General features: G+C 67.6%; 47 protein-coding genes (2 of these 47 cut by a window edge). 27 read left to right on the forward strand and 20 right to left on the reverse strand.

The genetic code is table 11. The features are described from left to right. Positions 1 to 226 carry the end of a zinc-binding dehydrogenase gene (locus tag AB0H88_RS11450; protein WP_357643229.1) on the forward strand. Its footprint begins 731 nt before the window's first position, so 226 of the gene's 957 nt are visible here — the last part of the coding sequence; its start codon lies beyond the left edge, outside the window; it ends in the stop codon at positions 224 to 226. A gap of 75 nt (positions 227 to 301) precedes the next feature. Further along, positions 302 to 1,159 carry an oxygenase MpaB family protein gene (locus tag AB0H88_RS11455; RefSeq protein ID WP_357643231.1) on the forward strand — a complete coding sequence of 286 codons (858 nt, stop codon included), beginning with the start codon at positions 302 to 304 and terminating at the stop codon, positions 1,157 to 1,159. A gap of 63 nt (positions 1,160 to 1,222) precedes the next feature. Here the strand turns inward: AB0H88_RS11455 and AB0H88_RS11460 are convergent, their stop codons facing one another. The 6 genes from AB0H88_RS11460 to AB0H88_RS11485 form a co-directional block, all read right to left on the reverse strand. Further along, positions 1,223 to 1,963: a helix-turn-helix transcriptional regulator gene (locus AB0H88_RS11460; protein ID WP_357643233.1), complete on the reverse strand. Its 741-nt coding sequence runs from the start codon at positions 1,961 to 1,963 to the stop codon at positions 1,223 to 1,225. Beyond that, positions 1,960 to 2,790 (reverse strand): DUF4097 family beta strand repeat-containing protein, encoded by an 831-nt coding sequence (locus AB0H88_RS11465; RefSeq protein ID WP_357643235.1) that lies wholly within the window; start codon positions 2,788 to 2,790, stop codon positions 1,960 to 1,962. Before AB0H88_RS11465 ends, AB0H88_RS11460 begins: the two co-directional genes overlap by 4 nt. Before the next feature lie 173 nt (positions 2,791 to 2,963). Beyond that, entirely contained in the window at positions 2,964 to 3,140 is a 177-nt protein-coding gene (locus tag AB0H88_RS11470) for a DUF6104 family protein (protein ID WP_225301873.1), read from the reverse strand. Positions 3,141 to 3,153: 13 nt separating this feature from the next. Then, a complete protein-coding gene (locus AB0H88_RS11475; protein WP_357643237.1) occupies positions 3,154 to 3,324 on the reverse strand; it encodes a hypothetical protein in 171 nt (56 codons plus the stop codon). 114 nt (positions 3,325 to 3,438) lie between these two features. Beyond that, the gene (locus AB0H88_RS11480; RefSeq protein WP_357643239.1) at positions 3,439 to 7,089 is read right to left on the reverse strand and encodes a multifunctional oxoglutarate decarboxylase/oxoglutarate dehydrogenase thiamine pyrophosphate-binding subunit/dihydrolipoyllysine-residue succinyltransferase subunit; all 3,651 of its coding nucleotides are present in this window, start codon (positions 7,087 to 7,089) and stop codon (positions 3,439 to 3,441) included. 204 nt (positions 7,090 to 7,293) lie between these two features. Then, complete coding sequence (locus tag AB0H88_RS11485) at positions 7,294 to 7,935, reverse strand: phenylalanine--tRNA ligase beta subunit-related protein (protein ID WP_357643241.1); 642 nt, start codon at positions 7,933 to 7,935, stop codon at positions 7,294 to 7,296. Positions 7,936 to 8,010: 75 nt separating this feature from the next. Between AB0H88_RS11485 and AB0H88_RS11490 the strand changes: the two genes are divergently transcribed. From AB0H88_RS11490 to AB0H88_RS11530, 9 genes are all read left to right on the forward strand, one after another. Beyond that, the gene (locus AB0H88_RS11490) at positions 8,011 to 8,583 is read left to right on the forward strand and encodes a helix-turn-helix domain-containing protein (RefSeq protein WP_357643243.1); all 573 of its coding nucleotides are present in this window, start codon (positions 8,011 to 8,013) and stop codon (positions 8,581 to 8,583) included. Continuing rightward, entirely contained in the window at positions 8,583 to 9,884 is a 1,302-nt protein-coding gene (locus AB0H88_RS11495) for an MFS transporter (RefSeq protein ID WP_357643244.1), read from the forward strand. Before AB0H88_RS11490 ends, AB0H88_RS11495 begins: the two co-directional genes overlap by 1 nt. 74 nt (positions 9,885 to 9,958) lie before the next feature. Then, positions 9,959 to 11,023, forward strand: a complete 1,065-nt coding sequence (locus tag AB0H88_RS11500) for an MBL fold metallo-hydrolase (RefSeq protein WP_357643246.1) — start codon at positions 9,959 to 9,961, stop codon at positions 11,021 to 11,023. Positions 11,024 to 11,208: 185 nt separating this feature from the next. Next, positions 11,209 to 12,204 (forward strand): ABC transporter substrate-binding protein, encoded by a 996-nt coding sequence (locus AB0H88_RS11505; protein ID WP_357643247.1) that lies wholly within the window; start codon positions 11,209 to 11,211, stop codon positions 12,202 to 12,204. Further along, a complete protein-coding gene (locus AB0H88_RS11510) occupies positions 12,204 to 13,001 on the forward strand; it encodes an ABC transporter ATP-binding protein (protein WP_357643249.1) in 798 nt (265 codons plus the stop codon). Before AB0H88_RS11505 ends, AB0H88_RS11510 begins: the two co-directional genes overlap by 1 nt. Continuing rightward, the gene (locus AB0H88_RS11515; protein WP_357643251.1) at positions 12,961 to 13,839 is read left to right on the forward strand and encodes an ABC transporter permease; all 879 of its coding nucleotides are present in this window, start codon (positions 12,961 to 12,963) and stop codon (positions 13,837 to 13,839) included. Before AB0H88_RS11510 ends, AB0H88_RS11515 begins: the two co-directional genes overlap by 41 nt. A gap of 2 nt (positions 13,840 to 13,841) precedes the next feature. Continuing rightward, the gene (locus AB0H88_RS11520) at positions 13,842 to 15,122 is read left to right on the forward strand and encodes an LLM class flavin-dependent oxidoreductase (RefSeq protein ID WP_357644744.1); all 1,281 of its coding nucleotides are present in this window, start codon (positions 13,842 to 13,844) and stop codon (positions 15,120 to 15,122) included. Continuing rightward, a complete protein-coding gene (locus AB0H88_RS11525; RefSeq protein WP_357643253.1) occupies positions 15,119 to 15,634 on the forward strand; it encodes an NAD(P)H-dependent oxidoreductase in 516 nt (171 codons plus the stop codon). Before AB0H88_RS11520 ends, AB0H88_RS11525 begins: the two co-directional genes overlap by 4 nt. After that, positions 15,631 to 16,119 carry a flavin reductase family protein gene (locus AB0H88_RS11530; protein WP_357643255.1) on the forward strand — a complete coding sequence of 163 codons (489 nt, stop codon included), beginning with the start codon at positions 15,631 to 15,633 and terminating at the stop codon, positions 16,117 to 16,119. The genes AB0H88_RS11525 and AB0H88_RS11530 overlap by 4 nt, the downstream gene beginning before the upstream one ends. A 38-nt stretch (positions 16,120 to 16,157) precedes the next feature. On the opposite strand, the gene AB0H88_RS11535 is transcribed toward AB0H88_RS11530, so the two are convergent. Beyond that, complete coding sequence (locus AB0H88_RS11535) at positions 16,158 to 16,547, reverse strand: hypothetical protein (RefSeq protein WP_357643257.1); 390 nt, start codon at positions 16,545 to 16,547, stop codon at positions 16,158 to 16,160. A gap of 180 nt (positions 16,548 to 16,727) precedes the next feature. Here AB0H88_RS11535 and AB0H88_RS11540 point away from each other — a divergent pair, with 180 nt between their 5' ends. Then, on the forward strand, positions 16,728 to 17,600 hold the full coding sequence (locus AB0H88_RS11540; protein ID WP_357643259.1) for an SDR family oxidoreductase: 873 nt from the start codon (positions 16,728 to 16,730) through the stop codon (positions 17,598 to 17,600). A gap of 50 nt (positions 17,601 to 17,650) precedes the next feature. On the opposite strand, the gene AB0H88_RS11545 is transcribed toward AB0H88_RS11540, so the two are convergent. After that, positions 17,651 to 18,943: a nucleotide sugar dehydrogenase gene (locus tag AB0H88_RS11545; RefSeq protein WP_357643261.1), complete on the reverse strand. Its 1,293-nt coding sequence runs from the start codon at positions 18,941 to 18,943 to the stop codon at positions 17,651 to 17,653. A 597-nt stretch (positions 18,944 to 19,540) separates the two neighbouring features. Here AB0H88_RS11545 and AB0H88_RS11550 point away from each other — a divergent pair. Both AB0H88_RS11550 and AB0H88_RS11555 read left to right on the forward strand, forming a co-directional pair. Next, a complete protein-coding gene (locus tag AB0H88_RS11550) occupies positions 19,541 to 21,529 on the forward strand; it encodes a DUF4082 domain-containing protein (RefSeq protein WP_357643263.1) in 1,989 nt (662 codons plus the stop codon). A gap of 250 nt (positions 21,530 to 21,779) precedes the next feature. Then, entirely contained in the window at positions 21,780 to 22,784 is a 1,005-nt protein-coding gene (locus tag AB0H88_RS11555; RefSeq protein ID WP_357643265.1) for an ice-binding family protein, read from the forward strand. A 202-nt stretch (positions 22,785 to 22,986) separates the two neighbouring features. Here AB0H88_RS11555 and rfbB read toward each other — a convergent pair whose 3' ends face one another. The 3 genes from rfbB to AB0H88_RS11570 all read right to left on the reverse strand — a co-directional run bounded on the left by rfbB (position 22,987) and on the right by AB0H88_RS11570 (position 25,655). Then, positions 22,987 to 23,967, reverse strand: a complete 981-nt coding sequence (gene rfbB / locus AB0H88_RS11560; RefSeq protein ID WP_357643267.1) for a dTDP-glucose 4,6-dehydratase — start codon at positions 23,965 to 23,967, stop codon at positions 22,987 to 22,989. Beyond that, positions 23,964 to 25,031, reverse strand: a complete 1,068-nt coding sequence (locus AB0H88_RS11565; protein WP_357643269.1) for a glucose-1-phosphate thymidylyltransferase — start codon at positions 25,029 to 25,031, stop codon at positions 23,964 to 23,966. The genes rfbB and AB0H88_RS11565 overlap by 4 nt, the downstream gene beginning before the upstream one ends. A 135-nt stretch (positions 25,032 to 25,166) precedes the next feature. Further along, a complete protein-coding gene (locus tag AB0H88_RS11570) occupies positions 25,167 to 25,655 on the reverse strand; it encodes a GtrA family protein (protein WP_357643271.1) in 489 nt (162 codons plus the stop codon). Between the two features lie 54 nt (positions 25,656 to 25,709). On the opposite strand from AB0H88_RS11570, the gene AB0H88_RS11575 reads away from it, so the two are divergent. Further along, a complete protein-coding gene (locus tag AB0H88_RS11575; protein WP_357643273.1) occupies positions 25,710 to 26,711 on the forward strand; it encodes a glycosyltransferase family 2 protein in 1,002 nt (333 codons plus the stop codon). Here AB0H88_RS11575 and AB0H88_RS11580 read toward each other — a convergent pair. From AB0H88_RS11580 to AB0H88_RS11590, 3 genes are all read right to left on the reverse strand, one after another. Next, positions 26,662 to 27,501, reverse strand: coding sequence for a GNAT family N-acetyltransferase (locus AB0H88_RS11580; protein WP_357643275.1), 840 nt, complete (start codon positions 27,499 to 27,501; stop codon positions 26,662 to 26,664). The genes AB0H88_RS11575 and AB0H88_RS11580 overlap by 50 nt on opposite strands. After that, the gene (rffA, locus tag AB0H88_RS11585) at positions 27,501 to 28,655 is read right to left on the reverse strand and encodes a dTDP-4-amino-4,6-dideoxygalactose transaminase (RefSeq protein WP_357643277.1); all 1,155 of its coding nucleotides are present in this window, start codon (positions 28,653 to 28,655) and stop codon (positions 27,501 to 27,503) included. The genes AB0H88_RS11580 and rffA overlap by 1 nt, the downstream gene beginning before the upstream one ends. Before the next feature lie 87 nt (positions 28,656 to 28,742). Continuing rightward, the gene (locus tag AB0H88_RS11590; protein ID WP_357643279.1) at positions 28,743 to 31,031 is read right to left on the reverse strand and encodes a hypothetical protein; all 2,289 of its coding nucleotides are present in this window, start codon (positions 31,029 to 31,031) and stop codon (positions 28,743 to 28,745) included. Between the two features lie 411 nt (positions 31,032 to 31,442). On the opposite strand from AB0H88_RS11590, the gene AB0H88_RS11595 reads away from it, so the two are divergent. Both AB0H88_RS11595 and AB0H88_RS11600 read left to right on the forward strand, forming a co-directional pair. Beyond that, positions 31,443 to 34,556, forward strand: coding sequence for a N,N-dimethylformamidase beta subunit family domain-containing protein (locus AB0H88_RS11595; RefSeq protein WP_357643281.1), 3,114 nt, complete (start codon positions 31,443 to 31,445; stop codon positions 34,554 to 34,556). A gap of 150 nt (positions 34,557 to 34,706) precedes the next feature. Further along, on the forward strand, positions 34,707 to 37,175 hold the full coding sequence (locus AB0H88_RS11600) for a hypothetical protein (RefSeq protein ID WP_357643283.1): 2,469 nt from the start codon (positions 34,707 to 34,709) through the stop codon (positions 37,173 to 37,175). Between the two features lie 249 nt (positions 37,176 to 37,424). On the opposite strand, the gene AB0H88_RS11605 is transcribed toward AB0H88_RS11600, so the two are convergent. Continuing rightward, positions 37,425 to 38,255, reverse strand: coding sequence for a class I SAM-dependent methyltransferase (locus AB0H88_RS11605; RefSeq protein WP_357643285.1), 831 nt, complete (start codon positions 38,253 to 38,255; stop codon positions 37,425 to 37,427). A 527-nt stretch (positions 38,256 to 38,782) separates the two neighbouring features. Here AB0H88_RS11605 and AB0H88_RS11610 point away from each other — a divergent pair. Both AB0H88_RS11610 and AB0H88_RS11615 read left to right on the forward strand, forming a co-directional pair. After that, the gene (locus tag AB0H88_RS11610; protein WP_357643287.1) at positions 38,783 to 40,135 is read left to right on the forward strand and encodes a UDP-glucose/GDP-mannose dehydrogenase family protein; all 1,353 of its coding nucleotides are present in this window, start codon (positions 38,783 to 38,785) and stop codon (positions 40,133 to 40,135) included. Positions 40,136 to 40,266: 131 nt separating this feature from the next. Next, a complete protein-coding gene (locus tag AB0H88_RS11615; protein ID WP_357643289.1) occupies positions 40,267 to 41,394 on the forward strand; it encodes a glycosyltransferase in 1,128 nt (375 codons plus the stop codon). 101 nt (positions 41,395 to 41,495) lie between these two features. On the opposite strand, the gene AB0H88_RS11620 is transcribed toward AB0H88_RS11615, so the two are convergent. Next, positions 41,496 to 42,671: an NAD-dependent epimerase/dehydratase family protein gene (locus AB0H88_RS11620; protein WP_357643291.1), complete on the reverse strand. Its 1,176-nt coding sequence runs from the start codon at positions 42,669 to 42,671 to the stop codon at positions 41,496 to 41,498. 365 nt (positions 42,672 to 43,036) lie between these two features. On the opposite strand from AB0H88_RS11620, the gene asnB reads away from it, so the two are divergent. The 3 genes from asnB (at position 43,037) to AB0H88_RS11635 (ending at position 47,567) form a co-directional block, all read left to right on the forward strand. Next, a complete protein-coding gene (asnB, locus tag AB0H88_RS11625; protein WP_357643293.1) occupies positions 43,037 to 44,950 on the forward strand; it encodes an asparagine synthase (glutamine-hydrolyzing) in 1,914 nt (637 codons plus the stop codon). 177 nt (positions 44,951 to 45,127) lie between these two features. Further along, on the forward strand, positions 45,128 to 46,420 hold the full coding sequence (locus AB0H88_RS11630) for a polysaccharide biosynthesis C-terminal domain-containing protein (RefSeq protein ID WP_357643295.1): 1,293 nt from the start codon (positions 45,128 to 45,130) through the stop codon (positions 46,418 to 46,420). A gap of 7 nt (positions 46,421 to 46,427) precedes the next feature. Beyond that, entirely contained in the window at positions 46,428 to 47,567 is a 1,140-nt protein-coding gene (locus AB0H88_RS11635; RefSeq protein WP_357643297.1) for a glycosyltransferase, read from the forward strand. Here AB0H88_RS11635 and AB0H88_RS11640 read toward each other — a convergent pair. Beyond that, positions 47,524 to 48,795, reverse strand: a complete 1,272-nt coding sequence (locus AB0H88_RS11640; protein ID WP_357643299.1) for a hypothetical protein — start codon at positions 48,793 to 48,795, stop codon at positions 47,524 to 47,526. The genes AB0H88_RS11635 and AB0H88_RS11640 overlap by 44 nt on opposite strands. A gap of 312 nt (positions 48,796 to 49,107) precedes the next feature. Between AB0H88_RS11640 and AB0H88_RS11645 the strand changes: the two genes are divergently transcribed. From AB0H88_RS11645 to AB0H88_RS11660, 4 genes are read left to right on the forward strand one after another with little or no spacing between them, the layout of a single operon-like run. Continuing rightward, the gene (locus AB0H88_RS11645) at positions 49,108 to 50,259 is read left to right on the forward strand and encodes a glycosyltransferase (RefSeq protein ID WP_357643301.1); all 1,152 of its coding nucleotides are present in this window, start codon (positions 49,108 to 49,110) and stop codon (positions 50,257 to 50,259) included. A gap of 4 nt (positions 50,260 to 50,263) precedes the next feature. After that, positions 50,264 to 51,244: a GDP-mannose 4,6-dehydratase gene (locus tag AB0H88_RS11650; RefSeq protein WP_357643303.1), complete on the forward strand. Its 981-nt coding sequence runs from the start codon at positions 50,264 to 50,266 to the stop codon at positions 51,242 to 51,244. Continuing rightward, positions 51,241 to 52,284, forward strand: coding sequence for an MraY family glycosyltransferase (locus AB0H88_RS11655; protein ID WP_357643304.1), 1,044 nt, complete (start codon positions 51,241 to 51,243; stop codon positions 52,282 to 52,284). The genes AB0H88_RS11650 and AB0H88_RS11655 overlap by 4 nt, the downstream gene beginning before the upstream one ends. Before the next feature lie 4 nt (positions 52,285 to 52,288). Next, complete coding sequence (locus AB0H88_RS11660; RefSeq protein WP_357643306.1) at positions 52,289 to 53,683, forward strand: polysaccharide biosynthesis tyrosine autokinase; 1,395 nt, start codon at positions 52,289 to 52,291, stop codon at positions 53,681 to 53,683. Here AB0H88_RS11660 and AB0H88_RS11665 read toward each other — a convergent pair. The 3 genes from AB0H88_RS11665 to AB0H88_RS11675 all read right to left on the reverse strand — a co-directional run bounded on the left by AB0H88_RS11665 (position 53,661) and on the right by AB0H88_RS11675 (position 56,247). Further along, positions 53,661 to 54,257, reverse strand: a complete 597-nt coding sequence (locus AB0H88_RS11665) for a hypothetical protein (RefSeq protein ID WP_357643308.1) — start codon at positions 54,255 to 54,257, stop codon at positions 53,661 to 53,663. The two genes, AB0H88_RS11660 and AB0H88_RS11665, sit on opposite strands and share 23 nt — an antisense overlap. A gap of 76 nt (positions 54,258 to 54,333) precedes the next feature. After that, complete coding sequence (locus tag AB0H88_RS11670) at positions 54,334 to 56,118, reverse strand: DUF4012 domain-containing protein (protein WP_357643310.1); 1,785 nt, start codon at positions 56,116 to 56,118, stop codon at positions 54,334 to 54,336. A 15-nt stretch (positions 56,119 to 56,133) separates the two neighbouring features. Beyond that, the gene (locus AB0H88_RS11675; RefSeq protein ID WP_357643312.1) at positions 56,134 to 56,247 is read right to left on the reverse strand and encodes an LPXTG cell wall anchor domain-containing protein; all 114 of its coding nucleotides are present in this window, start codon (positions 56,245 to 56,247) and stop codon (positions 56,134 to 56,136) included. Between the two features lie 742 nt (positions 56,248 to 56,989). On the opposite strand from AB0H88_RS11675, the gene AB0H88_RS11680 reads away from it, so the two are divergent. Continuing rightward, positions 56,990 to 57,671, forward strand: partial view of an ROK family transcriptional regulator gene (locus AB0H88_RS11680; protein WP_357643314.1) — the 5' portion only. It continues 476 nt past the right edge of the window; the window shows 682 of its 1,158 coding nt (coding positions 1-682); its start codon is at positions 56,990 to 56,992; its stop codon lies off the right edge, out of view.

Raw genomic sequence — 57,671 nt, forward strand, 5'->3', positions numbered from 1 at the left:
CGGCGCGGTCCCGCCCGCCGACCTGAACCGGGTGTTCTTCCTCCAGCTCTCGGTGATCGGCTCCACGATGGGCACGCGTGACCAGCTCCAGCGGCTGGCCGTGTTCCTGGAGCAGACCGGGCTGCGGCCGGTCATCGACCGGACGATTCCGCTGACCGACGCCCGCGATGGCTTCGCCGCCCTGGCTGAAGGCGACATCTTTGGAAAAATCGTCTTTACGCGCTGAATAAGTGAAGGGTTACTTATGCGCACCTGGGGTGATACAAAGAAGGTGAGGTTGTATCACCCGGGAGGCGCCGTCATGGACGTCGAACCGTTCGGCCCAGGCTCGTTGCACTGGGAAACCGCCGGTGAATACCGCAACCTGCTCGTGGCGGGCAGCGCGCTGGTCCTCCAGACCATGCACCCCGCGGTGGGCGCGGCCGTCGGCCGGCACTCCACCTACAAGCAGGACCCGTGGGGCCGGCTCGACCGCACGCTCACCTCGGTCCAGAAATGGGTGTACAGCGGAGTGGGCGGCCTGGCCGAGGGGGAGAGGCTGCGCGAGCTGCACAAGCCGATCAGCGGGGTGGACGAGCAGGGCCGGTCCTACCACGCGCTCAACGGCGCGGCCTGGGCCTGGGTGCACCTGTCGCTGTTCGAGCGCTTCGTCACCCTCAACCGCTACTTCGGCACTCCCTACACCGAAGACGCTGAACGGCGGCTCTACGAGGAGTCGCGGCACTTGGGGGCGATCCTGCGGGTGCCGGAGCGGGAGATGCCCGCGACCGTCGAGGAGTTCTGGTCCTACTTCGACGAGATGGCGGCCGAGCGGCTGGAGCCGCATCCTACGGCGATCGATGTGCTCGCCGTCATGCGGGGGACCCCGATGCCGCCCGGGCTGCCCCGGTCGCTGCGTCGGCTCTGGGCGCCGGTGGGGGTGGGATCGGGGGAGTTCAACTACTTCGTGACGGTGGGGACGCTGCCGCCCATCGTACGGAAGAAGCTGGATCTGCCCTGGTCGGCGCGGGATGAGTGGCGGCTGCGGCAGCTCGGGCGGGCGGTGGCGATGCTCGCCCCGCGCCTGCCGGAGCGGCTGCGGTATATGCCGATCGCCTATCACGCCCGGAAGGCCGCCCGGAGCCTGCGCGGTCTTGACCGAGCCCTCCGCTCGGCGTAGCGATCCGATCGGGTCCTGGTTTCAGGGAGTCGCGGATCTGCCGGGAGGCCTCATCCGATCGGGTCATGGTTTCAGGGAGTCGCGGATCTGCCGGGAGGCCTCGTCGAGCGTGGCGCGTACCTCGTCGATCGCCTTGCGGGTGAGCGGGGCGGCCGACGCCTCGCGGCGTACCTGCGCGACGAAGTCAGCCAGGCGCTCGCCCAGCTCGGCGTCGAGCTCGGCGCGGCTGGGCGGCGCGCCGCCCAGCGTGCTCCAGACCTCGGACCAGATCCTGCGCCACTCGCCGGTGAGCCGCTCGCCCTGGTCCTGCCAGTTCGTGGCGTGCTCCATCCACTGGCGTTTCTGCTGCTCCTTGAGCCGCTGGATGTTGGCCTTCTGCTGGTCGCGCACGCGCTTGGGGTCGTCGGCAACGCCGGTGCGGACGTCCTTGGCCATCTTGGTGAGCTCGTCGCGCAGCGACTTGACCGTTTCGCGGACATCCTCCTTCACCTCGCGCGCGATGTCGCGCACCGAGGCGGAGATCTCCTGCTCCAGGTCGTCGAGCTCGTCCAGGCGGGCGTTGAGCTCGTCGCGACCCCGATCGGTGATCGAGAACACCTTCTTGCCCTCGATCACCTCGTGCGTCACCAGGCCCTCCTCCTCCAGACGGGCCAGGCGCGGGTAGATCGTGCCGGGGGAGGGCGAGTAGACGCCGAGGAAGCGGTCCTGCAGCAGGCGAATGACTTCGTAACCGTGCCGAGGGCTCTCCTCGAGCAGCTTCAGCAGGTACAGCCGGAGCCGGCCGTGACCGAAGACAGGGCTCATCGCTTCTCTCCCTTGAGCAGCGTGACCTCGCCGGAGACGGTCGTCGCCGTCACCGAGGCCATGCCGCCACCCAGCCGTCCGGACATCGATTTGTTGCCCGGGCGGCTCGCGTCTGACAGGTTCTCGAAAGTGCTGACCAGCCTGCCGGAGGTGGATCGCATACTGACGTCCGCCTCCACGTTCTCGGGCAGCCTGACCAGGATGTCACCGGACATGCTGTTGAAGGTCACATATCCGGTCGGCCGTAGCTCCAGGTCGGCGGTGATCCGCCCGGACACGGTGTTGGCGCGCAGGCGGCGCGGCGTGCCGTCGGCGACGGTGAGCTCGCCCGAGACGCTCTTGAACGCCAGGTCGCCGTCCATCGCCCGGCTCTCCACGCTGCCCGAGACGGTCGTGGCGCTCACGTCGCCGCTCACCCCGTCGAGCACGATGTCCCCGGAGACGCTCCTGACCTGGGTCGCCTTCTCGAACCCGGCGACGACCGCCGAGCCGGAGACGACTCCCACGTTGACCGTGCACTTCTTGGGCACGGCCAGCGTCAGGACGCTGTTGCGCCGGTCGCGGCGCAGCCAGCCGAGCATCCCCTCCCAGGTGAGGTCTTTGTAGGCGACAGTGAGCTCTCCGCTCTCCTCGTCGTAGGTCACGATCAGCGGGGCGGAGTCGATCTCGGCCACCTCCAGGGTCGGTGGTCCGTCGGTGGCCAGCACGGCCACCCGTCCCGCGACGATCCGCACGTCAAGCGCGGTCACCGAGCCGAACGTCAGCTGCTCCGGCCGCTCGATCGTCCACTGCCGCATGATGCCTGTCCCTTCCGACGACACGTCCACACAAGACACGATATGTCGCGTCTGTCGAAAACTCAAGATGTATCGCGTCTGGCGGGCAATTCGCGCCGTTCGTGCTTCTCGACGTCGCACTGGTCCGTCTGGAGCGGCTCTACCCGTTGCCGGCGACCGGTCGCGAGGGTCCGTCGCGTCGCGTCGCGTCGCGCTGCGCCGCGTCAGTCGTCTTCGTCGTCGAGCCGGGCCAGCCAGGTGGCCAGGCGCTCGACCGGCGTCTCGAACTCGGGATTGAGGTCCACGAACTCACGCAGCCGCTCGCCCAGCCACAGCAGGCTGACCTCCTCCTCGCCACGCCGCTCGACCAGCTCCTCGATCCCCCGGTCGGTGAAGTACATCGCTCTCCATTCATCAGTCGCGCAGCCGCGTCGTCAGGTCGCCGGCTGGGGTCCAGGCATCGGCGCGTCCACGTCTGACTTTAGTCAGCAGGCCACGCTGCTCGAGCTCGCGCGGATCGGTCCGCGCGGTCTGCGAGACGATCTCGTGACTGCGGGCGTGGCCTGCGAGGGTGTACTCGGCCATCGGGTGGTGGGTGGGCGTCAGCAGGGCGATCTGGCGGGTGTTGATAGCAGTAAGCCCCCGCCGACAACGGCGGGGGCTCATGCGATGAAGCGACTTGCTGACCAGACTGGCTGACTAGCCGAACAGCTCGCTCAAGATTCCCTCGAGCTCGTTGTCGTGGGAGGAGTGCGAGCCGGTCGCGGGCGAACTGTTGGGAGTCCGCGAGACGCGGCGTAGCGCGCGGCCCTTCAGCAGGTCCGGGTCCTCGGCCATCTTGAGCGTGAGGTATGGCCACGGCCCCATGTTGACCGGCTCGTCCTGCGCCCACACCAGCTCGGCCCGCGAGTCGTAGCGGGAGAGCTCGGCGGCGAGCTCCTCCGCAGGGAACGGGTAGAGCCGCTCCAGACGGACCAGTGCGACGTCGTCGCGGCCCGACTTCTCGCGCCGGTCGAGCAGGTCGTAGTAGATCTTGCCCGAGGAGAGCACGACCTTGGTGACCTTGCCCGGCTCGACGATGGTGTCGCCGAGAACCGGCTGGAAGGTGCCCGTGGTGAAGTCGGACGCCTTCGAGACGGCTCGCTTGTGACGCAGCAGCGACTTCGGCGTGAAGACGACCATCGGCTTGCGCCTGCCCGACTCGACCTGCCACCTGAGCAGGTGGAAGTAGTTGGCCGGAGTGGTGGGCTGCGCGACCGTCATGTTGTCGAGCGCGCAGACCTGCAGGAACCGTTCGATGCGGGCCGATGAGTGGTCGGGACCCTGGCCCTCGAAGCCGTGCGGCAGCAGCAGCACGACAGCCGACCTCTGGCCCCACTTCTGCTCACCGGACGAGATGAACTCGTCGATGATCGTCTGGGCGCCGTTGACGAAGTCGCCGAACTGGGCCTCCCAGGCCACCAGGGCGTCGGGTCGCACGACGCTGTAGCCGTACTCGAAGCCCAGCGCCGCGAACTCGCTGAGCAGCGAGTCGTAGATGTAGAACTTCGTGGTGCCCTGGTTGAAGACCTTGAGCGGGGTGTGGTCCTCGCCGGTCACCCGGTCGACCAGCACCGCGTGGCGCTGAGTGAACGTGCCCCGGCGGGTGTCCTGGCCGACCACGCGGACCGGGTGGCCGTCGATGAGCAGCGAGCCGAAGGCCAGCGTCTCACCCATGCTCCAGTCGATCGCGTCCTGCTCGACCGCCTGGCCGCGGCGCTGCAGCACGGGCGCCAGGCGCGGGTGCGGCGTGAAGCCCTCGGGCAGGTTGAGCTGGGTGTCGACGATCCGCTTGAGCGTCTCGTCGGTGATCTCGGTCGGTGTGTCGTTGTGCGACCACTTGATCACCTCAGCGGGCGGCACCCGCATCGCGCCCGCCTCCGGCGGCTTCTTCGCCGCCTCGCGGGTCTCGGTGAAGGCCTGCTCCAGCTTGGCCTGGTAGTCGCGCAGCGCCTGCTCGGCCTCCTCCACCGTGATGTCGCCCCGGCCGATCAGCGCCTCGGTGTAGAGCTTGCGCGTGGAGCGCTTGGCGTCGATCAGGTCGTACATCAGCGGCTGGGTGAAGGCGGGGTTGTCGCCCTCGTTGTGGCCGCGGCGGCGGTAGCAGATGAGGTCGATGACGACGTCCTTGCGGAACGTCTGGCGGTATTCGTAGGCCAGCTCGCCCACGCGCACCACGGCCTCGGGGTCGTCGCCGTTGACGTGGAAGATCGGCGCCTGGATCATCCGGGCCACGTCGGTCGCGTAGACGCTCGACCTGGACGAAGCGGGCGATGTCGTGAAGCCGACCTGGTTGTTGACCACCACGTGCACGGTGCCGCCGGTGCGGTAGCCGCGCAGCTGCGACAGGTTGAGCGTCTCGGCCACGACGCCCTGGCCGGCGAAGGCCGCGTCGCCGTGGATGAGGATCGGCAGGACCGTGAAGCCCTCCTCGCCGCGCTCCAGCAGGTCCTGCTTGGCGCGGACGACGCCTTCGAGCACCGGGTCGACCGCTTCCAGGTGGGACGGGTTGGCCACCACGGAGGCGGCGATCGTCTTGCCGCTGGGAGCGGTGAAGGTGCCCGACGCGCCCAGGTGGTACTTCACGTCACCCGAACCGTGCGCGGTGCGCGGGTCGATGTTGCCCTCGAACTCACCGAAGATCTGCCCGTAGGACTTGCCGACGATGTTGGCCAGGACGTTGAGCCGGCCGCGGTGGGCCATGCCCATGACGACCTCGTCGAGGTCGTCGTCGGCGGCGTCGCTGATCACCGAGTCGAGCAGCGGGATCAGGGACTCGCCGCCCTCCAGCGAGAAGCGCTTCTGCCCGACGAACTTGGTCTGCAGGAACGTCTCGAAGGCCTCGGCCGTGTTGAGCCGGCTCAGGATGTTGAGCTGCTCGTCACGGGCCGGGGAGGCGTGCGGCTTCTCGATCCGCGCCTGGATCCAGGACCGCTCCTCGGGGTTCTGGATGTGCATGTACTCGATGCCGACCGTGCGGCAGTAGGAGTCGCGCAGCACGCCCAGGATCTCGCGGAGCTTCATCAGTGGCCGGCCGCCGAAGCCGCCGGTGGCGAACTCGCGCTCCAGGTCCCACAGCGTCAGGCCATGAGACTGGATGTCGAGGTCGGGGTGCTTGCGCTGCTTGTACTCCAGCGGGTCGGTCTCGGCCATGAGGTGGCCGCGGACGCGGTAGGCGTGGATCAGCTCGATCACCCGCGCGGACTTGGCCACGTCGTCATCGTGCGAGGCCGAGATGTCCTGGACCCAGCGGACCGGCTCGTAGGGGATCCGCAGCGCCTCGAAGATCTCGTCGTAGAAGCCGTCCTCGCCGAGCAGCTGCCGGTGGATCGTGCGCAGGAAGTCGCCCGACTGGGCGCCCTGGATGATCCGGTGGTCATAGGTGCTGGTCAGCGTCATGACCTTGGAGACGGCCAGGCGCGAGAGCGTGTCGGGTGAGGCGCCCTGGTATTCGGCCGGGTATTCCATCGCGCCGACGCCGATGATCGTGCCTTGGCCGGGCATCAGGCGTGGGACCGAGTGGACGGTGCCGATCGTGCCGGGGTTGGTCAGCGAGATCGTGGTGGCCGCGAAGTCGTCGACCCCGAGCTTGCCCGAGCGGGCCTTGCGGACGACCTCCTCGTAGGCCATCCAGAACTGCCGGAAGTCCATGTCCTCGGCGCCCTTGATGGAAGGCACCAGGAGCTGCCGCTCGCCGTTGCTCTTCTGGACGTCGATGGCCAGGCCGAGCCCTACGTGGCGCGGCTTGACCAGGGTCGGCTTGCCGTCGACCTCGGTGTAGGAGTAGTTCATCTCCGGCATGGCCCGCAGCGCCTTGATGACGGCATAGCCGATCAGGTGCGTGAAGGAGACCTTGCCGCCGCGTCCCCGCTTGAGGTGATTGTTGATCACAATGCGGTTGTCGATGAGCAACTTGGCCGGGATGGCCCGGACGCTGGTCGCGCTCGGAATGACGAGCGAGGCGTCCATGTTGGCGGCGGTGCGTGCGGCGGCACCGCGCAGTTTGACTTCCTCGGCGCCGGCGGGCACCGGGGCCGCAGGCTGCTTCGGCTTGACATCGGGGACCGGGGCAGCCGGTGCAGCCTTGGGTGGAGCCGCCGAGGGAGCCGGAGCGGTCACTGTGCCGTTCGCCGCCTCCTTGGCGGGCATTCTGCCCGGTCCATAATCAGGGTTGTAGTCAGCGAAGAAGTTCCACCAAGCCCGGTCCACAGACTCAGGATCTTGGAGGTACTTCTGGTACAGCTCGTCGACAAGCCACTCGTTCTGTCCAAAGCTTGCCAGCGGGTTTGTCCGCGACGACTCAGACGACACGGCGGAAATCGCCCTCTTCCGCAGATCGGCGTTGATGTTAGAGAACCTGTCCAAGGTTACTCGTCTTGTCCGGCGGCGCGCGCAAGAGACGCCCCGCAGCCTCGCCCGATCCTCTCAAGAGAGTCCGAAGAGGTCACGCCCCCCTAGTCAATCCAGGGGGTGCCGCAATTATCACTGTTTGGTATCAACAGCTGTGCAGCAGGTTTATTTCGCCTCAGACAGCACTCTCGTGCTGATCCGCACCCCAGGGGACAGCTCGGTCAGCAGGTTCGCCAGCTCCTCGCCCGCCTCCTTGAGCTCCTCCATGGACATCGGCTCCAGCCGCTCCAGGAGGAAGATCGCGTTCGTGGTCTCCTCGGTGAGCCGGGTGCGCGCCACCTGACGCCAGTTCCATCTGCGGCAGGTGACGCCGAGGTCGTCGCGCCAGATCACCTCGCCGGGCTCCGGGGCGCCGAGCGCCTCCGCCTCCTCGTCGCCGTCCGCCCTGAGCAGTCGCGGCGGGCCGGCGTAGTGGTCGAGGTCCTCGCCGCCGATCGGCAGCGCGTGCTTCACGCTGATCGAGTTGTACGCGTCGACGGCCTGGTTGATCTCCGGCAGCGGCAGCCTGCGGGTCAGGGCGTCGACCGAGGGTCTGGTCTTCTGCGGTTTGGCACCGAACGCGCGGTAGGCGTCCTTCCACGCGTCGATCTTCTCGGTCTGTACGGGCTGCTCCGAGGCCGCGGCCAGCCAGGCGCGGGAACGGTCGTCGGTGGGTCCATTGCGCAGGCCGTGCGCCGTCATGACCAGCACCGCGAAGTCGGGACGCAGGGCGTAGACCGCCTCGTCCACCCAGATCTCATCAAGCATGCGCCCTAGTTTATTCGTCATGGAAAACCACAAAATTCTCTTTGCAAAATTGCCTTTGCGGTTTACGCTCCGACTATGGAAGAGGCGTTCAGGATCAGCGATCCTCAGGTGCTCAAGGTGGTGGCGCACCCCCTGCGGGTGCGGCTGCTCGGCCTGCTGCGCGGCGACGGGCCCGCGACGGCCAGCGAGCTGGGACGCAAGGTGGGGGAGAGCTCCGGCTCGACCAGCTACCACCTGCGCGAGCTGGCCAAGTACGGCTTCATCGAAGAGGACCCCGAGCGCCGCGACGGCAGGGAGCGCCGCTGGCGGGCCCGCCATCAGTACACCTCCTGGGACAACCTGGAGATGGCGGCCACGCCCGAGGGGCGGGAAGCCGTACGGATCATGCAGCTGCGCCAGCTGGAGGCGCTGGGGCGGGCGGTCGAGGCGTTCGAAGCGGGGGAGTGGCCCGCCGAGCTGGTCGAGGTCTCCGGGATGAGCGACCATCTGGTGCGGCTGCCCGCCGCGGGTGTCCGTGAGTTCGGCAAGCGCGTGGACGCGCTGGTGCGCGAGCTCAGCGAACGCTACGCGGACGACCCCGGCGCCGTGCCGATGAGCGTCTGGTCGGCGGTCTTCCCCCGCGGGCCGCGGGACGGGGAGGACGGCTGATGACTGCCCGATCCGCGTTACGCCGCTACCTGCTGGTCAGCTTCCTGACCTGGCTGCCGCCCGGCCTGACGATGGCCGTCATGGTGCTGCTGATGACCGACCGGGGACTCAGCCTGGCCCAGGTCGGGTTCGCCGTCATGGTGTTCTCGATCGTCACCATCGGCCTCGAACTGCCCACCGGTGGCCTGGCCGACGTGATCGGCCGCCGGACGGTCCTGGCGATCTCGGCCGCGTTCACCGTCGCCGCGCTCGCGCTGATGGCGGTCTCGACCACGTTCTGGATGTTCCTGGCCACCGGTGTGCTCAAGGGCGTCGCCCGCGCCCTGTCCAGCGGCCCGGCCACCGCCTGGTACGTCGACACGCTCCACGACCTCGAAGGACCGGACGCCGACCTCAAGCCGGGCCTGGCGCGCGGCGGCGCGGTGGAGTCGGTGGCGCTGTTGCTGGGCGTGCTGGTGGGCGGGTTCGCGCCGCTCGCGGTGCCGCCGGCGGTGATGACGCCCCTGGCACTGCCGCCGCTGCTGGGCGCGGCGGCCGGGCTCGTGCTGCTGGTGACGGTGCTCTTCGCGCTGCCCGAGACGCGCAGCCTTGAAGAGCATTCACGCCACGTTGGAGTGCATCCGCAGCGCGTCGGGCGGTCGCTCGGGCGGGTTGTCCGGGATGTACCCGCGACCGTGGCCGAGGGCGTGCGGCTGGCGGCGGGCGGGCCGCTGCTGCGTCGCCTGATGCTGGCCGTCGCGGCGTCGGGCGTCGCGCTGGCCGGCGTCGAGCTGCTCACCCCCGGCAGGCTGGCGGCGCTGGCGGGCACGGCGGAGCTGGGCAGCACCGGCTACGCCGTCGTGGCGGCCCTCGGGTTCGCCGGCAGCGCGATGGGCAGCTCGATCGCCCCCCGGGTGGCCGGGTCGGCGGGCGGTTCGGTACGCGGCGCGGTGGCGGGCGTCGTCCTGACCGCGCTGGCCATCGCTGCCCTGGCGGTCACGGCGGGCCTCGACGGGCCGCCCGGTTTCGCGGCCACCGGGCTGGCCTATGTCGTCATGTTCGCGGGGCTCTCGGTGACCGGGGTGCTGTGCTCGGAGATGACGCACCACGCCGTCACGGCCGCGCAGCGCACGACGGTGACCTCGACGAGCTCCCTGTCACTGCAGGCGGGGGCGGCGCTGTCCAACATGACGTTCGGCACGCTGGCCGGCCAGGCCGGCCTGTCGGCCACGTGGTCGCTCGCCGCGGGGGTGGTCCTGGCCTCCGCGCTGCTGTTCGTCCGCATGCCCGCGCTCCGGCCGGCAACGCGCCAGCCCCACTGAGACGGGACGAAACGCCTGTTCCCGGGTCGGCCCGCCGCTCGGTAGTAGAACATGGTTCGGGCACAATGCTGGGCATGGCGAAGTTTGTGGTGACTCCATCCAGCGAGACTCAGCGCGCGGCGTGGCTCGGCGGAACGATTCCCGAGGTCGAGAGGGTGCGTCCGGGGCTGTGGTCGGTTCCGGTGCCGATCCCGGTCAACCCCCTGCGTTACGTGCTGGTCTACGTCCTGGAACTGCCCGACGGGGTCGCCATCGTCGATGCCGGCTGGAACACCGACGAGGCCTACGAGGCGCTCGTCGCGGGGCTGCGGGTCGCCGGGTACGCGATCACCGACGTCAAGGGCGTACTGGTGACCCACATCCATCCCGATCACTACGGCCTGGCCGGGCGGGTCCGGGAGATGTCGGGCGCGTGGATCGCCCTGCACCCCGCCGACGCGCGCCTCGTCCACGACCGGTACGACGACAGCGCCATCGACTCGCTGGTCGAGCGCGAGCGGGCGCTGCTGGTCCGGTCCGGGGTGCCCGAGCTGACCCTGGACGAGTTGGCCGGCGCCTCGATGATGATCAGGCACATGGTGTCGATGGCCAAGCCCGACCGGCTGGTCGAGGACGGCGACCGGCTGGACCTGCCCGGCTGGGACCTGCGGGCCGTCTGGACCCCCGGCCACTCGCCCGGCCATCTCTGCTTCGTGTCGCCGTCCAGGAAGCTGCTGTTCTCCGGCGATCACGTGCTGGCGAAGATCACGCCGATGGTGGCCGTGCATCCGCAGTCCGCGCCCAATCCGCTGGCCGACTACCTCGACGCGCTGGCCACCGTACGGAAGCTGGATGTGGAGGAGGTGCTGCCCGCGCACGAGTACCGGTTCCTGGAGCTGGCCGAACGGGTCGACTACGTGATGGCGCATCACGAGGAGCGGCTGGCGGAGATCGAGCGGATGCTCGAAGGCGCCTCCGGCGGGATCTGCTGCTGGGACATCGCGACCGGCCTGACCTGGTCGCGGCCCTGGGAGACGATCCCGCCGTTCATGCGGCGCGCGGCCACCAACGAGACGCTGGCGCACCTGGTGTGGCTGGAGTCACGGGGACGGGCGCGGCGCGTGCTCGGCGAGCCGGAACTGTGGTTCGCGGGCGCCTGACCAGGCGACATTTATTTCATGTAAACCCAGTAGGAAATGTTGACTTCCTGACCGCGCCTGCGTAGCGTCGTATGCATGAGCCCGGACCTCACCCGGCGCGCGCATGTCGACTTCTGCCGCGTCGTCAGCGCACAGTGTCACTGATCACGACTTAGTCCCCGTCCCCCTTTATTTGAGGACATCTCGTGATCAGACGTCTTGCTCCCCTTGTCCCTCTCCTCCTCGCCGTCACGGCGTGCGGCACCGCCCAGGGCGCCGCCGAAACCCAGGAACTGCGCTACCAGGGCAGTGTCGGCACCGTCACCTTCCCCGAGCTGGCCGAGGAGCTCGGCTATCTCAAACCCGTCAAGCTCAAGTGGATCGGCAACACGACCAGCGGACCACAGGACATCCAGACGGCCGCCACGGGGCAGAGCGACTTCGGTGGCGCGTTCAACGGCGCCGTGGTCAAGCTCGTCGCCGCCAAGGCCCCGATCAAGGCCGTGATCAGCTACTACGGCAGTGACCAGTACTCCTACCAGGGCTACTTCACCCTCCAGGACAGCCCGATCCACAGCGCCCGCGACCTGATCGGCAAGAAGGTCGGTATGAACACCCTGGGCGCCCACGCCGAGGCCGTGCTGAAGGAATACCTCAAGCGCGGCGGCCTGACCCCGGCCGAGATCAAGCAGGTCGAACTGGTCGCCGTCCCCCCCGTCAGCGCCGAGCAGTCGTTGCGCCAGAAGCAGATCGACGTGGCCGCGCTCGGCGGCATCCTGCGCGACAAGGCGCTGGCACGCGGCGGTCTCAAGACCCTGTTCAAGGACGTCGACCTGTTCGGTGACTTCTCGGCCGGGACGTACGTACTCACCGACCGCTTCATCAAGCAGAACCCGAACACGACCAGGAAGTTCGTCGAGGCCACTGCCAAGGCCATCCAGTGGACCCGGACGCACACCCGTGAAGAGGTCGTGGCCGAGTTCAAGAAGATCATCGCCAAGCGGGGCAGGAACGAGGACTCCACCACCGTCGGCTTCTGGAAGAGCAGCGGCGTCGCGACCAAGGGCGGGGTTATCGAGCCGCAGGAGTTCCAGCGGTGGATCTCCTGGCTGGAGGGCGCCGGCGAGATCAAGCCCGGCCAGATCAAACCCCAGGACGTCTACACCAACGCCTACAACCCGTTCGTCTCGGGAGGCTCCTGATGAAGATCGAGTTCGTGTCCGTGACCAAGGAGTTCGCCGTCCGCGGCAGCTCTTTCACCGCCCTGTCCGACATCTCGCTCGACGTGGCCGAAGGCGAGTTCCTCACGCTCGTCGGCCCCAGCGGGTGCGGCAAGTCCACCCTCCTCGACCTGCTCAGCGGCCTGACCCTGCCCACGCGCGGCGAGATCCGCATCGACGGCGTCCCCGTCACGGGTCCGGGGCTCGATCGCGGCATCGTCTTCCAGCAGTACGCGCTGTTCCCCTGGCGGACCGCGGTGGCCAACGTGGAGTTCGGGCTGGAGGCCAAGGGGGTGCCGCGGCGCGAACGCCGCGAGCGCGCCCGCGGCTACCTCGACCTGGTCGGGCTGCGCGGCTTCGACGAGCGCTACCCGCACGAGCTCTCGGGCGGCATGAGGCAGCGGGTCGCCATCGCCCGCAGCCTCGCCTACGACCCGGACGTCCTGCTCATGGACGAGCCCTTCGCCGCCCTCGACGCCCAGACCCGCGAGTCCCTCCAGGAGGAGCTGCTTCGCATCTGGAACAAGACCGGCAAGACCATCGTGTTCATCACCCACGGCATCGACGAGGCGGTCTACCTGGGGCAGCGGGTCGCCGTCATGACGCCGGGCCCCGGTCGTATCCGGGCCGTCGTACCGGTCTCGTTCGCCTCCCGCGAGGGGGACCTGCGGGCCGATCCGGTGTTCGGCGAGTACCGCCACGCGATCTGGACGCTGCTGCGCGAGGAGGTGACCCCCGTTGGCCAGACCCTCACTCAGCCTCTCCGTCTCCCCGCTTGAGGTCGACCACCTCCACCCGTCCGCCGTCACGACCCTCGCGCCGGTCTCTCCGCCCGTGCGCCCCGCCACCGGCCGGCGCCTCTGGGGCCTCGCCCGCCGGGCGGTCAACGCGTCCGCCGCGATCGTCGTGCTGGCCGCCGTCTGGGAGATCCTGCCCAGGGCCCAGGTGGTGGACCCCACCTTCCTCCCGCCGCTGAGCGAAGTCCTGACCGCCTGGTACGACCTGCTCCGCAGCGGCGAACTGGCCGACCATGCCCAAGCCTCCCTGGTCAGGTCGCTGGCCGGGTTCGGGGCGGCCATCGTGGTCGCCATCCCGCTGGGCCTGCTGATCGGCTGGTACCGCCCGGTGGCCGAACTCCTGAACCCGGTTCTGGAGCTGTTCCGCAACACCGCCGCCCTGGCCCTGCTGCCCGTGTTCGTGCTGGTCCTGGGGCTGGGGGAGACGTCCAAGGTGTCGATCATCCTGTACGCCTGCGCCTGGCCGATCCTGCTCAACACCATCGCCGGCGTCAAAAGCGTCGACCCGCTCCTGATCAAGTCGGCGAGGTCCATGGGGCTCGGGCCGTACCGGCTGTTCCAGAAGGTCATCCTGCCCGCCGCGGTGCCCACCATCTTCACCGGCATCCGCCTGGCCGGGGCGTACTCGATCCTCGTGCTGATCGCCGCCGAGATGGTCGGCGCCAAGGCGGGGCTCGGCTACCTCATCAACTACGCGCAGTACAACTTCCGGGTGCCCGACATGTACGCGGGGATCATCACGATCTCGGTGCTCGGCCTGCTGTTCAACCTGCTCCTCGTACGCCTGGAGCGACGCTTCTCCACCTGGAGGACCACGTGACCATGCACCTGAACGCCTTCCTGATGGGCGTCGGCCACCACGAGGCCGCGTGGCGGCACCCGCTGACCGAGCCGAGCCGCATCACCGACATCCGGCACTTCCAGGAGCTGGCCCGGATCGCCGAACGCGGCAAGCTGGACTCGGTGTTCCTGGCCGACGGCCTCGCCCTGTGGGGAAATGTCCGGCACAACGCGCTCGGCGGCCTGGAGCCCCTCACCCTGCTCGCCGCCCTGGCCGCCGTCACCGACCACATCGGCCTGATCGCCACGGTGTCCACGACGTACAACGAGCCGTTCCACGTGGCGCGCAAGTTCGCCTCGCTGGACCACATCAGCGGCGGCCGCGCGGGCTGGAACATCGTCACCTCCGCCGGCGAGGCCGAGGCCCGCAACTTCGGCATCGAACGCCCGCCGCACAGCGAGCGCTACCACCGGGCGGAGGAGTTCCTCCAGGTGGCGAACGCGCTCTGGGAGAGCTGGGCGGAGGGAGCGGTCGTCGGCGACCGGCGCACCGGGGTCTACGCCGACCTCTCCCGGGTCCAGCCGATCGACCACGTGGGCACGCACTTCAGGGTCCAGGGTCCGCTGAACGTCCAGCGTTCGCCCCAGGGCCGCCCCCTCCTCGTCCAGGCCGGGTCTTCGGAGGACGGCAAGGAGTTCGCGGCGAGGTTCGCGGAGGCGGTGTTCACCGCGCAACAGACCCTTGAGGACGCCCAGGAGTTCTACGCCGACCTCAAGGGCAGGCTCCCCGCGTACGGGCGCCGGCCGCTGGACCTCAAGATCCTGCCCGGCATCTCGCCCATCATCGGCTCGACCGAGCGTGAGGCGCTGCGGCTGGAGAAGGAGCTGGAGGACCTCATCGTCCCGGCGTACGGCGTGCAGCAGCTCTCGAACATCCTCGGCGTCGACCTCACCGCCCACCCCTTGGACGGCCCGCTACCGGACATCCCGCCTAACCCGGACGGCCAGCAGAGCCGCATCAAGCTGATCAAGGACCTGGCGGCCCGCGGCGACCTGTCGATCCGCGAGATCATCGGCAAGCTCGCCGGCGGCCGCGGCCACCGGGTCGTCGCGGGCACGCCCGAGCAGATCGCCGACCAGCTCCAGGAGTGGTACGAGAACGGCGCGGCCGACGGCTTCAACATCATGCCCCCGCACCTGCCGGGCGGCCTCGCGGACTTCGTCGAGCAGGTCGTCCCCGAACTGCAGATCCGCGGCCTGTTCCGCAAGGAGTACGAGGCCCGAACCCTTCGCGACCACTACGGATTGGCCACCGCATCATGAGCATCGTCACTGTCGTCGGTAACCCGCGCGCCGGATCGCGCACGCTGGGGGCGGCGGTCGCGGCCGCCGACGCCATCGCCGCCCGGCTCGGCCACCCGGGTCCGAGAGACGTCATCGACCTGTCGGCCCTCGCTCCGGAGCTGCTCCTCCCGCAGAGCAGCGCGAATGTGGAGATCGCCCTCGAACTCCTCACCAGCGCCTCGGTGGCCGTCGTGGCCAGCCCCACCTACAAGGCGACCTACACCGGCCTGCTCAAGGCGTTCCTCGACCGGCTGCCGCCGAACGCCTTGACCGGCACGGCGGCCCTGCCGATCCTCGTCATGGGCGACCCCAAGCACGCCTTGGCGGTGGAGGTCCACTTCCGCCCGCTCCTGGTGGAGATGGGCGCCTTCGTCCCCACCCCCGGTCTGGCCCTCCTGGAGTCGGACCTACCAGGAGAAGACGGGCCCTTGGCTCGCTGGGCAGATCTGGTGGTGCCGCAGATTGCGGTCAGGCAAGGAGCGTTGAGATGACCATCTCCCTGGACCGCGACGAGTTCCGTACGGCCCTGGCCCAGCACGCCGCCGGAGTGGTCATCGTGACGGCCAGACCGGAGGGCGTCCCGGTGGGCCTGACGGCGACCTCGTTCTCCTCGGTGAGCCTTGATCCGCCGCTGGTGTCCTTCTACGTCGACCAGTCGTCCACCACCTGGCCCTGGCTCCGGCTGGCCGACCATTTCGCGGTGAACGTCCTGGCCGGCCACCAACACGACCTGGCCACCCGCTTCGCCCGGCGCGGCATCGACCGCTTCGCCGAGCCCACCCGCTGGCGGCCCGGCCCGCACGACACGCCGTTGCTGGAGGACGTCTCCGCACATCTCATCTGCATTCCGCACACGACCGTGGAGATAGGCGACCACACCCTGGTGGTCGGCCTGGTCACCGCCGCCCAAACCACCCCAGCCCGCCCACTCCTCTATCACCGCGGGCAGTACGGGCGCTTCCTCCCGCACAACTGACTGTAGGTGGCCCGATTCCCCGCCGTACGTGGCCCCGCCTAACGGATGCGGACCCGGGCGCGCGCGGTGGGGAGAGGGAGATCAAGCAGGGTGCGGACGCCGGGCGGGGCGGCGCAGACGGCGGGGATGGCGTTGATGGCGTGGGCGGCCGCGGCGGCCAGGCCGTAGCCGAAGTAGAAGGACGGCAGCGGCGTGTGCAGCACGCAGTCGGCCTCGATGGCCATGACGCGCTCCGGGTCGTCCGTGCAGCTCACGCCGGCGTACGGCAGGCTGACCAGCTCGCCGGCGTCTTTGCCGATCTTGTCGCGGTCATAGACGAGGACTGCCGCGAGCTCCAGCCCCGGCCTGCTGAGCACGCTGCGCAGCGCGTAGCGACCGACGGCTCCCGTGGCCCACTGAACCACGCGAAGGGGCGCGTTTACCGGCATGTCCGGCCTCCCAGGCGCGATGGAGGGCGGACAGGCGCTGGGGGTCGCCGCCCATGCGAAGCCCAGAACTCTAGCAGAGAAAGAAGCTTCTGATCACTATCGGCGACGATCAGTCGTAGTGCGGCGGACTCGGGTTATGGTGCCATTACTAGAACGTTGTTCTCCTGCGCTGGAGGTTCGATGCTTCGGTTCGATGACAGGGTCGCGATCATTACGGGAGCCGGGCACGGCCTCGGCAGGTCGCACGCGCTCCTGCTGGCCGAGCGGGGTGCCCAGGTCGTCGTGAACGACCTGGGCGGCGCGCTCGACGGCACCGGCGCCTCCGCGGGTCCCGCCGCCGACGTGGTCGAGCTCATCACCAAGAACGGCGGCCAGGCCATCGCCAACGCCGACAACGTGGCCACGCCGGAAGGGGCCAGGGCGATCGTGCAGGCGGCGGTCGACGCGTTCGGCAAGATCGACATCGTCGTCAACAACGCGGGCATCCTGCGTGACAGGTCGTTCGGGAAGATGGCGGTCGAGGACTTCGACAGCGTGCTGGCCGTACACGTGCGCGGCTCCTACCTGGTCAGCCAGGCCGCCTACCCGTACATGAAGGAGGCCGGCTACGGCCGCGTCGTCAACACCTCCAGCCCGGCGGGCCTGTTCGGCAACTTCGGCCAGGCCAACTACTCCACCGCCAAGATGGGCCTGATCGGCCTGACCAAGACGCTCGGCATCGAGGGGGCCCGCAACGGCATCAAGGCCAACGCCATCGCGCCGATCGCCTGGACGCGGATGACCGAGTCGCTGCTGCCGGCCGAGTTCGAGGCCAAGTTCACGCCCGAGCGGGTCAGCGCGCTGGTGGCCTACCTCGTGCACGAGTCGTGCGATCCGAGCGGCGAGGTGTTCAGCGTCGGGGGCGGCCGGGTGGCGCGGGTGTTCGTGGCCGAAGGGCCCGGCTGGAAGTCGGACGAGCTCACGCCGGAGTCGCTCGCGGACAACTGGGCGGCGGTCATGGCCGAGCAGCCGTACGTGCTGTCGGCCGCGGACTCGATGAAGGCCATGCTCTAGGAACGCCGGAGGCTACCTGTCGTCGGGCAGGTAGCCCCGTTCCCGATTCCTCACAGCCGCTCGACGTTGGGTCCCCGGCAGCGGTTGCGCGTGTCGAAGACGAAGGCGCTCACCCGCTCGACCATCTCGTAGTCGAAGCAGTCGTGGTCGGTGAGGATCAGCACCGCGTCCGCCTGAGCGAGCTCGTGCCGCGTGGCGTCGATGATCGCGATCCCCTGCGGCAGCAGGAAGTGGTCCACGTGCGGGTCGGCGGCCCGCACATCCGCACCCAGCTTGCGCAGGGCTCTGGCCACCTCGATCGCCGGTGACTCGCGGCAGTCGCCCGCGTTCTTCTTGTAGGCGAGGCCGAGCACGATCACCCGGCTGCCCTTGATCGGCAGGGAGCGCTGGTTCAGCGCGAGAGTCAGCCGGTGGACGACGTGATCCGGCATGTGGTCGTTGATGTCGTTCGCCAGCTCCACGAACCGGAAGTTGTGCCCCAGGCTGCGCTTGACCTTCCACGACAGGTAGGACGGGTCGATCGGCAGGCAGTGTCCGCCGACGCCCGGGCCGGGGGTGAAGCGCATGTAGCCGAACGGCTTGGTGGAGGCGGCGTCGATGGCCTGCCAGACGTCGATCCCCAGCTGCCGCGCGAAGATGGCCAGCTCGTTCACCAGGGCGATGTTGATGTGCCGGAAGGTGTTCTCCAGGAGCTTGCTCAGCTCGGCCACCTGGACCGAGGAGACGGGAACGGCCTCCCGCACGATGCGCTCGTAGAAGGCCTGGACTCTCTTCAGCGAGGACTCGTCGATGCCGGACACGATCTTCGGGGTGTTCTCCAGCCGCCAGTGGGTGTTTCCCGGGTCGATCCGTTCGGGGCTGTAGCCCAGGTAGAAATCCTCGGGCGCCTGCAGCCCGGAGCCTTCCTGAAGCAGGGGCAGGAGATATTCCTCGGTGGTTCCGGGATAGGTCGTGGACTCCAGCACCACTGTGGCGCCCGGCCGTAGGAGCGGCGCGATGGATTGGGCGGCCGAGGCGATGTGCCGGAGGTCGGGCGCGCCATCGCGAAGCGGCGTCGGCACCGTGATCACACAGATGTCGAAGCCCTCGGCGTCGGCGTAATCGGTGCTGGCCAGATAGCGGCCGCAGCGGTGCGCGGCGATCAGCTCGTCGTCCCCGATGTCCTCGACATAAGATTCGCCGGCGGTCAATCGCTTGATCCGCCACTGGTCGACGTCGATGCCCACGACGTCGAATCCGGCAGTGACCGCCCGCATCGCCAGCGGCAGGCCGACGTAGCCTTGGCCGACGACCACCAGTTTCTCTCCCATGTCAGGAGCCCCCGTTACCTCGAGATGAGACACGATCCGACTGTAGGAGGCCGGAGTTCTCATATCGCCGATTTGATGGCGATCCCCAGCGTGTCGTCTGATGACGTTTTCGCGGCCAGGCCGGCGATTAGGGGCGCATAAGGGCATTAAACGGAATATTTCCGTGCGCTCAAGAAAAGGCCGTTCGTACAGGGATAGCTTGGTCAAGCCTCCTGGTAAGTGTCGGAAGCGGGTATAGAAGGGTAAAGAGCAGTCCAATAGGACGCTATCCTAGGCTTTTCTTGATCACATATAGGTTTTTCGCGTCATGCCGTTCAAGGCATGGTCCTTCCGAATGTCGTAGCGTCTTCACCGGGATTGGCGACATTCGGGTCGCATCTCTTATGGCTGGACTTTAGCCGCATTTATGGCAAACGCGACAAACCGGGCGAGCGGCGACGATCGCCTAGGGATTCTTGACGAGCCGCAGGCTGCGGCGAGCCAGCCGATTGCCTGAGCAGCACAAGATACAGTGAGGAGTTGTGGCGCATGTCAAAATCACACAGCGATGCGCCCGATCGAGCAGCCGACAAGGCCCTCCCCGAAGCTCTCAAGCGAGAAGCGACCAGCCAAGTCAGATACTCCCGTTCCTTGGGGAATGTCGGTCGGTTGTGGATGGGGGTGAGTGCGGCGGCCGTGCTGGTGGCAGGTGCGGTGGTGGGGCTGCCGCAGGCCGCGAGCGCGACGGGGCCGGTGGACATCGGCGTCGCGGAGCCCTACGCGGTTGTGGCCGGGGTGTCGGTCACCAATACGAATCTGACCACGGTCACCGGAGACCTCGCCGTCAGTCCCGGCAGTACGCTGACCGGCTTCCCGCCCGGCACCGTGAACGGTGCCAGGGACCTCGGCAACGCGGCCGCGGCGGCGGCCAAGGCCGACGTGGTCGCCGCCTACAACGACATCGCCGGGCGGACCCCGGACGCCACGGTGGCGCAGCAACTGGGCGGCACGACCAAGGGGCCCGGCCTGTACGCCTCCACCACCGGCGCCTTCGCGATCAGCGGAACGCTCAGCCTCGACGCGCAGGGAGATCCGAACGCGACCTTCATCTTCCGGGCGACCAGCCTGGCCGCCGCCAACGTCGCCAACGTCGCCCTGCTCCGCGGCGCGCAGGCCGACAACGTCTTCTGGCAGTTCAGCGACACCGTGACGCTGGGCAACTACTGCACCTTCCGCGGCAACGTGCTGGCGCAGAACGCCGTCACGGTGAATTTCGGTGCCTTCACCAACGGCCGCATCTTCTCCCTGAACAGCTCCGTCAACATCACCGGCACCGACAGCATCCCGGCCACTCAGATCAGCCTCCCCAACGACCCGCCGACCACGACGACCCTGACCACCTCGCCCAACCCGTCCTGGAGGGGGCAGCCGGTTCTGCTCACCGCGGTCGTACAGCCGGTCAGCGGCACCCTGACGCCCGTCGGCGAAGTGGTCTTCAAGGACGGCTCGACCGTACTCGGCTCGGGCTATCAGGACGCCAACAATCCGGCCACGCTCACGACCCCGAGCCTCAGCGCCGGGGATCACCACCTCACCGCCGTCTACCTGGGCGGTGACGTCTTCGACCACGAGGCACTGATCCACTTCGCGCCGAGCTTCTCGCCGGAAGTGGTTCAGCATGTGTCGGACAGTCTGTGGGACAGATCGGCGACTCCGGCCGTCCAGTCCCAGTCTGATGCGCAGGCGGTCACGGTCGGCGTGAAGTTCCGGGCCTCAACGAGCGGGACCATCCTCGGCATCCGGTTCTTCAAGGGCTCCCTGAATACGGGGACTCATACCGGGAGTCTGTGGAGCAGCAGTGGTCAGCTGCTCGCGAGCGCGGTCTTCAGCAGCGAGACGGCCTCCGGCTGGCAGCAGGTGAATTTCTCGACACCTGTCGCGATCACCGCCAATACCACCTATGTGGCCTCATATCACACTACGTCGGGATATTATTCGGTAACCCGACCCTACTTCACCTCCTCATTCACGAACGGCCCGCTCACGGCACTGGCGAACGGTACGGACCCGAACGGGGTGTACACCTACGGAGCGACCAGCACCTTCCCGGTAAACTCCTACCAGTCCACCAACTACTGGGTCGACGTCGTGTTCGAGCCGTCGGACAGTCTGTGGGACAAAGTGCCCACTCCGGCCGTCCAGTCCCAGCCTGATACGCAGGCGATTACGGTCGGCGTGAAGTTCCGGGCCTCAACGAGCGGGAAAATCGTCGCCATCCGGTTCTTCAAGGGCTCCCTGAATACGGGGACTCATACCGGGAGTCTGTGGAGCAGCAGTGGTCAGCTGCTCGCGAGCGCGGTCTTCACCAGTGAGACGGCCTCCGGTTGGCAGCAGGTGAATTTCCCGTCGCCTGTCGCGATCACCGCCAATACCACCTATGTGGCCTCATATCACACTACGTCGGGATATTATTCGCTTAATCGGCCTTACTTCACCTCGGCCTACACGAACGGCCCGCTCACCGCGCTGGCGAACGGTACGGACCCGAACGGGGTGTACACCTACGGGGGGACCAGCACCTTCCCGGCGACCCCCTACCAGTCGTCCAACTACTGGGTCGATCCGGTATTCGACTCCTAACGGGCTCCTGAGGTTCGGGTGATTCTCCACCGGCCCGGCCGTGCGCTTCTGCGCGGCCGGGCCGCGCCATGTCCCTGGCGCGAATACGAAACGGGCCGCGTCGCATGTCATTTCTCTGGAACGGCATCGATGCCCGCTAATGTCGAATATCCAGAGTCATATGACCGGCGGAGCATTTCCCGGGTCGCAGATAAAGGATCGGCTCATGGCAAATATTGATTTGTCCCTTTTTTCGGGGAAGGTCGGTCGGTTGTCGCTGGGGGTGGTGGCGGCGGCCGTGCTGGTGACCCTGCCGGAGGGCGCGCGCGCGACACCGCCGGTGGACATCGGCGGTGGAAAGCCGTACGGGGTTGTGGCCGGGATGTCGGTCAACAACACGAATCTGACCACGATCTCCGGAGACCTGGGGATCAGTCCCGCCAATACGCTGAGGGGCTTCCCGCCCGGCACCGTGAACGGCAACAGGCAGTTGGGCAACGCGACCGCGGCGGCGGTCAAGAACGACGTGGTCGCCGCCTACAACGACATCGCCGGGCGGGCCGGCGGTGTCACGGTGGCGGGGGAGCTGGGCGGTACGACCAAGGGGCCTGGCCTGTACGACGCCGCCGGCGGCGCCTTCACGATCAACGGTACGCTCACCCTCGACGCACAGGGGGATCCGGCCGCGACCTTCATCTTCCGGGCGGCCACTCTCACCACCGCCAGGGTCAGCAATATCGCCCTGCTACGTGGCGCGCAGGCCGACAACGTCTTCTGGCAGTCCAGCGGCGCGACGGCGCTGGGGGTGTACAGCACCTTCCGCGGCAACGTGCTGGCCCAGGGCAACGCCAACGTGAACTTCGGAGCCAGCGTCGAGGGCCGGGTCTTCTCTCTCAACGGCGCCGTCAACACCACCGGCACCGACAGCATCCCGGCCACCCGCATCAGCCTTCCCCACGACCCGCCTACCACCACCACGTTGACCAGCTCTCTCAATCCCGCCGCCGCTGGACAGCCGGTGACGTTCATCGCCACCGTGGCACCGGTCAGCGGCAGCCAGACCCCGTTCGGCGAAGTGGTCTTCAAGGAAGGCTCGACCATTCTCGGCTCGGTGTTCCTCAACAGCAACGGTCGTGCGATGTTCAGGATTTCGAGCCTGGCCCGAGGGCAGCACCGGATCGTCGCGGTCTATCTCGGCGGCGACGTCTTCGACCACGAGGCACTGATCCACCTGGCCCCGAGCACGTCAGGCCCGGTGAACCAGGCCATCACCTGATAGGGCGGTGACGACGGACGTGCTCCTCTCCCCCCGGAAGGGGTGTCCGCCCATGAGGCCCATGCCACGGCGGGCCGTCTTCTTCCGCTCCCCCCCGGAATGGGTTTCCCCGGAGTGACCACTTTCTTCTGCTCCCCCCGGAGGGGGAAGTTCTCCCAGGGACGCCCGCCACGGCCCGTCACAGGGATCGGGACGTGTGCGGCTACGGTGTGGCAGGAGCTTTCAGCGGCCGCCACCACCGCTGGTTGTCCTGGTACCAGCGCACCGTCGCGGCCAGGCCGTCCGCGAACCCCGTACGCGGTTCGTAGCCGAGGGCGCGGAGCTTGCCGCAGTCGACGGAATAGCGACGGTCGTGCCCGAGCCGGTCAGGCACGCGCCTGACCATCTCCCATCCCATCCCGAGCGCGCCGAGCAGCAACTCAGTGAGCTCCCGGTTGGTGAGTTCGGTGCCGCCGCCGATGTTGTACGTCTCTCCCGGCGAGCCCTTCTCCAGCACCAGGTGAATGCCCCGGCAGTGGTCGTCGACGTGCAGCCAGTCCCGTACGTTCAGCCCGTCGCCGTAGAGGGGGACCGGCTCGCGGTCCAGGAGGTTGGTGACGAAGAGCGGGATGAGCTTCTCCGGGTACTGGTAGGGGCCGTAGTTGTTGGAACAGCGGGTCACCCGGACATCGAGGCCGTAGGTCCGGTGGTATGCCCGGCAGAGCAGGTCACTGCCGGCCTTGGCCGCCGAGTACGGCGAGTTCGGCAGCAGGGGCTCGTCCTCGGTCCAGGACCCTTCCGCGATCGACCCGTACACCTCGTCGGTGGAGACGTGCACCACCGTGCGGACGCCGGTCTCCAGCGCCGCCTGCAGGAGGCGCTGCGTGCCCAGCACGTTCGTCGTCAGGAAGTCACCGGCTCCCGTGATGGACCGGTCGACGTGCGTCTCGGCCGCGAAGTTCACGATCACCTCGCACCCGGGAACGATCTCCGCGAGCAGCTCCAGGTCGGTGATGTCTCCATGAACAAACCGGTAGCCGGGATGTCCGGCTACCGGCGCGAGATTGGCCAGATTTCCGGCGTAGGTGAGCTTGTCGAGAACGGTGATGTTCACGGCCTCGTAGCCCGGATACGAGCCGAGCAGCAGCGACCGCACATAGTGCGACCCGATGAATCCGGCGCCGCCGGTGACCAGAATCCTCATGTACGCACCTGTATCTTGCTGTGATCGCCCACCATGAGCTCGTGAGTGTTCGGCATGCCTTCCGCGCGGTTCACTTCGACGTTGCGCCCGATGAGGGAATGCCCGATGCGCGACACGCCGCGGATGGACGACCCATCGAGCACGATCGAGTACTCGATCTCGGCGTCCTCCAACGCGCAACTCGCCCCGATCGAGGTGAAGGGGCCGACGAAGGAAGAAACGATTTTCGAGTCGGCCCCGATCACGATGGGCCCGCGGAGTACGGAGTTCTCCACCACCGCGCCCTGCTCGACGACGACTCGCCCGGTGATCTCGCTCCGGCCGTCTACGGTGCCCCTGATGTCAGGCTCGATCTGTTCGAGGATGATCCGATTGCATTCCAGCATGTCCTGCAGCCGGCCGGTGTCCTTCCAGTAGCCGTTGACGAAGTGGGAGTGGACGCGGAAGCCGTTGTCGATCAGCCACGTGACGGCATCGGTGATCTCCAGCTCGCCGCGCGCGGACGGTGTGATGCGCCGGACGGCCTCGTGGATGACGGGGGAGAAGATGTAGACCCCGACGATCGCCAGATCGCTGCGCGGGTGCTCCGGCTTCTCCGCCAGCCCGATGATCTCGCCTTCCGGCCCGAGTTCGGCCACGCCGTAGAACTGCGGTTCGGCAACCTTGGTGAGCAGGATCTGCGCGTCATGCTCGGCCCGGCGGAACGCGTCGACCAGGGCGGTGATGCCGCCCACCAGGAAGTTGTCGCCCAGGTACATCACGAAGGGCTCCTCGGCGAGGAACTCTCTGGCGATCAGGACGCAGTGAGCCAGGCCCAGGGGGGCCTGCTGGGGGATGTAGGTGATGTCGAGGCCGAACCGCGAGCCGTCTCCGACGGCCTCGCGCACCTCCGCGGCCGTGTCGCCGACGATGATGCCCACGCTGGTGATGCCCGCGTCTCGTAGCGCTTCGAGCCCGTAGAAGAGGACCGGTTTGTTGGCCACGGGGACCAGCTGTTTCGCTGAGGTATGGGTGAGCGGGCGCAGTCTCGTCCCCTTGCCACCCGCTAGAACGAGCGCCTTCATCGGCTCCCTGAGTCCTTCCGCGAAGAGGACATGGCGGCGATGGCCGCCTGTCCGCTGGAGTTTATGCCGAGCCCCGACCAGGGGAACTCGGCGGTTTCGCGCTCTTGTCGAAGAACGCCCGGCACGTTGCCGAGACTAGATGGATCTGCTATCACGAAAAGTCCATGTTCGGTGTATTAGATAGCTTAGTGGGGGACTTATGAGTATTATCAAGCCCTGTGCGATCATGATGGGAATTCCGATGACGCCCACGAGGATCGGCAGGCTGATGAGGGACGCGCCGAGAAAACTCAGGCCGACCACATAGAATCGTAGATATCCCCGCAGCCAGGAATCGCCGGAGGCCCGGAACACCACCAGCCGATACCACGGGTACACGATCACCACGGTGACGAAGTGGCTGGTCACGACCAGGACAAGGTAGGGCACCGCACCCTCGGCGGCGAGCAATGCTAGGCCAAGAAGACAGTAATAGACAACTGCCGTCATGGCGCCGGCCATTAGGTATGTGATGCGGTTTCCAGCAAAAGTGGAGATCAGAGTCAGCCACCAGAAATGCGGCTTTCTGTCGCTTTTGGTGTGGCTCTCCACGTCAACCATGTCGCCCGCACTCCAGATCGTCACGTGGTGGGGGGCTGCTTGATTGTAACCGGCTCACACTGGATGATCGGGGGACCAATGTCGGTGTCGGTGGTAATTCCGTGTTACCGATCCGCGCGCACTCTTCCAGCGCTGGTGGCCAGAATCCTGTCGACCATGAGCGAGGCATCCGTCCGTCACGAGGTGATCCTCGTCGTCGACGGCAGCCCGGACGACACCTGGGCGACGGCCGCCGGGCTGGCCCGCCGAAACGAGGCCGTGCGGGCGATCCACCTCTCCCGTAACTACGGTCAGCACAACGCGCTGATCGCCGGCATCAGGGAGGCGGCCTTCGAGGTCGTCGTCACGTTGGATGACGACCTGCAACATCCACCGGAGCAGATCCCCCTCCTGCTGGCCGCCCTTGAAGGCGACCGTCTCGACCTCGTCTACGGCGTCTCCTACCGTGAGGAACACGGCTTTCTCCGGAGCTTCGCCTCCCGATCGGTGAAAGCCGGGATGTCCAGCGCGCTTGGCATCCGCTCCGCCCGCGCGATCAGCGCCTTCCGCGCCTTCCGCACGCGGCTGCGCGAGGGGTTCCAAGAGCTGTCGGGGCCGCATGCCTCGGTCGACGTGGCCCTGTCGTGGGCCACCTCCAAGGTGGGGTCGGTCAGCGTACGCATGAACGAACGCCATCACGGGCGCTCCAACTACTCGGCGCGGCTGCTGATCCGGCATGCGGTGAACATGCTGCTCGGCTACAGCACGGCGCCCCTGCGGGCGGCGAGCTACCTCGGATTTCTGGTCGGCATCGTCGGCCTGCTGCTGGGCGGCGCCGTCCTGTGGCGGTTCGCCACGGGCGAGACGACGGTGGCCGGCTTCACGACGATCGCCTCGATGGTCGCGCTCTTCTCCTCCGCGCAACTCGTCTCCATCGGTGTCCTGGGGGAGTACATCGGCCGCATCCATGGCAGCGGCATGGGCCGGCCGACCTACGTCGTGTGTGAACGCGTCGGACCGACCGCCTCCGCCGACGTGGGTCCCGCCGGCCCTAGCGTTCCCGTCCAGGCAGGAGCGCGCTCCGGACCAGATGAACAGTGAGGACCGTCCGTACGGGCTCGAACCCGTATCGGGCCCACGCCCGCTGTACGCGCGTGTTGTGTCCCTGGGTGGAGATGACGACTTCGTCCCCGCCGCGCGCCAGCGTGCGGTCCTCGACCGTCTTGAGCAGGTGGGGGTACAGACCGCGTCCTTGCACCTCCGAGACCACGCCGGCGAGCAGGATCTCCGTCCGGGATTCGGCCTCGTCCAGCGTGGCCAGCGCGAGCACGCGCGAGGCCGCCCCGGCCGCGGGCCGATCCAGCAGCGCCAGGCAGCCGCCTTCGGCGGCCGACCGCAGCGCCCATTCCTGGTAGCCGGCGAGCGCGTCGGCGGGGTCGAACAGGGGATTGGCCAGGTAGTGGTTTCCGTACGAGAGGAAGATGTCGGACACCAGATCCTCGATCACGGCGGTTCCGGTCAGCTTCGTCGCCCGCAGATCGGGTGACGCCTCGGGCGCCCGGCCCTCGCCGGCGCGCAGCCGCCAGTACACCAGGGAGTCCGCGAAGACGGCGGTCCGGCCCAGGGCGGTCAGCTGGGCGAACCAGCCGACGTACTCGGCCGGGTAACGAAGGACGATCACGTCAGCGTCGGATCGTACGACGGCCTCACGGACCGCGGAGAACGCCGATCCGGCCTCGGCGGAGAACGCCGATCCGGCCTCGGCGGAGAACGCCGATCCGGCCTCGGCGGAGACGGTGAGCCGCGCCACCGAGCGGCCGAATCGCGCGGACTCGAGCGGAGACTCCCGCGTCCGCACGGTTTCCGCCTCGATCACGTCATGCCAGGCCATCAGCGCACCTCGTAGGCTCGGACCGCGTCGATCACGCGGGACAGGTGGGTGTCGTCCAGGTCGGCGAAGAGCGGCAGTCGTACGAGACGGTCGGCGACCTCCTCCGTGACCCGGCAGCCGCCCGGGGCCGTCCGCCCGTACCGCAGGCCCGCGGGTGAATCGTGGAGCGGCTGGTAGTGGAAGGCCGCCTGCACGTCACGCTCGGCGAGATGAGCGATGAAGGCCTGCCGGTTCGCCAGGTCGGGGAGCAGCAGGTAATACAGGTGCGCGGGATGCGCGCACTCGTCCGGGATCGTCGGCTGGGCGACCCCGTTCTCCGCGGCCCAGTCAGCCAGTTCCTCGTGATACCGGTCCCATGCGTAGTGGCGCCGGAACTGGATCTTGTCGAACGATTCCAGCTGGGCGGTGAGCTGCGCGGCGAGCACGTCCGACGGCAGGTAGCTGGACCCGATGTCGACCCATCGGTACTTGTCCACCTGGCCGCGGAAGAACCGGCTCCGGTCGGTGCCCTTCTCCCTGAGGATCTCCGCGCGCTCGCCGAGGTCGGCGTCGTTCAGGAGCAACGCGCCGGCCTCTCCGCACTGGATGTTCTTCGTCTCATGAAAGCTCTGGGCGGCCATGCGGCCGAACGACCCGAGCGGACGGTCCTGATAGAAGCCGCCCAGCCCATGGGCGTTGTCCTCGATGACCGCGAGACCGTGTCGGTCCGCGAGCTCGCCGATCACCTCCATCGCGCACCCGACACCCGCGTAGTGGACGACCACGATGGCCCGGGTGCGGTCGGTGATCGCGGCTTCGAGCCGTCGTTCATCCAGGTTCAGCGTGTCCGGCCGGCAGTCGGCGAACACCGGGACGGCGCCACGCAGCGCGTAGGCGTTCGCCGTCGACATGAAGGTGAACGACGGCATGATCACTTCGTCGCCGGGCCGCAGATCGAGCAGGAGCGCCGACATCTCCAGCGCGTGCGTGCACGAGGTGGTCAGCAGCACCCGGGGAGCCTCGGTGATCTCCGCGAGGAGACGGGTGGCCCGCTCGGTGAAGGGCCCGTCTCCGCGGGTGAACCGCCGGAGTACGGCCTCCGCCAGATAGTTGAGCTCGTTCTCCGAGATATGCGGCAGGTTGAAGGGGATCGCCGTCAGGCCGGATGCGTTCACGAACGCAGTGAACAACGGGCCGGACCGGCCGACACGCGTGGCGCCTGGTGGCTGGATGAGGCATTACCCAAGCCTTACCCCACCCCCTCACACTGAGCCGTCAGGGAGCCGATAGACGGCGTAGTCGCCGGACCGGAACCGGAATTCCGCGAAATCGCCGATCTTCGGGCTGGGCTTCCCCCGAAGCTCGTCGACGAAGAGCCAGCGCACTCCGTAGCGCTCTCGCAGGCTCTGCATGGAGGTCTGGCTCGGCGACTGAAAGGCCGTGTCGTTCATCTTGATCAGATCGGCGTCCCAGAACGGCAGGCCTTCCGGCAGCAGCCCCGGACGCCAGTGGCTCAGGTTCGTGGCCGTGTAGGCCCAGCCCTCGACCAGCACGTGCCGTTCCGACAGCGCGGCCACCCACGGGTATCGGGTGTCGCACGGGTTCTCGTACCCCAGGCGGCAGTGCGTGTTGGTGGCCACCAGGTCGTCCGGCTCGGAATGGTCGCGCAACCATCGTCCGGCGGTCAGGGCCCCCTGAGGGATCACCCGGTTCTCCACCGGTCTGACCATCGGATGGGGATCGTCCCCGGTGACGTTGTCGATGGCGGAAAGGACGCGTGCGTGCCAGTACGCGGGCAGGCCGATGGTCGCGAACGCGACGATCACGAGGGCCGAGGCGCGAGCGCGTCCCTTCAGGATCGCCACGAGGAGGCCCGCCAGCAGGGCCAGGGCCACCAGAGTGAGATAGGGCCGGTACAGGATCCCGTCGTCCTGGCCGGCGCTCAGCGGAATCGTGACGCCACAGAGGACGGGGATCAGGTAGGCGGCGAGGAGTCCCGCGCCCATCGAGCACATGACCGCCTTGGGCGACACCCGTGCCCGCCGCAGGAGGATGAGCATCCCATAGGCCGCGACGGCCGCCAGATAGGGGTAGGCCCCCCAGAAGAAGAAGAGCTGGCTCTGGCCGGGGTGCCCGAGGAGCAGCACCGCGCCGAGCCCGGCCGCGCCCATGCCGAGCATGAGGCTCACTCGTGGTCGCATGAGCAGCCGCGGCCTGCTCAGCAGCCCGAGGACGCCGGACCACGTCATGGCCCAGCAGAGCAGGTACACCAACGTGAGACCCAGCACCGAGCCCGCCGAGGGCGTGGTCAGGCCGGTGAGTTTGCTCCAGGTGATGCGCATGAAGGCCAGAGGATCCGCGACCAGCCCCTGCCGCTCCCGGCCGAACAGGACGAACTGCGCGAAGAGGATGCATGCCGTGGTCATTCCCAGCATGATCAGTACGTTCGTGGACGGCCGGCGTCGCCTCATCACCTCGACCGCCGCCACGAGCACCAGTCCAGCGCCGAGCAGGGGCAGATAGGTGGCTTTGGCACCGGTCAGAACCGCCAGGAAGAGCCCGGCCAGCAGCCATTTGCCGGTGTCGGGCCGCCGACGCTCGAGAAGGTCCAGCAGGACGAGGACGAGGGGAGCGAACAGCAGGGCGCCCAGCGTCTGCGTGGGACTTATCCACGCGGTGTCCGGAACCCCTCCCCAGGTGAACACCCCGTTCGTGCCCAGATACAGGGTCGGGGCGCCCACCAGGACGGTGCCCACGACAGTGACGGCCCCACCGATCCATGAGCCCGTGACGCGGCGCCCGGTCATGCCGGCCAGGACGACGAGCCCGGCCAGCATGGGCAGCATGGCCAGGCGGTACAGCAGGACAAGAGGCTCCACTCCGGTCAGCCAACTCGCCGCCGCCAGATGCGCGTAGACGAACCAGTGGTAGGCGAGAGGCTCGCCCACCACCATCGGCACCGCGGGCGGCACATGGTGCTTCAACTCGCCGATCAGCGCCAGATGGAACGGCATGTCGGGATATGACGCCCCGAGGCCGGGCCAGGTGATGGCATGGGTGCCGAAAAACTTGAGTGCGCTCACCGCGACCAGGACGGCGAGGACGAGGGCGAGGCACCATGACCACCACAGGGGAGTCGCCGGCCGGGATCCCGCCCGCCAGTGCCCGCGCAAAGACGGGACCGTGAGGAAGAGCGCGTACGTGGTCAACGGCCACACCGCGACGAGCAGCGGCATTCCGACGGCGCGAGCGCCTATGTAGACCAGGATCTCCACGGCGTAACCGAACGCCAGGCCCAGGGCTATCTCCTCTGCCGCCGTGCGCGGACCGCAGTACAGGGCCCTGATCACCAGGACTCCGGGCAGCGCCAGCCCCAAGACGACGTAGGCGGCGAACAGCGCCATGTCCGTGCCGGATACTCCGTAGCGGATCAGCACGGCAGCGGTGAAAGCCGTCACGGAGGCGGCCGCGAGCGGGCCCGGCAGTGCGGACCTCCAGCGTGCCTGGCGCCGGGCGCCGCGTGCGGCCGGAGCCGGATGCGCTGCCTCCACCGTGCTCAGTTCGCTAATGCTCAGTTCGCTAGTGCTCGGTTCGCTAATGCTCGGTTCGCTAGTGCTCGGTTCGCTAGTGCTCGGTCCGCTCGGCGCCGAACCGTTGACAGGCGAGATCTTGTCCATGGCCGCAAGCTTGGTGCGGTGAGTGCTTCGATCGGGCTTGTCCCCCTGCTCACGGTTGTTTCTTGCCGCTTCCTTGTCCGGGCCAAAGGGTGATGGCTCGCGTTCTCCGGAGATATGCCGATCTCTGCGGCGATTGAGTTCTTAGCGGAGAATCAACATCGGCGTCCGTCCTGCTGGGAAATCGCCCTTCCCTCATCCGATTCACGAGAGAACCGGGCATCGCTGTATTTATTTGCTCATGGCCCCCCGTGACCGGCTGAAATCAGAGCGATCGAGGGACGCATCATGCAGGAAAGCGGGAAAAAGACCGGTTTGCGATGGCGGCCCTTTCGTAGCCGGCCCCTTGTTCTGAGCGCAGGAATTGCGGCCGCGCTCGCCATCCTCGGTGCCGCCCAGGCGCCGGTGCGCGAGGGCGGCGCGGTCGGCGCGGTTGGCATCACCGCGAACCTCGCCTCCCACCCGAACCAGGGCGCGACGGCGAGCCTCGGGGGAGGGACGCCGCTGTCCGTACCCGCGGGCGCTCGTATCGGCAAGGCCACGCGCAAGGGTTTGAAAGCGATCAAGACTGCCCACGGCCGCCCGCCGAGCCCGCCCAGGAGGAGGGGCGCTCGGCCGGCGACCTGCCCGCCGACCTCGGTCATCTGCCTGGAGAACGCTCTTCCCGGCAATCCGCCGAGCGAGTGGGACATAGTGGGGGCGGGCAGTCCCAGCATTCAGGGTTATGCGGCGGATATGAGCGTCAACAAAGGGACGACCGTAGACTTCAAGATCGACACAGACGCCACCGACTACCGGTTGGACGTCTATCGCGTCGGCTACTACAGCGGCATGGGCGCGCGGCTGATCACCACGCTGCAGCCGACCGCCACGTTGCCTCAGGTTCAGCCCACGTGCGGGAGCGATACGGCCACCGGACTGGTCGACTGCGGGAACTGGGCGGTCTCCGCGTCCTGGGCGGTGCCGAACACCGTCGTTTCCGGCGTCTATCTCGCCAAGCTGGTACGCGAAGACGGCACCGCCGGCGAGAGCCAGATCACCTTCGTGGTCCGAGATGACACGCGCGCCGCGGACATCCTGGTCCAGACCTCTGACTCGACGTGGCAGGCGTACAACGACTACGGCGGGAACAGCCTGTACACCGGAAGTCCGGTGGGGCGCGCCTTCAAGGTCAGCTACAACCGGCCGTTCCTCAACCGGAGCGCCGACATCAGCGGCGCGGCGGAGTCATTCTTCTTCAACTCCGAATACCCCATGGTCAGGTGGCTTGAGGCCAATGCCTATGACGTGAGCTATGCCACGAGCGTCGACACCGCCAGGATGGGGGCGGAGCTGCTTGAGCATCGCGCGTTCCTGTCGGTCGGCCACGACGAGTACTGGTCCCTGGAAATGCGGAACAACGTCGAGGCCGCCCGCGCCAGCGCGGTCAACCTCGCCTTCTTCTCGGGAAACGAGATGTTCTGGAAGACCAGGTGGGAGAGCAGCATCGCCGGACCCGTCCTCGCTTTCCGGACCCTCGTCTGCTACAAGGAAACGCTGGCGAACGCCAAGATCGACCCGAGTACACAATGGACCGGCACCTGGCGTGACCCGCGTTTCTCGCCGCCGTCGGACGGCGGCCGGCCGGAGAATGCCGTGACGGGCACCATGTTCCAGGTCAACGGGACCGTCTCCGACTCGGTGGCCGTTCCCGCGGCCTACCGGAGCATGCGGCTGTGGCGCAACACGTCCGTGGCGAATCTCCTGCCCGGCCAGACGGCGATCTTTCCGGCCGGAACGCTGGGCTATGAATGGGACGCGGCGCCCGACAACCTGACGACTCCCGCCGGCTCGGTGAAGTTCTCCAGCGCGACGATAGGCCGGATGGACAAGATCCTGCTCAACTTCGGTGGCTCCTACGGCGCCGGGGTCGCGACCCACAATCTGATCCTCTACCGGCACTCCAGCGGCGCGCGTGTCTTCGGCGCGGGCACCGTGCAGTGGTCGTGGGGTCTCGACGCCGTTCACTACCGGCCTGGTACGCCTACGGATGTCCGGATGCAGCAGGCGACCGTCAACCTGCTCGCCGACATGGGGCTGCAGCCGGCGAGCCTGCAGGCGGGCCTGGTTCCGGGGGTTCCGTCACCGGACACATCCCCTCCGACGACGACGATCACGAGTCCGTCCGCCGGCGCCACCGTGCCGAGCGGCACCACGGTCTCCATTCGGGGGACGGCGGTCGACGTCGGGGGCGGTCAGGTGGGGGGCGTCGAAGTCTCCCCGGACGGCGGCACCAGGTGGTTCCAGGCGAAGGGGCTCACGGACTGGCAGTACAGCTGGACGACCGGCTCGGCCGGGCCGGTGACGATATTGGCGCGAGCGGTCGACGACAGCGGGAATCTCCAGACGACGCCGACCCAGCGGCCCGTCACCATCTCCACGCCATGCCCCTGCACCACGTGGCCGCCGTCCGCGACGCCCGCCACCGTTTCGCAGAACGATCCCGCCGCGGCGGAGCTGGGCGTGAAATTCCAGCCCACCAGTCCAGGCCACATCACCGGCATCAGATTTTACAAGGGGGCGCTCAACACCGGAACGCACACGGGTGATCTCTGGAGTTCCACGGGTCAGCTCCTGGCCAGAGCGACGTTCACCAGTGAATCGGCGAGCGGCTGGCAGCAGGTGAGCTTCTCGACGCCCGTCGCGGTGAGCGCCAACACCACCTATGTGGCCGCGTACCACACGACATCCGGGCGGTATTCGGTAACCCGGCCGTATTTCAACCAGCAGTATTCGTCCGGGCTGCTCATCGGACTGGCGACCGGCGCCGTCTCCGGGGGCAACGGCGTCTATGCGTACAGTGCGACGCCCGCCTTTCCCACCAATACCTACCAGGCCACGAACTACTGGGTAGACGTGGTGTTCTCGCCGTCGAGCACGCTGTGGGACGAGACGGCGCAGCCGGCGATCGATTCCACCGGCGACACCAAGGCGGTCGTCGTCGGGGCGAAGTTCCGTCCCACCTCGAACGGGGTCGCCACCGGAGTCCGGTTCTACAAGTCTCCGCAGAACACGGGAACCCATGTCGGGTCTCTGTGGACGTTGGATGGCACGCTGCTCGCCAGCGCGACCTTCACCGACGAGACTCCATCCGGATGGCAGCAGGTGAATTTCGCGACACCCGTCCCGCTGACCGCGAACACCACGTACGTGACCGCCTATTCCATGAATCCGGGAAACTACTCGATAACCAGGCCGTACTTCACGACGGGATATGGCCGCGGTCCGCTCTACGCACCGGCCGGTGATGAGGTGGCGGGAAGCAACGGGGTGTACAAGTACGGGCCGGCGCTCACGTTCCCCAACAATACCTACCAGCTCACCAATTACTGGGTCGACGTGCTGTTCGACGCCACGGGTTAGCACCGTCGTACGGAAATCCTCCGGCCCGAGGCCGAAACTCGGGCCGGAGCACCCCGCGATCCTTAAAAACCCACCAAGGGCGGGCAAGAACATCGCCGTACTCGGGCGTTCGTACCTGTACGAGGCGCCGGTGTGGTCAAGCTGGCGTGCATGGCCGACGCTCCACCCTTTCCGCGCTCCGCGCCGCCTTCCTACGCACCCACGCCGGAGCCGGGCGTGGCCGGACCACCGTCCGGGCGGAAACGCGCATCGCTGCTGAAGCGCTGTTCGACCTGGCTCCCGCCGACGGCCGTGGTGGCCTGCGTCGGAGTCGCGCTGGGGTTCTATGGCGTCTCCGCTGCGGACCTGGCTCTCTTCAGCCTCTACATCGCCCTGGGCGTCGCGCTGCCGGGCCTGTTGTGGGTCCGGGCGCTGTACCGGGGTACGCCCACGCTGACGGAGGGGCTCGCGCTCGGTGTGACGCTCGGCTACGCGCTGGAGGTCCTCACGTACATCCCGGCACGCGCGCTCGGCGTGCCGCTGCTGGTGATGGCCTGGCCGATCGGCACCTACGTGCTCTTCCTCGCCGTCCCCAGGCTGCGCGGACACTGGAAGGGCGCCCCCGGCGCGGGCAGGACGCCGCTCTGGTGGTCGTGGTGCACCGCGCTGACCATGATCTATCTGGTCGTCTGGTCGGCCGTCAACGTCTTCAGAACCCAAGCCCTCACCTGGCCGGCGATGGGGACGTCGTTCATCGACATGCCCTTCCACCTGGCCCTGGTCGGCGAGTTGAAGCACCACATGCCGCCCATGGTGCCGACGGTCACCGGCGAGCCCCTCGTCTACCACTGGTTCGTCTACGCGCATCTCGCGGCCGCCAGCTGGGTCACCGGGGTGGAACCACTGGTCCTGCTCTTCCGCCTGGCCATCCTGCCCATGCTCGCCGCCCTCATCGTCGTCCTCGGGATGGTCGGGCGTCGCATCACGCGCTCGTACGGGGGAGCGCTGGCCGGCCTCGTGAGCACGATCTTCGTCACGGCGCCGAGCCTGTATCTCGGCGAGACCACCGGGGTGTTCACCTGGAAGACCGTGCAGTCATGGTCGAGCCCGACCCAGACCTTCGGCGCCCTGTTCTTCGCCCCGATCGTCCTGCTCCTCATCGACCTTCTCGGCCGCAAGCCACAGCCGCGGGGCAGGTGGGTCCTCCTGGCGATCCTGCTCGCGGCGGTCATGGGGGCGAAGGCCACCTATCTGCCGCTGCTCGTGGTGGGGCTCGTGGCGGTCGCGTTGGTCGAGACGGTCAAGTGGTTCAGCCTGCCCCGGCGCCCGCTCGCCGCGCTCGGCCTCACCGCGGCGTGCCTGCTCTTCGCGCAGTGCGTGCTGTTCGGCGGCGCACGGCAGGGGATCGTGCTCGATCCGTTGTCGATCATGCGCCTGACCTTGCGGGGTATGACCGGCCTGGCGGCCGGGGCCGAGCCGCCGTCGGCCGTCACGATCGGCGCCGCCCTGCTGTGCGTGCTCTGCGGGGTCATCACGTGGTGTGGGATCGTCGGGCTCGTGGGCCGGCCGAACCTGCTCGCGCGGCCCGTGGTGGTGCTGGTGCTCAGCATGAGCGCGGCCGGTCTCGCGGCGGCGCTCGTGCTCGGCCATCCGCATCAGTCCGAGGGGTATTTCCTCCAGGCGTCCTATCCGTACCTGGCGATGCTCGCGGTCTATGGGCTCATGCTCATCGTACGGAAGGCGCAGGTGCGACTCCGAGCGATGGCGTGCGCGGCCGGCGTGGGAGTGGTGGCCGTCTACGCCATCAGGACGCTCTACGGCGTCAGGCTCCCGCTGGCTCCGGGCACGGACTACACCGTCCTGTTCCTGCCGTACCTCGCTCTGCTGGGTGTGGTCCTGCTGGCCGTCGTCGTGCTGCGTGCCGCGCGCCAGAGCGGGATCCGTACCTGCGCCCTGGTGATCTGCATGGTCACGGCCGCCGGCACGCCCGCCGCCTGGTTCGCCCGGGTCATGCCCGGCACCTTCAGAAGCCCCGTGACCACCGCCCAGGCCCCGGCCGGGGTGGCCGCCAATCCGGTTGGGGCGGCCGCCGTCCAGGTTCGGAACGGGACCGTGCCGCCGCAGGAGATTCCCGAGGGGGCCTTCACCGCTGGGCGGTGGCTGCGCGCCCACTCGGCTGTCGACGATCTCATCGCGACGAACGTGCACTGCCGTATGGGCTACGAAAACCCTTGTGACAGCCGTGCGTTCTGGGCGACGGCGCTGAGCGAGCGGCGGGTGCTGGTCGAGGGATGGGCCTACACGGCGACCAACATGGACAGCTGGCGCCCCGGCGAAGTGGTGGAAACCCGCCCGTTCTGGGATGGGGAGCGGCTCCAGGCCAACGAGGCGGTGTTCCAGGCGCCCTCAGTGGAGGCGATCCGGCGCCTGCGTGACGACTACGGGGTCCGGTGGCTCTTCGTGGACGAGCACCGGATCAGCCCCGGCGTCGACCTCGCCGCCTTCGCCGACCTTCGGCTCCGTGACGGCGACTACGCCGTCTACCAGCTGCCCACGGCGGACCAGCTTCCGGGGCCCCTCTCTGACAACGCCAAGCCGGCGCCCCCGGCTCCCTCCTCGGGAGCACGCCAGACGGGGTAGCGCGGGGTCCACGAACGTCCGCCGGGCATCCCCGTCCTCCCGAAGGGGGCGTCCCTCTGTAGGGACCTCAGCCACGATGGACCGTCGCAGGGCCCGAGACGGTCGTGTGACGAGCCACCCGGGGAACCATCGTGTCTGACCGCCAGGACATGGCAGAGCGCGGTGATCGGCGCCGACACCCGTCGGCGCAACCCCCGCGCTCAATCCAAAACCACCTTCGCCGCCGGTCAGCAGCAGCCGTTCGACTGATCAGCCGACGGGGCCGCCGAGCCCAGTCGCGGTCCGAGCGAATACATACTCATTGCACCCGTGGCCCGCGCAAGTCTTCAGGAAACGCAGCTCGAAGCCACGCTTGCGCAAGAAGTCGAAAATCTCCCCGGGTGAGGCCACTTCAAAGGGGAAGCCGCCGATCCAATCGATCAGATCATGGCGCGTGGACATTCCGCGAGGCCGGACAGCGGCGGGGAGCCCGACGGCACACGCTCGTTTCACCGGCCTGGCCAAGGCTCCACGCATGCCGAAATATGCTCTGAAGATGAGGATGAGCAGCGCCCGCGAGATTCGACCGGACTGCACATAGCGGCGTTTCACGTACCACCACAGACGGCTTGCCAGCCCTTGGTCATTGTAGATCGAGATATACAGCAGTCCGTTCGGCGCGACAAGGCGCGAGGCCGCCTCGATCGCCCGCCACATGGCACCCGTATGGTGCAGCACTCCCCAGGAGTACACGACATCGTGCAGGCCCAGAGATTCTGTGTAATCTTCATCAAGAATGGATCCCTGGGCTATGCTCCAGGCGCTTTCCGGCGCGAATATGCTGCGTAGTTTCGCTGATGCCGCGACGGAATTCACATCGAAGTCGAAAGAGTGGACCTTCGCCCCCAAGCGGTGCGCGGCGAGCGAGAACAGGCCACTGCCGCAGCCGATGTCCAGGAAGGTGCGCCCGCTGAGGTCGGAGACCCCGAGGGCGTCCCTCAGCGAGGTCACGGCCATGGCGATCCGGTGTTCGTCGACCAGTTCGAGGAAGCTCAACCAGTTGTCGCCGAAGGCGAAGCGGTCCTGGGTGGTCTTGTCCACTGAATTTACCGTCATGACTTCACTCCGCTCTGAGAGATGCTCCAAAGAGCGCGTCGCGGGCATCCGCGCAACGCTGGACCCGCACCAAAACGTGGAAATCGCCCTCGGCTGACAAAGGTGCGATCGCTGGCCGGGTAACGCCGTCAACAATACGATCGCCGATCGCGGATATCTACCGGTGACACACATACCGGCGTGTCTACGTCCCCAGGGGGCGATGCCGGTCGTGGGCCGATCTCCAAAGCTTGTCGCCCGTCGACCGGATACGTCCGTTTCGACCTTTCTGGAGCTCGCAAGGTGAAGCCGTACGCCTGGCATATTTCGCGCTCGAAGCCGACCACATATGGCGGAATTTTAAGGAAGCTCTGCCATGTCTTTCAGTCGTTGGCCGCCGCGTTATCGGGCGTCTCCGAGTAAGAAAGTAAGGTGATCTGGTTGGTCTCGGACGACGTGGACGAGGACGACATCGCCGGACCAGCGCCATCAAATACCGAGCAAGGGAGAAACTTTTGCAGGATCATACGCTGATGCGCCGAGATTCGACCCGAGCGAAGATGTCGCAGTCCCTCGAGTCGTCCGACCGACTCCGAATAAGCGTGATCGGCGCCGGTTATCTGGGCACCGCCCACGCGGTGGGGATGGCACAGCTCGGCCACGATGTCATCGCCATGGACATCGAGAAGGAGAAGATCGCGAGGCTGTCCGCGTGCGAGCTGCCCTTCTTCGAGCCCGGCCTCGGCGAGTTGCTCCGCAAAAGCGTGGAGGCGGGCCGGCTTCGCTTCACCGCGTCGTACGACGACGTCGCCGAAGCGGACGTCCACTTCGTTTGCGTGGGGACACCGCAGCTCCCCGGCTCCTTCAACGCGGATCTGCGGTGGGTTGAGACGGCCTTCGCCGAGTTGGCGCGGCGAGTGGCCGGACCGGCGATCATCGTGGGCAAATCCACGGTGCCGGTAGGAACCGCGCGGCGCATGGCCGAGGTCGTCCGCCACCAGACCGACGGCGGCCGGGTGGAGGTGGCGTGGAATCCGGAATTCCTTCGCGAAGGGCACGCGGTCCAAGACACGCTCCAACCCGATCGGCTCATTTTCGGGGTGGAGTCGCGGTGGGCGGAGCAATTGCTCCGGGCCGTCTACCAGCCGATCATCGAAGAGGGCTGTCCCCTCGTGGTGACCGACTACGCCACTGCCGAGCTCGTCAAGGTCTCGGCCAACGCGTTCCTCGCGATGAAGATCTCGTTCATCAACGCCGTGGCGCAGATATGTGAGGCCACCGGCGCTGCCGTGCTGCCGCTCGCCGAGGCACTCGGCTATGACGACAGGATCGGCCGGCGCTTCCTGGGCCCTGGACTCGGGTTCGGTGGCGGCTGCCTCCCCAAAGATGTTCGTGCCCTGTATGCCTGCGCGACGGAGCTCGGCCTGGACGAGGTCGCCACGTTCATCAGGCAGATCGACGCCATCAATCTGAGTCGCAGGGACCGCGCCCTCGCGCTCGGCCGGGAACTTCTGGGAGGCACGTACGCGGGAAGGCGGGTCTGCGTCCTCGGTGCCGCGTTCAAGCCGAACACCGACGACGTCCGCGACTCTCCCGCGCTGGCGGTGGCGACCGCCGCCCATCGCGAGGGCGCGCGGGTCACGATGCACGATCCCGTCGCGATGAACAGCGCACGGCTGGTCCACCCTGAGATCGAGTACGCCGACACGATCGTCACGGCCGCACGGGAGGCCGACCTCGTGATGCTGTTGACCGACTGGACCGAGTTCCAGGACATGGATCCCGCACTGCTCAGCAGCGTCGTGCGGAGCCGGAACGTGCTGGACGGGCGCAACGCGCTGACGCCGGAACGCTGGCGCGCGGCCGGCTGGACCTACCGCGCTTGACTCGGCAGGCCGTACGGTCCCGAGGCCGTGCGGTCCCAAAAGGGGTGATCACGGTGCGTTCCGGCGGACCTGATCAGTCCGGCAACACCCCCGGACACAAGGATCATGCCAAGGGCATCGGAGGTCGCGTCATGAGGAGACTGCACGTCTGCGAAGTCATCAAGGACTTGGGGGTCGGCGGCGCGGAGATGTTGCTCGTCGAGCGATTGCTGGCAGCGCCCGCCACGGGCGTGCGCTACACGGTCCTGTGCCAGGGTGCGAAGACCGACGAGCTCATCCAGCGGCTGCGGGCGGCGGGGACGGAGGTGATCACCTTCGCCGCCTGGCCGCGGCGGCTCCGCCTGGCCCGTCTGGCGGTGGAGGTCAGACGCCTGCGCCCGGACGTTCTCAACCTCCATTCACCTCTGCCCGCCTCGCTGCTCCGGCTGACGTCGCGGCTGTCCAGGCCGCGGCCCGCGCTGGTTTCGACCGTGCACAATGTCCGCTACCGCCTGCCGACGATGCTGCTCGACCGGGCGACAGGATGGCTCGACGCGCGGACCGTGGCCGTATCTCCGCAGGTCGCGCGGGCCATCGTCAGCCGGGGCGCGCGCAACCTGCTGACCAGGATCCACGGCATCAACGTCACGGAGCTGCGCCGCCGGGCGGGGGAGGCCGCGCGGACGAGGCAGGAGTGGAACGTACCCGAGTCCGCCTTCCTCATCGCGCACGTCGGCAACTTCCGTCCGCAGAAGCAGCACGGCGTGCTCATCGAGGCGGCGGCCAAGGTGGTCGAGCGCGATCCGCGTGCCGTCTTTCTGCTTGCCGGCACCGGTCCCCTATATGAAGAGACGGCGAGCCGGGTAGCCGAGCTTCGGTCGGACAAGGTGCGGCTCCTCGGACATGTGCCGGACGCCGCCCGCCTCATCGCTTCGGCCGATCTGCTCGTGCTCAGCTCCGCGCACGAAGGGCTGCCGGTGGTCGTCATGGAGGCGCTGGCGGCCGGCGTCCCGGTCGTGTCCACGGCCGTCGGAGGGGTGCCGGACCTGATCGACAACGGTCGCAACGGCCTGCTCACCAGGCCGGGAGACCCCGATGCGCTCGCTGAGGCCATTCTGCGGGCCATGCGGCCGGATACGCACGCACAGCTTCGCGAAGGGATACGGAACACCGCTGATCCCGTGGACATCAGCCAGACGGCGGAGTGGTTCGAGCGGCTCTACGACGAAGTCGTCACCGATGGCGAACGGAACGGCCATGGTCATGCGCGGCGCCGGTGACAGGCAGGCGCTGACGGCTCTTGAGACAAGGGCGCACCGCGGACGAGCTGCCGGAACAGCCGGATCTCGCTTGTCCGAACGCGAAACCCGGCGAGCTTCGACTATTCCGGTGCGGGAATGACCTCGTTCTCAAGAGTCCACTCCACCTGCGTCGTCAATCCGGTCCGCAGATCGATCGTGGGCTGATAACCGATCACGTCCTTCGCCCGGGAGACATCGGCATGCGTATCCCGCACATCACCGGCCTGTCCGCGGCCGAACTCCAGCACGACCGGCCGTCCGACGATGTCGCCGACGAGGTCGGCCACGTCGAGCACCGAGGTGGTGGCGCCGGTGCCGATGTTCAGCGCCTCCGCTTCGACCTCGGCGCGCATGGCCATCAGATTGGCCCGCACGGCGTCCGCGACGAAGGTGAAGTCTCTTCGCTGCTTGCCGTCGCCCAGAATCGTGACGGTCTTCCCGAACAGCGCCGATTCGATCAACCTGCTGATCAGCATGTCATGACGTTGCCGCGGACCGTAGACCGTGAAGTAGCGCAGCGCCACGACGGTTGGCCCGGATGGTCCGCGCCGCGCGTGAGCGAGAGCCAGCTGCTCCGCGGCGAGCTTCGTCACCCCGTAGGGCGAGAGCGGGGCGGGGAGGTCTGCTTCGGTGACCGGTCCATGCGGCGCACCGCCGTACACACTCGAGGAGGATGACACCACAACACGACGGACCGCGGTACGGGCGGCCGCCTCCATCAGGAGATGAGTGGCGACGATGTTGCTCCTCGCGTAGCTGGGGAACTCGGCCCCCCAAGAGGGGCGAACGCCGGGCCGCGCCGCGATATGGAAGACCGTGTCGGCCCCATCGAGCTGAGGTTCGAGGGGGATCTCCGCAAGATCGCCACGAATCAGGGTGAAGCGGTCGCTGGCCTCGTTCAGCCGAAGGTTCCGCTCGGTGACCTCCCGCGGATGGCCCAGGCAGTGGTCGATTCCGATGACCTCGTGGCCCTCGTCGAGCAGTGACCTCGCGATGTGGGAACCGATGAACCCGGCGACTCCCGTCACGACGATACGTTTCCCTGCCGGCCAATCCCTGGTATCCATGGGTTTCATCGATCGGTTCTCCTCACCTGAGTACTGAGAAATTTGCGAGCACCGCGAGAACTGCTGTGGACCGGAAGAGAAGCCCTTTGCATCCTGTTGCCTTCTGGCGTCTCGCCGACGGCATCGAGGTATGCGGGTGGGAAAACCGGGATGGTCTCGACCGACCCGCCGATATGTTCTGCGGGCCATGATACCGAGAATGTCTGGGCGAGCACTTGTGGCGGGAAGGCGTGTTGCGTAAACGCGAGGAACCGGCGAATGGTCGTCTTCGAACGGTTTTGCGCCGGTCGCGAAGTCCGCAGACGGCATCATGCGGGAGAAACGGATGAAACGGTTGATGGCCTGGAGCCACGCCCACCTCGGTGGGGATGTCGCGGTGCGTGGTCCACGGTGATCTATGATCCGTTTCCAGCGAATCATGGGGGTTTCCAGGTCGACGCGTTTTCGAATGTGTCAGTTCTGGCGGCGCCGCTCCGCGGAATGCGCGAAATCCTGTCGCGCGGTCAATCGCCTGGTCGAGGAATACGGTTTTTGCGTCCACTCATGGAGGACCGATGTGCGGGATAGCCGGGATCGTATCGACGACGCGCCCCGACCCGGCGCTGGTGCGCCGCATGTGCGAGGCGATCGTGCACCGTGGCCCGGACGGCGACGGATTCCACAGCGACGAGCACGCGGCGCTCGGCATGCGCCGACTGGCGATCATCGACCTGACCTCGGGTGACCAGCCCGTTTACAGCGAGGACGGCCAGGTCGTCGCCGTCTTCAACGGTGAGATCTACAACTTCGCCGAGCTGCGCCGAGACCTGTCGAGGCGAGGACACCGGCTGCGCGGGACGGGTGATTCCGAGTGCCTGGTCCACCTCTACGAGGAGCATGGCACCGAGATGGTCCACCGGCTCAGGGGGATGTTCGCCTTCGCGATCTGGGATCGTGCGCGGGAACGATTGGTCCTTGCCCGGGACCGCGTAGGAAAGAAGCCCCTTTACTGGCGTTCCGATGGCCCCTCGCTGGTGTTCGGGTCGGAGCTGAAGTCCTTGGCGCAGGATCCGCGTCTGCGCCGCGAGATCGATCCGGTGGCATTGGATCACTATTTGACGTACAAGTACGTCCCGGCGCCGTGGTCCATTTACCAGGACGTACACAAACTTCCGCCCGGCCATCTGCTGGTCTGGGAACGAGGAAACGTCTCCGTCGACCGCTACTGGGCGCTGGACAGTTCGCCGCGACCGGTGCTGGACGAGAAAAGGGAAGAGGAGCGACTGCGTGAGCTGCTCTTGGAGGCCACCCGTATCCGCATGGTGAGTGAACGTCCCATCGGGGCGTTCCTGTCCGGGGGAATCGACTCGTCCGCGGTCGTCGCGGCCATGGCCATGCAGAGCCAGGAACAGGTACGCACATTCTGCATCGGTTTCGCGGACAGTAATTATGACGAGCGGCACAAGGCCCGGATGGTGGCGGAGCGATATGGCACCGACCATCATGAGCTCGTCGTCACCTCCGACTTGCTGGACGTTCTGCCACGCATTGCCTGGCACTTCGACGAGCCGTTCGCCGACCCCTCGGCCATTCCCAGTTTCTACGTCGCGCAGCTGAGCCGGAAGCACGTCACCGTGGTGCTCAACGGTGACGGCGGCGACGAGAGTTTCGGCGGATATCACCGTTACGTTCGGATGGGGCAGGCCGAGCGGATACCGGTCATGCCCCGCGCACTGGCGAGGGCGACCGGCCGCATCGGCGACCTGATCGCGGACCGGACCACCGGCGGATCTCTGCCACGGCGGCTCGCCCGGCTGATGCAGTTCGCCGCGGAGCGCCCCGCACGACGCTACGCCCGCCTCATGTCCCAGTTCACACACCGGCAGAAGTTCGCCGTCTACAGCGACGAACTTCGCGATCTTCTGGTGGAGGCGGACAGCTACCGGCTGCTCGACGAGGCGTTCGAGCGGTCATCGGCGGCCACCGACCTCGGCCGCATCCTGGACGTGGACGTGGCGAGCTACCTACCAGACGATCTCCTGGTCAAGGTGGACATCTCCGCCATGGCCAACTCGCTGGAGGCTCGCTCCCCGCTCCTGGACCACCACCTCATGGAGTGGGCGGCCGGTCTGCCCATCGCTCTGAAGGTGCGCAACGGCGAGACGAAGGTCCTGCTCAAGCGGGCCGTCGCTCCTTGGCTGCCCAAGGAGATCCTGGGTTTCCCCAAGCAGGGGTTCGACGTGCCGCTGGCGACCTGGCTCCGGGGTGAGCTGCGTGAGCCGGCCTTCGACCTGCTCACCGACGCCACCGCCCGCGGTAGGGGCCTGTTTCGGCCACAGGTCGTCCGGAGCCTGCTCCAGCGGCACATCGAAGGGGCCGACCACAGCGTCCAGCTGTGGCCCCTCCTGCAGTTCGAACTCTGGCACCGAGCTCACGTGAGCGCTGACGATCCGGTGATGTCCGATACCGATTGTGCCCCCTTGACGTGAGCCGAACGCCGTCCCTGTGATCGCGGGCCCACGGGCCGCGCGCTCATCACGATAAGGAAGATCACTCAAGTGATGCGTAGCCAGCGCGAGGTGAGAAGGCGGAGCTCATCTCGACGCGGAGCGTCGAGCGCCGTCGTCAGCGATGGGCCCTCCTCCGGAGTGCTGCTCCGTCGGGGCTTGATCTTCTCGGGGAGCTCGAATACCGCCAAGATCGTACAGACGGTGGTAAGTCAGGGGCTCCGCCTTCTGCTGGCCACAGTCACCAGCATTCTTATCGCACGCTACCTCCAGCCGGAGGGCAGGGGTCTGTACGCGATGATCGTCAGCTTGGGGAGCTCGTCGGTCATCCTTGGGCATTTCACCATCGTCAATTCCCAGATCGCGTTCTGGAAGGACGGCGCTCTCAGCCGTGCGCTGACCGCCAACGGCCTCGTGCTCGGGGTGGGGCTGGGAACGGTGGCCGCCGTGGGTACCTTCGCCGTGTCACCGCTGGTGTTTCCGAACCGGCCGGCCCTGATCCTCGCGGTGGCACTGTCGGCGGTGCCCGCGATGGCGGCGATCATCAACCTGCGGGGGATCCTGACGCTCCAAGCCAGGGTGGGCATTGTCAACCGCAGTATCCTCATCTCCGGCCTGGTCAACTGTGTGTCCCTGATCCTGCTGGCGGTGCTGGGCCACTTCACGATCTCCACGGTCATCGTCATGTGGGCCGTTTCCGCCGCTCTACCGCTCCCGTTGTACCTGCGGGCGCTGCGCCCGAACCTGAGCCATGCCACCCGGGAACTCGCCGCGCGCCAACTCGGCCTGGCGGGGCGCTACTACATCGGCAATATCGCCCAGCATCTCCTGCTGGGGTCGGTGGCGGACATCATGCTGCTCAACACGCTGGCGTCCGCTTCAGAGGCCGGTCTCTACAGCGTGGCGGTAGTCATCACCACGATAGCCAGGGTGCCTGCGGAGGCCATTATTCAGGTCGTCCTGCCACAGCAGGCCAGCGGTGACATGACCGCGTCCGCAGCGGCGACCACGCGAGCGCTCCGGCTCTCGTTGCTCTGTTCATCGGGCTGCGCGTTCCTTCTCGCCGCCGCCTCCCCGCTGCTGGTCCCCTGGGTGTTCGGTCCCTCATACGAGGGGAGCGTCCCACCGCTGGCCGTCCTGGCCCCGGGGGTCGCCGCGTACGCCGTCGCGCGCCTGACGGCGCAGTACCTGATCCGGCTCGACCGCCCGCTCTCGATGTCCGGGATGACCGTCGGAGCACTCGCCGTGAACATCACGCTCGATCTGCTGCTCATCCCCGGCTGGGGGGCGGTGGGAGCCGCGCTGTCATCCTCGATCGCTTATGGCCTGCTGGCGGTCATCCAGGTCACGTGGTTCTTCCGGGCCCGCGCGGCTTTGGCGGAGCTCCACGAAAGCGAGCTTCAAGAAAGCGAGCTCCACGAAAATGGACTTCAAGAAAGTGGGAAGGAGTAAAGGAGTCATGCGGAAAAGAGACCGGTCCACTCTCCGCCGTGTCGCATTCCTCATCGGGCACCTGGGGCGAGGAGGAGCCGAGGCGCAGATATCTCTGCTCGCGCAAGGTTTGTCCGGCCGGGGCATCGAGGTGCACATGTTCCTCATCTCGAAAAGCGGACCGCACGAAGCGGTTCTCCGTGACGCCGGAATAGAAGTGCATCATCTCGGTTTCGGCCGCGCATCGTCGGGATCACCGGACCCGGTGCGGTGTCTGCGGGGTTTCGCCCGCCTCATTCGGTTGTTGCGGCATATTCGGCCTGAGGTGCTGCATGCCTATCTCTTCGAGGGCCGCATGCTGGGACCGCCCGCCGCTCGGCTGGCGGGCGTCCCCGTCATGGTGGCCGGTCGGCGCAATGCCGGTGAGCCGGAACAGCGCCATCGGCGGGTGGTCGTTCTCGAACGAGCGATGACCCGGATCACCGATCACGTCGTGACGAACGCGGTCGCCGTGGCCGAGGAAGCCCGCACGATCACGAAGATTCCGGCGCGCAAACTGAGCGTGATCTACAACGGTCTTCGGGCTTCCGCCTTCGAGCGAGCGGAGCCGGCGAGCATCGACACCGCGCTCCCTGTTGTGCTGTGCGTGGCCCGCCTGGCGCCGCAGAAAGGGCACGACATCCTGATCGAGGCCGCCTCGCGGCTTGTCCAGCGAGGCCGCCCGTGCACCTTCCTGCTCGCCGGTGAAGGCAGGGAACGGCACCGTCTGGAGGAGCTGGTCCGCGGGTCGCGGGTGGATGTTCGTTTTCTCGGTGACCGCACCGATGTGACCGCACTCCTGGCCAAAGCCGATGTGGTGGTTCTTCCCTCGCTCTGGGAAGGCCTGAGCAACGCGGTCATGGAGGCGATGGCCGCGGGGCGGCCGATTGTCGCCACCTCGGTAGGCGGCACTCCCGAACTGCTGGACGGCCGGGGCATCCTGGTCCCCGCGTCTGACGCGCGGGCCTTGGCCGATGGCATCGTCCGCGTCCTCGACGACCCGGACCTCGCGGCCTCGCTGGGACGCGAGGCGCGCGCCTGGGCCCGCGAGCATCTTGACGTGGACGTGCTGGTCGATCAGCACATCAATCTCTACCAGCGGCTCGCGCGGATCCAGAAGGACTGCTGAGCGCGGTCAGCGGCGGACGTGTGGCTTCTTCGATGTCCGCCGCCGGCCGCCTCTTGCTCCATGCCACAGCGGACAGCAGGCTCGTGAGCATGACGATGGGAATGCGCTGCCGGAAGATCAGGCCGACATTGGCGACGGTCGTCGCGTAGGCGATCGTGCTCGGCACGATGAAGAGCAGCAGAATCAGGAGCGATCGCCGGTCATAACGCCAGAGCAGCCGTGCCCCGCCTACCGCGCTGTACAGCATGAAGTACCAGACCAGCGTCTCGATCTTCGCCAGCTGCAACGTCGCGCTGCCATCAGTCCAGGGGAAGGGAGCCAGCAGCGTGTAGAGCAGCTTCGGGAGCAGCGAACCCCACGCGCTGCCGCTGTCCTCGAACAGCACGCCTGAACCCTGGCTGGCGTACGAGCGGCGAGCCTCTTCCGACTGGCCGAACTCCAACTGTCCCAGTGCCGTATCCACGAACCCGTCGTCGTCGACGTAGCCGGCGAAGAACAGGCCCGACACCAGCAGGGCGGCGGAGACGACCAGAACGCGAGTGAGCACCGCGCTCCGCGAACCCATGAGCCCGAGCAGCGACGGAACCCCGCACATGAACACCATGTAGGCACGTACGTTGAGGAGCCCCCACAGCAGGGCAAGCGTCGTGAGTGGCTTGCGTATGTCAAACCGTCGCGCGTTCGAAACAGCGAGGTAGAGACAGCCCACGACGAGGAAGGCGTTGAATCCGTCCTTGAACGTATCTGAGGTGCACAGGAGAAACATCGGCGAAAAGGCGGTGATGCCGAGCAGGACGAATGCCGCCCGCTCGTCGGCGCCCACCAATCGCGCGAACCTGTACATGACGATGCACAGCGCGCACGCTATCAACGCCACGACCGCCACACAGGCGAGCGGAGCCGGGCCGCCGCACAGGTACATGAGGATGGCGAAGACATAACACGGCAGAGCCACGGAGTCGAAGCGCTCGGCCGGCACGGAAGTGGCGAACTGAAAGCCTTCGCGCTGCCAGAACGCGGCGGTCTCCAGGGACATGGACTCGTATCCCAGATAGTCGCCGCCGTATCCGACGGCATCGGGCCGCACCACCGCGACATGAATGACCAGCCGGACGGCGAAGGCGGCAAGCAGCACCGGCAACACCTGCCACGCCGCTTGTTTGTCAAAACTTACCGAAACAAGGAAGACTAGTGTGATCACGGCGGCGGCCACGATAAGGTATTCCACCCAAACTCCTCAACGCTCGTATTGGCGCCATATCGACCTCTATGTCGATGTGATCGGGATGGCACGACGAACAATACGATGAGCGGCCGCCGAGATCGGCATGGCACACCGAACCGCTGCAAGTCAGCAGGAAAGACGTCGGCCGGTCAGCTCATCCGATGCGATTCCATAACCTGCGGGGACAAGATATGCAAATATTCCGTCGGCACCGCGACTCGGACCATTGAACGAGTCAAGGCCCAAGCTAGCTTCTGCGGCATGAAGACCCATTCCGCAGGAGCTTGTGCGAAGCCGGACGGCCGCATAAGAGTCATGGATGTCATCGCCCGGATGAACATCGGCGGCCCGGCTACTCAGCTGACGGGGTTGTGCGCGCAGCTGAACCACGACACCTTCGATCATCGCCTCTACACGGGTGACGTCGGTGGCGACGAAGGCGACCATTTCCTGCTCCGGGACTCGGCGATGCCGGTTCACCGGGTTCCTGGGCTCGGCCGCTCGATCAAGCCCGCCGATGACGTCCGGGCGGTCGTCCACCTGATCAAGGCGATACGCGCGTTCCGTCCGCATATCGTCCACACGCGGACGACGAAGGCCGGATTGCTGGGTCGCGTGGCCGCTCGCCTGTCGGGGATCAATCCGGCCATGGCCCACGTGTTTCACGGGCATCTCCTGTACGGCCATTTCTCGCCGCCCAAGCAATTTGTCTACGTACGGACGGAGCGACTTCTCGCCTCGATGTCCGATCGTCTGGTGACCGTGGGAGCCCGCGTCCGCGACGAGTTGCTGGAAGCCGGGATCGGCCGTCGCGAGCAGTACATCGTCACCCCGCCGGGCGTCGGGCTCGGCCCGATCCCCAGCCGCGAGGACGCCCGCCGGTCGCTGGGACTTCCGCCGGACGCGCCCGTGGTCGCCTTCGTGGGCCGGCTCACCCAGGTGAAGCGCCCCGACAGATTCGTCGCCACGGCGAGGGCGGTGCTCCGGCAGGTGCCCGACTGCCACTTCGTCGTCTGCGGAGACGGTGAGCTCCGCGAGCAGATGGAGCAGGCGGTCAATCCCATGCGCTCCTCCTTCCATCTGCTCGGCTGGAGAAACGACGTGGCCACCATCTGCGCGGCCGCCGACATGGTCCTGCTGACCTCCGACAACGAGGGGATGCCCGTCGCGCTCATCGAGGCCGGGATGGCGGGCAGGCCCTGCGTCTCCACCCGAGTGGGCAGCGTCGCCGAGGTCATCAGGCACGAGCACACCGGTCTGGTGAGCAGCGCCGACGTCGGCGAGCTGACGGAGCACACCGTACGACTGCTGACCGACCCAGAGCTCAGGCACCGGATGGGCGAGGCCGCCCGCGACTGGACCACCACCTCGTTCGGTGTGGAGCGCCTGGTGGCCGACACCGAGGCCATGTACCGATCACTGTACGAAGAGCGCCGGGCACGCGCTTCAGCCGGAAGGGCGAGGTGACCCCATGCGATTCCTGATAACAGGCGGGGCCGGCTTCATCGGATCCCATCTCACCGACGCGCTGCTGGCCCGCGGTGACTCCGTCGTGGTGGTGGACAATCTGTCGACGGGACGGACCGAGAACCTCGCGCTCGCCGCCGGCCACCCCCACCTCAAGTTCATCCAGGGCTCCGTGCTGGACGAACTCATGGTGGACGAGCTGGTCCACGAGTGCGACGTCGTCCTCCATCTCGCGGCCGCGGTCGGCGTCAAGCTGATAGTCGAGCAGCCGCTCCGGTGCCTGACGACCAACATCCGCGGCTCGGAGGTCGTCATCGAGGCCGCGCATCGCTACCGGAGAAAGATCCTGATCACCAGTACGAGCGAGATCTACGGCAAGAACTCCTCCGGACCGCTGCGGGAGGACGCCGACCGTATCCTCGGCAGCCCGTCCGTGGTGCGCTGGGCCTACAGCACGGCCAAGGCCGTCGACGAGATCCTCGCCAACGCCTATCACCAGGAGCGCGGCCTGCCGACGATCGTCGTCCGGCTGTTCAACACCGTGGGCCCACGGCAGAGCCCGGCGTACGGAATGGTCATCCCGCGCCTCGTCCATCAGGCGCTCAGCGGTGCGCCCCTCACGGTCTTCGGCGACGGAAGCCAGACGCGCTGCTTCGCGCACGTCGCGGACGTCGTCGACGCGTTGCTGCGGCTCCTCGACCTCGAGGCGGCGGTCGGGCAGACCTTCAACATCGGCTCCGCGGACGAGGTGAGCATCCTGGACCTGGCGAAGCGGGTCATCGAGCACACCGGGTCCACCTCCGGGATCGACCTCATCCCGTATCACGAGGCCTACCAGCAGGGTTTCGAGGACATGACCCGCCGGGTCCCCGACACCACCCGGATCCGCGAGCTCACCGGCTGGGCTCCCCGGCACATTCTCGACGAGATCCTCACCGAGGTCGTCAAGCAGGTGCGCGAAGATCGCACGGCGTCCATCCGGTGAACGCGCCGATCGCCCTTGCCACCGGCGTGGCCGCCTTCCTGATCAGCTGTGCGGCGATCGTGCCGTTGAGGCGCCTGGCGCTGCAATGGGAACTGACCGATCGCCCCAGTGAGACGAAGGCGCACGCCCGCCCGACTCCTTACCTGGGTGGCATCGCGATCACGCTCGGCACGGTGGTGCCCGTGATCGCGGTGCTCGGCTTCGCCGAACTCCGGATCATGGCGATCCTCCTGGCGGGCACCGCGGTGTCGCTGGTCGGCCTGATCGACGACGTCGGCCCGCTGCGCCCGGTCACCAGGCTGGTCGTGGAGGCCGCGGCGGCGAGCGGGGTCGCGCTCGCCGGTGTCCACATAAGCACGCCGGCCAATGGATGGGTGGACGGAGGTCTCACGGTCGTGTGGATCGTCGTGATGCTCAACTCCTTCAACCTGCTGGACAACATGGACGGCGCGCTGGGCGCCGTCAGCACCGTCACGGCCGCCCTCCTGGGTGGAACGGCCCTCGTGACCGGCCACCCGGCACTGGGGCTGCTGCTGATCGCACTCGCGGGCACCAGCCTCGGCTTCCTGCCGCACAACTGGGCGCCCGCGAGGATATTCATGGGTGACTCCGGATCCCTGTTCATCGGATTCGTGGTCACCTGCTCGGCGGTCTTCCTGGTGAGGGGGCAGGATCCGGGCGAGATGATCGCCGGATTGCTCCTGCCGACCTTCGTCGCAACCGTCGACACCGGCGTCGTGTTCCTCTCGCGGGTGCGGGCGGGCCGCTCGCCGCTGAAAGGCGGCACCGACCATGTGACACACCGGCTCCGCCGGCTGGGACTCAGCACCCGGACGGCCGCCGCGACGCTCGGCGCGCTGGCGGCCGTGGCGGGCGGCTGCTGCCTGATGATGGCCATGCGCTGGACATCGCCCCTGGTCACGACGATGGTCGCGGGCGGAACCGCCATCGTTCTCATCGCCTTGCTGCAGGGTGTGCACGTCTACACGCCGATCGAAGACCTCAAGGCTCCTCCAAGAATCCGCGAAAGGCGGCGTTGATCCCGTGGATCTGCTCTACTACATGCGGCTCCTGCGCCGGAACTGGCTGCTCCTCCTCATCTCGCTGGGGATCGGGATCAGCGCGGCGGTCGTGGTCACCGCCAACACTCCGCCGCAGTACGTCGCGACGATCTCCATGCTGGTCTCCGGCCAGGACAGGGAAGGAAGCCTCTCCACCGCCTACCAGGCGGGAATGTTGTCGGCGCAGAGAGTGCAGTCCTACGCGACTCTGCTGTCCAGCCGCCGGGTGGTCAGCCAGATCACCACGCCCGAGGACATCCGGCGGATGCAGGCGAACATCTCCGCCGAAGTCGTCCCCGGCACCGTCCTGCTCCGTGCGACCGTTACCGACACCGACCCGGCCCGAGCCGCACAGCTGGCCAACACCCTGGGCACGCGGTTCACGCAGCTGATCGAGCAGCTCGAGCGGGTCAATTCGGCCAGCCGGCCCACGGTCAAGGTCACCGTGGTGGACCAGGCGGAGGTCCCTCAGACTCCGGTCAGTCCCAGGCCGGTGGTCAACCTGGTGGCCGCCGTACTGATCGCGCTGGTCATCGCCGTCGGCTCGCTGACGCTCCGCGATCGTCTGGACACCACCATCAAGACCTCCGACGCGCTGCATCGGGTCTCGAAGAGCTCGACTCTCGGGATCATCGGGTACGAGCGGGACGCACGGCGTCACCCGCTGATCGTCCGTAGCGGGGGCCGATCGACCAGGTCGGAGGCGTTCCGCTCACTCCGTACGAACCTGCAGTTCATCGGTGTGGACCGCCAGCCCAAGTCCCTGGTGATCACCAGCTGCCTGCCGAACGAGGGCAAGTCCTCGACCTCCTCCAACCTCGCGATCACCCTGGCCCAGGCGGGCTGGCGGGTGCTCCTGGTCGACGGCGACCTCCGCCGTCCGCGCATCCCGACCTACCTCGGCATCGAGGGCGCGGTCGGCCTGACGGACGTGCTGATCGGCAAGGCGCGGCTGGACGAGGTGATCCAGCCCTGGGGCGAGCCGCGGCTGTTCGTGCTGCCGAGCGGCCAGATCCCGCCGAACCCGAGCGAGCTGCTCGGCTCGCGAGGGATGCGCCAGGTGATCGACCAGGTCATGGACGGCTACGACATCGTGATCGTCGACGCGCCGCCGCTGCTGCCGGTGACCGACGCCGCGACGCTCTCGGCGATCTGCGACGGAGTGCTGCTCGTCGCGCGGTACGGCAAGACCCGGCAGGAGCACATCGTCCGGGGCACGGAGCTGCTGGCGTCGATCAACGCGCGCATCGTGGGCACGGTCATGAACTTCGTCCCGGCCAAGGCCAGCCGATATGACGGCTACGGCTACGGCTACGGGTACGAGACCGACACCGGGGCCGAGGCCAGGGCGGCGGTCAAGGCGCCGACGGCTGTGTGAGGAGCCGGAGCGGGACGTCGAGCGATCTGGCGATCCTCCGTCCCGCCATCCGGTGGTGCCACCGGGTGCCGCCGATGGGGTCGAGGATGTCGGGCCGGTCCACCGGCACCAGGCCGCGTAGCCTCCGTACCTCGTCGACCAGCGCGTGCGCCCGCCGTACCGCATCGCGATGACGAGTGACCGCCGTGGGCTCGACCGCTTCGGCCAAGGCGCCGAACTCGGCGATGGTGAACGTACGCCCGGCGGCCTGGAGGTGCCTGGCCACCGCTTCGGCACGATGCGCGGAGGCGGCCGTCAGCACAAGGTCCGCGGCGGCCACCGCCTCGGTGGTCAGCGGGCTGGAGACGAAGCCACTGGGATCGCCACCGAGGCGAAGCAGCGTCCGCCGCGTGTGCTCGGCCATCTCCATGCCCGGCTCGGCGTGGGTGCCCGCGCTGGTCACCCGGAACGCCGGCCCGAGGGCCGCCCGGGCCAGCCGTTCCGCCAGCGGAGAGCGGCAGATGTTGCCCGTGCACACGAACAGGATGTGGAAACCAGTCCGTGAGGCCGACGACGCCTCCCGCGTACCTTCCATGAGCGCGACGGTAGAACGCCCTGGTCAGACGGCCCTCGGCGGCACGCCGCTCTTTACCCTTCGCTTCAGATGTCGATTATTTGGTGGGAGTCTCGAAGACGCAGCCCCGATGGTCCTGGGTGATGCTGGTCTGCTGGGGATGGACCAGCGGCTGCACGGGCACCAGCGGCGCCGCGGCCGAGGCGGGTTCGAGCAGGATGAACTCCAGCGTCTTCGACTGCCGGGGCGCGAGCTCCAGCATGGTGGAGTAGACGGGGTGGGATCGTTCGACCTCTTTGATGACGTCCACGAGCTTGCCGTCGATCCGCACGCCGCCGTTCTTCGCTCCGACCCCGGTATACAGGGACACCCACAGCAGGTTGGATCCGACGGCATGGGCGCGCTCAGGGGAATCAAGACGGCTGGTGACATACCTGGGCAACCTTCTGCGCGGCACGTCATTGGTGAGACGGACCCGTACCTTCGTGACGCGTTGCCCGTCGGGACGGCAGGGGCCCAGCTCATAGTCGACCGAGCGCTTGAGGTAGTAGTCGAGCTTGTTGCCGCCGGAATTGTTGACCACCAGCCCGGCGAACGGTCCCGGCTCCTGGGGCAGGACGCCGCCCAGCGGCGTCGTGGCCAGGCGGCGCTGCTCGATGCCCCTGCGGCTCCACACCTGGATCCGCCGCTCATCCACCATCTGCGCCAAGGTGGACATGAGGGTGCGGGGATCCGGATGGAAGCGGGTCATCGCCTCGCTGACGGCGCCGGCGATCGTGATGAGGTACTTCTTACGCTCGTCCGGATCCTGGTAGCGGACATAGGCCGCCCGCTCGGTCAGGTCCGTGACGTTCTCGGCGGTCACCGTCTCACCGCCCGGCAGGGTGACCGGCCCGATCAGCCGCAGCAGGTAGGAGAGCCCGACCGGGTCGGTCGCGATGGCGCCGTCCAGCCGCCGGCCGGTCTGCCGCTCCCAGAGCGCGGTCCAGGTGCTCGCCGCGTACGGGAAATGCGGGGAAAGATTGGAATTGGAGAGCAGGGAAAGCGCGCTCGGCCCGTAACGCGCGCTGAATGCCGGCCCATTGTCGGCGACCGGCGCCGAACTCGGCGTGAGGCGGGTGTTGGCGGAGAGCCGCTGAATGCCGAGTTTGCCATCCCCGGCTTTCAGAATGCCGAAGGCGCCCACCAGGCCGCCGGTTCCGCGCGCCTCGGCATTCGTCTGGAACGCCAGGAAATAGCGGCGTGGACCGTCATGGCCCAGCATCGGCGGCAGCAGGGCGGCGGCGTCGGCCGCGGCGCCGAGCCAGCCGTGCAGCCGATCGACCTGGTCCAGGGCCGTGACGCGGGCCTCGTCCAGCTCGCTCACGCCCGTGTCCGCCGGGGTAACGGACAGGCGTGAGCGAGCCAGAGCGACCCGGTCGGCGGCGGCGTCCAGGGCCGGTGCCGCCGACTCCAGGTCGGCCAGCAGCTTGCCCATGTCGGTCATGGAAGGCCCGTCGCCCTTGGCGGACCCACCTGCCGTGATCAGCCGCGCGGCGGCCCGGTGCACGTCGGTCAGGGCACCGGTCAGCTCCGCGGCGGTCTCCGCCAGACCGCGAATGGTCGTCGCGCTCTCTCCGACCAGGGGAGTGTGAGCGATCAACGACCAGTCCGGGCCGGAGGTGAGGCGGCGGGCCTCGGTCGCGTGCCACTGCGCCTCCGCGAGCGTCCCGGCCAGCCGGCCGGGGTCGCTCGCGCGCAGCAGGACCAGCGCGTTCCTGGTCGCCTGCAGGTGGTCCCGCACGCTCAGAGCGAGGTGCGCGGCCCAACCCCCGGCCAGCGTGAGGCCCGCGGCGGGAGCCAGCAGGCCGGCGATGACGACTCGGCGTCTCTTACTTCGCACTGTGAGATCGGCGACTTACTTCGCGCTGTACGATCGGCGACGCCGCACGGCGATCAGCGTGCCGGCGGTGCCCATCAGGAGCATGCCGGCACCGGCTGCGGCCAGGGCCTTCACGGGTGCTCCGGTCATTGGCAACTCCCTGTGGTGGCCATGGCACCCATGGCCACAGCACCCATGGCCACAGCCCCGATGGCGACGATGCCACCCATTGAACTCCTCGGGGTCGATGTCGACGTCGATGTTGACGTGTGACGACGACGTCGAGGTGGCCCTCGGCGTCGCGACGGCCCTGGCCGTCGGCGGATAGGGCCGCGGGCTCTCGGTGCTCATGGGTGCCACCTGGCTGTCCGTGGAGGCGGACGCCAGTCCTGCGGTCCCGAAGGCGATCCCACCTCCCACGGCCATCGCCACGAAAATAGGTATCGTGATTTTTTCTCTCATTTCGGACTCCCCGTATGGATGGCGGTTCGGGCCATGGGACATTTCGCCCGGAATTCCAGCGAAGTGTTCGCCACGGAACCCGTTATATGCGCCCTCCTAATGGGTGCTCCGGTCGCCGCACAGTTCTTACCGAATGACCACTAATGGTTCTCCAGATGTTGACGGTCTGCCGGGCCCCGATGCTCTGCGAGCGTGCCGCGGCTTATGTCGCTCTCGTGGGGAGGCCGCTCCGAGACGCCGGAGCTTGTGGCGGCGGGTTGCCGGGGCGTGTGGCTGGGGCCGCCGCAGGGCGGCGCGTCGCGTCCTTGCTGGGGCCGAACTGCCCTTATGTCCGAATTCAGGGATCTTTGTTTGATTATCGGCGAAAGTAGGGAGGGTTTGGGCGGCTAACACTCTTGATTTGCCGCTTGTGTGATCTTATTGTCGCCGCATGACCTCCGCTCCGGGCTCGCCCGGTGACGTTCTGACGCTCATCAGCGCCGGTTCCGCCACTACCCGCTCGGACCTCGCCCGGCTCACCGGCCTGGCCAGGTCCACGATCAGCCAGCGCGTCGACGCGCTGATCGAGCGCGGCCTGGTCTCCGAGACCGGGAGCGGCGAGTCCACCGGCGGCCGGCCGCCGCGGCAGTTACGCCTGCACACCGCGGACCACGCCTTCGCGGGCGTCGACCTGGGCGCCACGCACTGCAGGATCGCGTTGATGGACATCTCGGGCGACGTGCTGGCCGAGTGCGAGGACCCGCTGCTGATCGCCGAGGGTCCGGAGACGGTCCTGCTTCACGTCGACGAGCGGCTGGACCGGTTGCTCGCCGAGGCCGGACGTCCGCGGGCCGCGCTCAAGGCGGTCGGGATGGGGGTACCGGGGCCGGTGGAGTTCGCCACGGGCCGGCCCAACAACCCGCCGATCATGCCCGGATGGAACGACTACCCCATCCCCGAGCACTTCGCCGGCTGCGCCGTACTCGTCGACAACGACGTGAACGTCATGGCCCTCGGCGAGCACCGCAACGCCTACCCCGGCGCCGACCACCTGCTGTTCGTCAAGATCGGCACCGGCATCGGCTGCGGCATCGTTGCCGAGGGCAAGCTGCACCGCGGCGCCCAGGGCTCGG

This window comes from Nonomuraea sp. NPDC050680, assembly GCF_040654555.1.
GTDB lineage: Bacteria > Actinomycetota > Actinomycetes > Streptosporangiales > Streptosporangiaceae > Nonomuraea.

Excerpts from the sequence above, each read along its gene's own strand:
- rfbB (WP_357643267.1), bottom strand. The coding sequence starts at position 23,967 with ATGAGGATTCTGGTCACCGGCGGCGCCGGATTCATCGGGTCGCACTAT.
- asnB (WP_357643293.1), top strand. The coding sequence starts at position 43,037 with ATGTGCGGGATAGCCGGGATCGTATCGACGACGCGCCCCGACCCGGCG.
- AB0H88_RS11455 (WP_357643231.1), top strand. The coding sequence starts at position 302 with ATGGACGTCGAACCGTTCGGCCCAGGCTCGTTGCACTGGGAAACCGCC.
- AB0H88_RS11510 (WP_357643249.1), top strand. The coding sequence starts at position 12,204 with ATGAAGATCGAGTTCGTGTCCGTGACCAAGGAGTTCGCCGTCCGCGGC.
- AB0H88_RS11620 (WP_357643291.1), bottom strand. The coding sequence starts at position 42,671 with ATGGCCCGCAGAACATATCGGCGGGTCGGTCGAGACCATCCCGGTTTT.
- AB0H88_RS11600 (WP_357643283.1), top strand. The coding sequence starts at position 34,707 with ATGGCCGACGCTCCACCCTTTCCGCGCTCCGCGCCGCCTTCCTACGCA.
- AB0H88_RS11520 (WP_357644744.1), top strand. The coding sequence starts at position 13,842 with ATGCACCTGAACGCCTTCCTGATGGGCGTCGGCCACCACGAGGCCGCG.
- AB0H88_RS11665 (WP_357643308.1), bottom strand. The coding sequence starts at position 54,257 with ATGGAAGGTACGCGGGAGGCGTCGTCGGCCTCACGGACTGGTTTCCAC.
- AB0H88_RS11535 (WP_357643257.1), bottom strand. The coding sequence starts at position 16,547 with ATGCCGGTAAACGCGCCCCTTCGCGTGGTTCAGTGGGCCACGGGAGCC.
- AB0H88_RS11540 (WP_357643259.1), top strand. The coding sequence starts at position 16,728 with ATGCTTCGGTTCGATGACAGGGTCGCGATCATTACGGGAGCCGGGCAC.
- AB0H88_RS11470 (WP_225301873.1), bottom strand. The coding sequence starts at position 3,140 with ATGTACTTCACCGACCGGGGGATCGAGGAGCTGGTCGAGCGGCGTGGC.
- AB0H88_RS11610 (WP_357643287.1), top strand. The coding sequence starts at position 38,783 with ATGCGCCGAGATTCGACCCGAGCGAAGATGTCGCAGTCCCTCGAGTCG.
- AB0H88_RS11565 (WP_357643269.1), bottom strand. The coding sequence starts at position 25,031 with ATGAAGGCGCTCGTTCTAGCGGGTGGCAAGGGGACGAGACTGCGCCCG.
- AB0H88_RS11580 (WP_357643275.1), bottom strand. The coding sequence starts at position 27,501 with ATGGCCTGGCATGACGTGATCGAGGCGGAAACCGTGCGGACGCGGGAG.
- AB0H88_RS11575 (WP_357643273.1), top strand. The coding sequence starts at position 25,710 with ATGTCGGTGTCGGTGGTAATTCCGTGTTACCGATCCGCGCGCACTCTT.
- AB0H88_RS11530 (WP_357643255.1), top strand. The coding sequence starts at position 15,631 with ATGACCATCTCCCTGGACCGCGACGAGTTCCGTACGGCCCTGGCCCAG.
- AB0H88_RS11475 (WP_357643237.1), bottom strand. The coding sequence starts at position 3,324 with ATGGCCGAGTACACCCTCGCAGGCCACGCCCGCAGTCACGAGATCGTC.
- AB0H88_RS11500 (WP_357643246.1), top strand. The coding sequence starts at position 9,959 with ATGGCGAAGTTTGTGGTGACTCCATCCAGCGAGACTCAGCGCGCGGCG.
- AB0H88_RS11485 (WP_357643241.1), bottom strand. The coding sequence starts at position 7,935 with ATGCTTGATGAGATCTGGGTGGACGAGGCGGTCTACGCCCTGCGTCCC.
- AB0H88_RS11635 (WP_357643297.1), top strand. The coding sequence starts at position 46,428 with ATGCGGAAAAGAGACCGGTCCACTCTCCGCCGTGTCGCATTCCTCATC.
- AB0H88_RS11595 (WP_357643281.1), top strand. The coding sequence starts at position 31,443 with ATGCAGGAAAGCGGGAAAAAGACCGGTTTGCGATGGCGGCCCTTTCGT.
- AB0H88_RS11615 (WP_357643289.1), top strand. The coding sequence starts at position 40,267 with ATGAGGAGACTGCACGTCTGCGAAGTCATCAAGGACTTGGGGGTCGGC.
- AB0H88_RS11645 (WP_357643301.1), top strand. The coding sequence starts at position 49,108 with ATGGATGTCATCGCCCGGATGAACATCGGCGGCCCGGCTACTCAGCTG.
- AB0H88_RS11525 (WP_357643253.1), top strand. The coding sequence starts at position 15,119 with ATGAGCATCGTCACTGTCGTCGGTAACCCGCGCGCCGGATCGCGCACG.
- AB0H88_RS11490 (WP_357643243.1), top strand. The coding sequence starts at position 8,011 with ATGGAAGAGGCGTTCAGGATCAGCGATCCTCAGGTGCTCAAGGTGGTG.
- AB0H88_RS11650 (WP_357643303.1), top strand. The coding sequence starts at position 50,264 with ATGCGATTCCTGATAACAGGCGGGGCCGGCTTCATCGGATCCCATCTC.
- AB0H88_RS11460 (WP_357643233.1), bottom strand. The coding sequence starts at position 1,963 with ATGAGCCCTGTCTTCGGTCACGGCCGGCTCCGGCTGTACCTGCTGAAG.
- AB0H88_RS11675 (WP_357643312.1), bottom strand. The coding sequence starts at position 56,247 with ATGACCGGAGCACCCGTGAAGGCCCTGGCCGCAGCCGGTGCCGGCATG.
- AB0H88_RS11495 (WP_357643244.1), top strand. The coding sequence starts at position 8,583 with ATGACTGCCCGATCCGCGTTACGCCGCTACCTGCTGGTCAGCTTCCTG.